The sequence below is a fragment of the Pseudacidovorax sp. DMC4 genome (genome assembly GCF_056314265.1).
Genome location: NZ_JBQUYR010000007.1, coordinates 166,580 through 221,589, shown reverse-complemented (window position 1 = coordinate 221,589; position 55,010 = coordinate 166,580). Strand labels below are relative to the sequence as shown.

At 69.6% G+C, this 55,010-nt stretch carries 56 protein-coding genes and 1 pseudogene (2 of these 57 running past the window's edge); 25 read left to right on the top strand and 32 right to left on the bottom strand.

The genetic code is table 11. The features are described from left to right. The 3 genes from ACT54X_RS15045 to ACT54X_RS15035 form a co-directional block, all read right to left on the bottom strand. On the bottom strand, positions 1-468 hold the beginning of the coding sequence (locus ACT54X_RS15045) for a tripartite tricarboxylate transporter substrate binding protein (RefSeq protein WP_294372288.1). 504 nt of this gene lie to the left of the window's left edge; the window shows 468 of its 972 coding nt (coding positions 1-468); the start codon lies at positions 466-468; its stop codon lies off the left edge, out of view. A gap of 76 nt (positions 469-544) precedes the next feature. Continuing rightward, the gene (locus ACT54X_RS15040; RefSeq protein WP_294372290.1) at positions 545-1,393 is read right to left on the bottom strand and encodes a polysaccharide deacetylase family protein; all 849 of its coding nucleotides are present in this window, start codon (positions 1,391-1,393) and stop codon (positions 545-547) included. Between the two features lies 1 nt (position 1,394). Further along, entirely contained in the window at positions 1,395-2,252 is an 858-nt protein-coding gene (locus tag ACT54X_RS15035; protein ID WP_294372292.1) for a fumarylacetoacetate hydrolase family protein, read from the bottom strand. Between the two features lie 91 nt (positions 2,253-2,343). Here ACT54X_RS15035 and ACT54X_RS15030 point away from each other — a divergent pair, with 91 nt between their 5' ends. After that, a complete protein-coding gene (locus ACT54X_RS15030) occupies positions 2,344-3,048 on the top strand; it encodes an FCD domain-containing protein (RefSeq protein ID WP_294372295.1) in 705 nt (234 codons plus the stop codon). A 30-nt stretch (positions 3,049-3,078) separates the two neighbouring features. Here the strand turns inward: ACT54X_RS15030 and ACT54X_RS15025 are convergent, their stop codons facing one another. The 3 genes from ACT54X_RS15025 to ACT54X_RS15015 form a co-directional block, all read right to left on the bottom strand. Continuing rightward, a complete protein-coding gene (locus ACT54X_RS15025) occupies positions 3,079-3,942 on the bottom strand; it encodes an IclR family transcriptional regulator (protein WP_294372298.1) in 864 nt (287 codons plus the stop codon). Between the two features lie 91 nt (positions 3,943-4,033). Continuing rightward, complete coding sequence (locus tag ACT54X_RS15020; protein WP_294372300.1) at positions 4,034-5,251, bottom strand: ABC transporter substrate-binding protein; 1,218 nt, start codon at positions 5,249-5,251, stop codon at positions 4,034-4,036. Between the two features lie 49 nt (positions 5,252-5,300). Beyond that, positions 5,301-5,699 carry a cupin domain-containing protein gene (locus ACT54X_RS15015; RefSeq protein ID WP_017759469.1) on the bottom strand — a complete coding sequence of 133 codons (399 nt, stop codon included), beginning with the start codon at positions 5,697-5,699 and terminating at the stop codon, positions 5,301-5,303. A gap of 186 nt (positions 5,700-5,885) precedes the next feature. Here ACT54X_RS15015 and ACT54X_RS15010 point away from each other — a divergent pair, with 186 nt between their 5' ends. Genes ACT54X_RS15010 through ACT54X_RS14990 form a run of 5 tightly spaced genes read left to right on the top strand, consistent with a single transcriptional unit; the run spans position 5,886 to position 10,349 of the window. Beyond that, complete coding sequence (locus ACT54X_RS15010; protein ID WP_294372304.1) at positions 5,886-6,665, top strand: SDR family NAD(P)-dependent oxidoreductase; 780 nt, start codon at positions 5,886-5,888, stop codon at positions 6,663-6,665. 9 nt (positions 6,666-6,674) lie between these two features. Further along, complete coding sequence (locus ACT54X_RS15005; RefSeq protein WP_476347318.1) at positions 6,675-7,442, top strand: ABC transporter ATP-binding protein; 768 nt, start codon at positions 6,675-6,677, stop codon at positions 7,440-7,442. Beyond that, on the top strand, positions 7,442-8,134 hold the full coding sequence (locus ACT54X_RS15000; RefSeq protein WP_294372414.1) for an ABC transporter ATP-binding protein: 693 nt from the start codon (positions 7,442-7,444) through the stop codon (positions 8,132-8,134). The genes ACT54X_RS15005 and ACT54X_RS15000 overlap by 1 nt, the downstream gene beginning before the upstream one ends. Positions 8,135-8,156: 22 nt before the next feature. Next, on the top strand, positions 8,157-10,049 hold the full coding sequence (locus ACT54X_RS14995; protein WP_294372310.1) for an ABC transporter permease: 1,893 nt from the start codon (positions 8,157-8,159) through the stop codon (positions 10,047-10,049). 3 nt (positions 10,050-10,052) lie between these two features. Then, positions 10,053-10,349, top strand: a complete 297-nt coding sequence (locus tag ACT54X_RS14990) for a Dabb family protein (protein WP_294372312.1) — start codon at positions 10,053-10,055, stop codon at positions 10,347-10,349. Positions 10,350-10,354: 5 nt separating this feature from the next. On the opposite strand, the gene ACT54X_RS14985 is transcribed toward ACT54X_RS14990, so the two are convergent. Beyond that, positions 10,355-10,828, bottom strand: a complete 474-nt coding sequence (locus tag ACT54X_RS14985) for a copper chaperone PCu(A)C (protein ID WP_476347316.1) — start codon at positions 10,826-10,828, stop codon at positions 10,355-10,357. A 98-nt stretch (positions 10,829-10,926) separates the two neighbouring features. Here ACT54X_RS14985 and ACT54X_RS14980 point away from each other — a divergent pair, with 98 nt between their 5' ends. Continuing rightward, on the top strand, positions 10,927-11,949 hold the full coding sequence (locus tag ACT54X_RS14980; RefSeq protein ID WP_476347314.1) for a formylglycine-generating enzyme family protein: 1,023 nt from the start codon (positions 10,927-10,929) through the stop codon (positions 11,947-11,949). A gap of 52 nt (positions 11,950-12,001) precedes the next feature. Here ACT54X_RS14980 and ACT54X_RS14975 read toward each other — a convergent pair whose 3' ends face one another. Continuing rightward, positions 12,002-12,496 (bottom strand): Lrp/AsnC ligand binding domain-containing protein, encoded by a 495-nt coding sequence (locus ACT54X_RS14975; RefSeq protein ID WP_294372315.1) that lies wholly within the window; start codon positions 12,494-12,496, stop codon positions 12,002-12,004. Between the two features lie 86 nt (positions 12,497-12,582). On the opposite strand from ACT54X_RS14975, the gene putA reads away from it, so the two are divergent. Next, positions 12,583-16,434 (top strand): trifunctional transcriptional regulator/proline dehydrogenase/L-glutamate gamma-semialdehyde dehydrogenase, encoded by a 3,852-nt coding sequence (putA, locus tag ACT54X_RS14970; protein WP_476347312.1) that lies wholly within the window; start codon positions 12,583-12,585, stop codon positions 16,432-16,434. A gap of 7 nt (positions 16,435-16,441) precedes the next feature. Here the strand turns inward: putA and ACT54X_RS14965 are convergent, their stop codons facing one another. From ACT54X_RS14965 to ACT54X_RS14950, 4 genes are all read right to left on the bottom strand, one after another. Further along, positions 16,442-17,203, bottom strand: a complete 762-nt coding sequence (locus tag ACT54X_RS14965) for an SDR family NAD(P)-dependent oxidoreductase (RefSeq protein WP_476347435.1) — start codon at positions 17,201-17,203, stop codon at positions 16,442-16,444. Between the two features lie 32 nt (positions 17,204-17,235). Then, complete coding sequence (locus tag ACT54X_RS14960) at positions 17,236-18,246, bottom strand: TRAP transporter substrate-binding protein (RefSeq protein ID WP_476347310.1); 1,011 nt, start codon at positions 18,244-18,246, stop codon at positions 17,236-17,238. Positions 18,247-18,290: 44 nt separating this feature from the next. Continuing rightward, positions 18,291-19,880, bottom strand: coding sequence for a GMC family oxidoreductase (locus ACT54X_RS14955; protein ID WP_476347308.1), 1,590 nt, complete (start codon positions 19,878-19,880; stop codon positions 18,291-18,293). Between the two features lie 78 nt (positions 19,881-19,958). Next, positions 19,959-20,642: a hypothetical protein gene (locus ACT54X_RS14950; protein ID WP_294372318.1), complete on the bottom strand. Its 684-nt coding sequence runs from the start codon at positions 20,640-20,642 to the stop codon at positions 19,959-19,961. Positions 20,643-20,838: 196 nt separating this feature from the next. On the opposite strand from ACT54X_RS14950, the gene ACT54X_RS14945 reads away from it, so the two are divergent. From ACT54X_RS14945 to ACT54X_RS14935, 3 genes are read left to right on the top strand one after another with little or no spacing between them, the layout of a single operon-like run. Beyond that, entirely contained in the window at positions 20,839-21,687 is an 849-nt protein-coding gene (locus ACT54X_RS14945) for an IclR family transcriptional regulator (RefSeq protein WP_017759483.1), read from the top strand. A 20-nt stretch (positions 21,688-21,707) separates the two neighbouring features. Further along, positions 21,708-22,604 (top strand): SMP-30/gluconolactonase/LRE family protein, encoded by an 897-nt coding sequence (locus ACT54X_RS14940; protein WP_294372327.1) that lies wholly within the window; start codon positions 21,708-21,710, stop codon positions 22,602-22,604. Positions 22,605-22,614: 10 nt separating this feature from the next. Next, complete coding sequence (locus tag ACT54X_RS14935) at positions 22,615-23,496, top strand: glyoxalase/bleomycin resistance/dioxygenase family protein (RefSeq protein WP_294372330.1); 882 nt, start codon at positions 22,615-22,617, stop codon at positions 23,494-23,496. A 149-nt stretch (positions 23,497-23,645) separates the two neighbouring features. Here ACT54X_RS14935 and ACT54X_RS14930 read toward each other — a convergent pair whose 3' ends face one another. From ACT54X_RS14930 to ACT54X_RS14920, 3 genes are all read right to left on the bottom strand, one after another. Next, positions 23,646-25,556: a glycoside hydrolase family 15 protein gene (locus ACT54X_RS14930; RefSeq protein ID WP_476347303.1), complete on the bottom strand. Its 1,911-nt coding sequence runs from the start codon at positions 25,554-25,556 to the stop codon at positions 23,646-23,648. Then, entirely contained in the window at positions 25,553-26,338 is a 786-nt protein-coding gene (gene fabG, locus ACT54X_RS14925) for a 3-oxoacyl-ACP reductase FabG (protein WP_294372337.1), read from the bottom strand. The genes ACT54X_RS14930 and fabG overlap by 4 nt, the downstream gene beginning before the upstream one ends. A gap of 235 nt (positions 26,339-26,573) precedes the next feature. Further along, positions 26,574-26,741 carry a hypothetical protein gene (locus tag ACT54X_RS14920; RefSeq protein WP_234196831.1) on the bottom strand — a complete coding sequence of 56 codons (168 nt, stop codon included), beginning with the start codon at positions 26,739-26,741 and terminating at the stop codon, positions 26,574-26,576. A gap of 209 nt (positions 26,742-26,950) precedes the next feature. Between ACT54X_RS14920 and ACT54X_RS14915 the strand changes: the two genes are divergently transcribed. From ACT54X_RS14915 to ACT54X_RS14860, 12 genes and pseudogenes are all read left to right on the top strand, one after another. Continuing rightward, entirely contained in the window at positions 26,951-27,172 is a 222-nt protein-coding gene (locus ACT54X_RS14915) for a DUF3606 domain-containing protein (RefSeq protein ID WP_294372344.1), read from the top strand. A 93-nt stretch (positions 27,173-27,265) separates the two neighbouring features. After that, positions 27,266-28,462, top strand: coding sequence for a CaiB/BaiF CoA transferase family protein (locus ACT54X_RS14910; RefSeq protein WP_354320807.1), 1,197 nt, complete (start codon positions 27,266-27,268; stop codon positions 28,460-28,462). A 70-nt stretch (positions 28,463-28,532) separates the two neighbouring features. Beyond that, positions 28,533-29,609 carry an AraC family transcriptional regulator gene (locus ACT54X_RS14905; protein WP_294372348.1) on the top strand — a complete coding sequence of 359 codons (1,077 nt, stop codon included), beginning with the start codon at positions 28,533-28,535 and terminating at the stop codon, positions 29,607-29,609. Between the two features lie 124 nt (positions 29,610-29,733). Beyond that, positions 29,734-30,933: a lipid-transfer protein gene (locus ACT54X_RS14900; RefSeq protein WP_476347300.1), complete on the top strand. Its 1,200-nt coding sequence runs from the start codon at positions 29,734-29,736 to the stop codon at positions 30,931-30,933. Further along, entirely contained in the window at positions 30,930-31,373 is a 444-nt protein-coding gene (locus tag ACT54X_RS14895; RefSeq protein WP_294372355.1) for a MaoC family dehydratase N-terminal domain-containing protein, read from the top strand. Before ACT54X_RS14900 ends, ACT54X_RS14895 begins: the two co-directional genes overlap by 4 nt. Next, on the top strand, positions 31,366-31,827 hold the full coding sequence (locus ACT54X_RS14890) for a MaoC family dehydratase (protein ID WP_476347298.1): 462 nt from the start codon (positions 31,366-31,368) through the stop codon (positions 31,825-31,827). Before ACT54X_RS14895 ends, ACT54X_RS14890 begins: the two co-directional genes overlap by 8 nt. Before the next feature lie 45 nt (positions 31,828-31,872). Then, positions 31,873-32,700, top strand: a complete 828-nt coding sequence (locus ACT54X_RS14885) for an SDR family NAD(P)-dependent oxidoreductase (RefSeq protein ID WP_294372360.1) — start codon at positions 31,873-31,875, stop codon at positions 32,698-32,700. Between the two features lie 22 nt (positions 32,701-32,722). Next, the gene (locus tag ACT54X_RS14880) at positions 32,723-33,874 is read left to right on the top strand and encodes an acyl-CoA dehydrogenase family protein (protein ID WP_294372363.1); all 1,152 of its coding nucleotides are present in this window, start codon (positions 32,723-32,725) and stop codon (positions 33,872-33,874) included. Between the two features lie 64 nt (positions 33,875-33,938). Beyond that, on the top strand, positions 33,939-35,639 hold the full coding sequence (locus tag ACT54X_RS14875; protein ID WP_294372366.1) for a long-chain-fatty-acid--CoA ligase: 1,701 nt from the start codon (positions 33,939-33,941) through the stop codon (positions 35,637-35,639). After that, a complete protein-coding gene (locus tag ACT54X_RS14870) occupies positions 35,636-36,442 on the top strand; it encodes an enoyl-CoA hydratase/isomerase family protein (RefSeq protein WP_294372369.1) in 807 nt (268 codons plus the stop codon). Before ACT54X_RS14875 ends, ACT54X_RS14870 begins: the two co-directional genes overlap by 4 nt. A 2-nt stretch (positions 36,443-36,444) precedes the next feature. Continuing rightward, positions 36,445-36,594, top strand: a pseudogene (locus tag ACT54X_RS14865) (acyl-CoA dehydrogenase family protein); the annotation flags it as partial. A gap of 45 nt (positions 36,595-36,639) precedes the next feature. Next, positions 36,640-37,635: a Bug family tripartite tricarboxylate transporter substrate binding protein gene (locus tag ACT54X_RS14860; RefSeq protein ID WP_294372426.1), complete on the top strand. Its 996-nt coding sequence runs from the start codon at positions 36,640-36,642 to the stop codon at positions 37,633-37,635. A gap of 143 nt (positions 37,636-37,778) precedes the next feature. Here ACT54X_RS14860 and ACT54X_RS14855 read toward each other — a convergent pair whose 3' ends face one another. The 9 genes from ACT54X_RS14855 to ACT54X_RS14815 all read right to left on the bottom strand — a co-directional run bounded on the left by ACT54X_RS14855 (position 37,779) and on the right by ACT54X_RS14815 (position 45,281). Next, positions 37,779-38,096 (bottom strand): hypothetical protein, encoded by a 318-nt coding sequence (locus tag ACT54X_RS14855; protein ID WP_476347294.1) that lies wholly within the window; start codon positions 38,094-38,096, stop codon positions 37,779-37,781. Continuing rightward, the gene (locus ACT54X_RS14850; protein ID WP_476347293.1) at positions 38,093-38,911 is read right to left on the bottom strand and encodes an SDR family oxidoreductase; all 819 of its coding nucleotides are present in this window, start codon (positions 38,909-38,911) and stop codon (positions 38,093-38,095) included. The genes ACT54X_RS14855 and ACT54X_RS14850 overlap by 4 nt, the downstream gene beginning before the upstream one ends. Positions 38,912-38,952: 41 nt before the next feature. Beyond that, on the bottom strand, positions 38,953-39,939 hold the full coding sequence (locus tag ACT54X_RS14845) for a tripartite tricarboxylate transporter substrate binding protein (protein WP_476347291.1): 987 nt from the start codon (positions 39,937-39,939) through the stop codon (positions 38,953-38,955). 46 nt (positions 39,940-39,985) lie between these two features. Further along, the gene (locus tag ACT54X_RS14840) at positions 39,986-40,432 is read right to left on the bottom strand and encodes a PaaI family thioesterase (protein ID WP_476347289.1); all 447 of its coding nucleotides are present in this window, start codon (positions 40,430-40,432) and stop codon (positions 39,986-39,988) included. Beyond that, on the bottom strand, positions 40,429-41,946 hold the full coding sequence (locus ACT54X_RS14835) for a class I adenylate-forming enzyme family protein (protein WP_476347287.1): 1,518 nt from the start codon (positions 41,944-41,946) through the stop codon (positions 40,429-40,431). The genes ACT54X_RS14840 and ACT54X_RS14835 overlap by 4 nt, the downstream gene beginning before the upstream one ends. 158 nt (positions 41,947-42,104) lie before the next feature. Then, positions 42,105-43,100, bottom strand: a complete 996-nt coding sequence (locus tag ACT54X_RS14830; protein ID WP_476347286.1) for a tripartite tricarboxylate transporter substrate-binding protein — start codon at positions 43,098-43,100, stop codon at positions 42,105-42,107. A gap of 24 nt (positions 43,101-43,124) precedes the next feature. Continuing rightward, positions 43,125-43,898, bottom strand: a complete 774-nt coding sequence (gene cnbZ, locus ACT54X_RS14825) for a 2-amino-5-chloromuconate deaminase CnbZ (RefSeq protein WP_476347284.1) — start codon at positions 43,896-43,898, stop codon at positions 43,125-43,127. 13 nt (positions 43,899-43,911) lie between these two features. Next, positions 43,912-44,760, bottom strand: coding sequence for an alpha/beta hydrolase (locus tag ACT54X_RS14820; RefSeq protein WP_476347282.1), 849 nt, complete (start codon positions 44,758-44,760; stop codon positions 43,912-43,914). Between the two features lie 89 nt (positions 44,761-44,849). After that, complete coding sequence (locus ACT54X_RS14815; RefSeq protein ID WP_017762254.1) at positions 44,850-45,281, bottom strand: MarR family winged helix-turn-helix transcriptional regulator; 432 nt, start codon at positions 45,279-45,281, stop codon at positions 44,850-44,852. Positions 45,282-45,367: 86 nt separating this feature from the next. Between ACT54X_RS14815 and ACT54X_RS14810 the strand changes: the two genes are divergently transcribed. Together ACT54X_RS14810 and ACT54X_RS14805 are read left to right on the top strand one after the other, a co-directional pair. Continuing rightward, positions 45,368-45,625, top strand: coding sequence for a helix-turn-helix domain-containing protein (locus tag ACT54X_RS14810; RefSeq protein ID WP_476347280.1), 258 nt, complete (start codon positions 45,368-45,370; stop codon positions 45,623-45,625). A gap of 3 nt (positions 45,626-45,628) precedes the next feature. Further along, positions 45,629-46,957, top strand: a complete 1,329-nt coding sequence (locus ACT54X_RS14805; RefSeq protein ID WP_476347278.1) for a M16 family metallopeptidase — start codon at positions 45,629-45,631, stop codon at positions 46,955-46,957. Between the two features lie 47 nt (positions 46,958-47,004). Here ACT54X_RS14805 and ACT54X_RS14800 read toward each other — a convergent pair whose 3' ends face one another. From ACT54X_RS14800 to ACT54X_RS14765, 8 genes are all read right to left on the bottom strand, one after another. Beyond that, positions 47,005-47,829, bottom strand: coding sequence for a universal stress protein (locus tag ACT54X_RS14800; protein WP_476347276.1), 825 nt, complete (start codon positions 47,827-47,829; stop codon positions 47,005-47,007). A 135-nt stretch (positions 47,830-47,964) separates the two neighbouring features. Continuing rightward, a complete protein-coding gene (locus ACT54X_RS14795) occupies positions 47,965-48,153 on the bottom strand; it encodes a hypothetical protein (RefSeq protein WP_476347274.1) in 189 nt (62 codons plus the stop codon). A gap of 219 nt (positions 48,154-48,372) precedes the next feature. Then, complete coding sequence (locus tag ACT54X_RS14790; RefSeq protein WP_476347272.1) at positions 48,373-51,306, bottom strand: DEAD/DEAH box helicase; 2,934 nt, start codon at positions 51,304-51,306, stop codon at positions 48,373-48,375. A 386-nt stretch (positions 51,307-51,692) separates the two neighbouring features. Further along, positions 51,693-52,172, bottom strand: a complete 480-nt coding sequence (locus ACT54X_RS14785; RefSeq protein ID WP_476347270.1) for a hypothetical protein — start codon at positions 52,170-52,172, stop codon at positions 51,693-51,695. A gap of 99 nt (positions 52,173-52,271) precedes the next feature. Next, on the bottom strand, positions 52,272-52,715 hold the full coding sequence (locus ACT54X_RS14780) for a tetratricopeptide repeat protein (RefSeq protein WP_294374569.1): 444 nt from the start codon (positions 52,713-52,715) through the stop codon (positions 52,272-52,274). Between the two features lie 510 nt (positions 52,716-53,225). After that, the gene (locus ACT54X_RS14775) at positions 53,226-53,651 is read right to left on the bottom strand and encodes a PPC domain-containing DNA-binding protein (RefSeq protein WP_294374566.1); all 426 of its coding nucleotides are present in this window, start codon (positions 53,649-53,651) and stop codon (positions 53,226-53,228) included. A gap of 33 nt (positions 53,652-53,684) precedes the next feature. Beyond that, on the bottom strand, positions 53,685-54,665 hold the full coding sequence (gene denD / locus ACT54X_RS14770; protein ID WP_294374561.1) for a D-erythronate dehydrogenase: 981 nt from the start codon (positions 54,663-54,665) through the stop codon (positions 53,685-53,687). A 14-nt stretch (positions 54,666-54,679) separates the two neighbouring features. Continuing rightward, positions 54,680-55,010, bottom strand: the 3' portion of a protein-coding gene (locus ACT54X_RS14765) for an amidohydrolase (protein WP_476347268.1). The gene runs 1,724 nt beyond the window's last position; only the last 331 of its 2,055 coding nucleotides appear in the window; its start codon lies off the right edge, out of view; it ends in the stop codon at positions 54,680-54,682.

The window sequence follows — 55,010 nt, the reverse complement described above, 5'->3', positions numbered from 1 at the left end:
CGTGCCGTAGTTGTAGCTGCCGCCCTTGGCGTCGGCCACCACCTCCTGCAGCGTGCGGGCCTTGAGGTTGGGCGCCGTGACGATCAGGTTGGGGCTGGCCGCGACCAATGCCGCGAGCGTGAGGTCGCCCTTGGGGTCGAAGCCCAGCTGCCGCTGCATCGACGGGTTGACGGCATAGGAGCTGGTGTTGATCAGCAGCGTGTACCCATCGGGCTCGGCCCGCGCGACCAGCGCCGAGGCCACGCTGCCGCCGGCGCCGGGCTTGTTCTCCACCACCACGCTCTGGCCCAGCGGCTGAGCCAGCCGATGCGCCAGCAGCCGGGCAATGATGTCCGCCGGGCCGGCCGGCGCAAAGGCGACCACGAAGCGCACCGGACGCGTGGGCCACTTGTCCTGCGCCGGCGCCGCCAGCGGCAGCGCCGCGAGGGCGAGGGCCGGCAGCAGGCGCCGCCAGAGCTTGGATGCCATGTCTTTGTCTCCTGGGAAATGGCCCGGCCGCTTCTGCGACGGCTCGGACCGGTGGGCTGCCCGGCAGCCCGGTGGCTCAGACGGAAGCGAGCACGTGCCGCGCCATCTCCTCGCGGGTGCAGATCCACACGTCGCCGGCCTGCTTCACGCGGGCCATGATCTCGTCGTAGACCCAGGCGCCGGAGGGCCGGCCCATCACGTGCGTGTGGGCCGTCACGTCCAACATCAGCGGCACCGGCTCGGCGCGCATGGCGGCGAAGGTGTCCTCGAAGGTCTCCAGCATGTGCCGCGGCCCCTGGCCGTAGCGGATGCAGGTGGGCAGGTCGTTCACGTCCATGGTGAGCGGAATGCCCACGATGCGCCTGCCGCCGAAGTCCATCACATAGGGCCGGTCGTCGTCGTTGACGTCGCCGTGGTGCAGGTAGCCCGCCTCGGCCAGCAGGCGCGAGCTGATGGGGCTGCCGGTGCCGCGCGGGCTGATCCAGCCGAGGGGCGCCACGCCGGCCGTGGCCGTGAGCAGCTCGTGATTGCGGGCGAGGTTGGCGCGCTCGCCGGCCTCGTCAAAGTAGACCGGGATCACGTCCATGCCCCACGAGTGGTTGATGACCTCGTGGCCCAGTTCGGCCAGCTTGCGCACCGTGGCCGGGTCGCGCTCGCAGATCACGCCATTGACCATCACGCTGGTGCGCACGCCGTGCTTCTGCGCAATGCCCAGCAGGCGGTGGATGCCGCGCACCAGGCCGAAGCTCGCCCAGGAATGCGCATTGGTGTCGAAGAAGCCCGGCTTGAGCACATTGCCCATCGGTCCGATGCCCGGCGCCTGGCCGTCCGACCAGGCCTCGTAGGCGATGTTGAAGATGACGGCGAGCCGGTGGCCGCCCGGCCAGCGGAAGTCGTCGGGCAGGCGGGTGATGACGGGTTCCATCTCAGACTTCCTCCTGCACCACGGGGTTGGCCAGCAGGCCCACGCCCTCGATCTCGATCTCGATGCGATCGCCCGGCTGCATCCACACCGGCGGCGTGCGCGCATAGCCCACGCCCGAGGGCGTGCCCATGGCGATGACGTCGCCCGGCTCCAGCGTGAGCACCTCGCTCAGCAGCACCAGCGCCCGGGCCACCGTCACGATCATGTGGCCGGTGTCGTCGCTCTGCATCACGCGGCCGTTCAGGCGCGACTCGACCTTCAGGCCCGCCGCGCCGGGCGGCAGGTCGGCTGCCGGCACCAGCCAGGGGCCGAAGCCGCCGGTGCCGTCGAAGTTCTTGCCGATGGTCCATTGGGCCGTGCGGCGCTGGTAGTCGCGCAGCGTGCCGTCGTTGAAGCAGGCATAGCCCGCCACGGCCGACAGGGCATCCGCTTCGGTGAGGTGCCGTGCGCGGCGGCCGATCACCACCGCAAGTTCGGCCTCGAAGTCCAGCTTGTCGGACACGCGCGGCCGCACCAGCGGCGCGCCATGGGCGATCAGCGAACTGGCACCGCGCATGAAGAAGCTGGGGTACTCGGGCGCCGCGTTGCCGCCCTCGGCGGCATGGGCGGCGTAGTTCAGGCCCAGGCAGATCACCTTGCCCGGGCGCGCGACCGGCAGCTCCCAGCGGACCGACTCGGGCGCCAACGGCTCGGCCTGCCCGAGTTGCCGGGCGCTCAGGCCATGGGCCAGCAGGTCGAGCCAGGCCGTGTCGTGCACTCCGGCGGGCACCTGGTCACCCAGGCCCCACAACTCGCCTCCGCGCTCCACGGCCCATTGGGTGGGGCGCCCTGGTGGCGTCACGCGCGCATATCTGGACATAATTTCGACAAACCCTTGTTCACTGGTGTTTGGCGATATTAAGTATCTAGAGGATGTTTTGTCGATAAAAATGGATTCAGGGATTTTCCCAGTGCCCGGGGCTGTCGCCGACGCCTCGTCGCCCACGCTGGCGCGCCAGACCTACGAGCGCCTGCGTGCCGACGTGCTGGCTGGCCACTGGCAGCCCGGGCGCAAGCTGCTGATGCACGAGCTGCGCGAGCGCTACCAGGTGGGCGCGAGTCCGCTGCGGGAGGCACTCAACCGCCTGGCCAGCGAGGAATGGGTGGTGCACAACGACCAGCGTGGCTTCGCGGTGGCCCAAGCCACGCAGGCCCAGCTGGAAGACCTCGTGAACACCCGCGTCGCGGTGGAGTCGCTGGCCATCGGCCAGGCCTTCGCCCGCCGCGGACCGGAGTGGGAGGAGCCGCTGGTGCTGGCCTTCCATCGCCTGTCGCGCACGCCCCGGTCGATCTCCGACGACGCGTATGCCGAGAACCCGGAGTGGGAGCGCCAGCACCGGGCCTTCCATCGCGCCCTGCTGGCGGGCTGCGGCTCCTCACTTTTGCTGGGCTTCTGCGAGCAGCTCTACGACCAGGCCTACCGCTTCCGCCAGCTCGCCGCCCGCGTAGCCTACAAACGACGCAACGAGCACGACGAGCACCGCGCCATCTTCGACGCCGTCATGCAGGGCGAGCTGGAACAGGCACGGACGCTGCTGGCGGAGCACTACCGGCGCACGGCCAGCATCTTCGAGCACGAGCGCGACAGTGCCGCTGCACCCGGCAAGAAGGGTTGATCGGCCCGGCCCGCGCCGCGGGCCGCGCGGTCAGCCCTCGATGCGCCGAGGCCGCGAGGCGCGCGCGGGCGGAGCATCGCGCTGCCCGGCGCGCAACTTGTCCGTGAGGGCCTGCGCAGCCTGCTGCACCGCACCGCGCAGGCGTTCGAGTGCCGTCGCGCTGGCCGCCCGGCCCTTGGCCGGCACGATGGCCACCAGGCTGCCCAGCACCTTCTGCTCGGCGCTGAAGATGGGTGCACCCACGCCGATCAGGCCCTTGTCGATCTCGCCGTGCGAGACGACCACGCCCTCCTTGCGCACGCGGCGCATGTTGGCGCGGAACTCGTCCCAGTTGTCGCCCAGACCTGCCGCCCGGATCTCCGCGGGGTGCCACAGCATCAGGTTGCGCAGCTGGTAGGGCGTGAGGTGGGCCAGGATGGCCTTGGCCGTCGCGCCCAGGAACATCGGCATCGGCTTGCCGCGCTCGTAGCTGGAGGTGTAGCTGGTGTCGGGCCACTCGGTGTCGGCGCACATCACCTTGTCGCCGTAATAGGCGCACAGCATGACGTTGACCTTCTGCTCTCTGGCCAGCGTGGCCATCACCTCCCGGGCGGCCAGCAGGATCGGATCACGCAGGCGCAGCAGGCGATCTAGCTCGATGATGCGCGAGCCGACCACATACGCGCCGCCGTGCACCGGGCTGATCAGGCCCGCGGTGGACAGCGACTTCAGGTAGCGATAGGCCGTGGCGCGCGAGCAGCCGATGTGCGCCACGATGCCCTCCTGGGTGATGGCGCTGTTGTCCTCGGTGAAGAGGTTCAGGATGCTGAGCATCTTGTCCAGGCTGCCATCGGGCGTGCCATTGCCGCGGGCGCCGCCAGCGTCGGTGGACTCGTCAGGATCGCTGTGGGACATCGGGGACGGGGCTCTCCAGGTGCGGCGGCAGTTTATCGCGCGGGCCCTTGCGGGCAGGCCCGCGCGCATGCCGGCCGCTGTGTGTTCCGGCTTACTTCCTGACCAGCGGGCAGGCCGGGTCCGGCGCCTTGAAGGCCTGCTGCGCGGGGATGGTGCGCACCACCGTGTAGTAGTCCCAGGGGCGCTTGGACTCGGACGGCTTCTTGATCTTGTAGAGGTACAGGTCGCGCATCACGCGGCCGTCCTCGCGGATGGTGCCGTCCTTGGTCATCAGGTCGTTGATCTTCATCTCGTGCATCTTCTTCATGACCGCGCCGGCCTCGTCGGTGCCGGCCGCCTGCACGGCCTTGAGGTAGTGCAGCGTGGCCGCATAGTTGCTGGCCTGCACGCCCGAAGGCATGCGGCCCGCGACCTTGTAGAAGCGCTCGGACCATTGGCGGCTCTCGGGGCTCTGGTCCCAGTAGAAGGCCTCCACCAGGTTGATGTCCTGGCCGATGGCCAGGCCCATGCTGTGCACGTCGTTGATGCCCATGTAGAGCGCCGCGATGCGCTGCTTGCCGGTGCCGATGCCGAACTCGCGTGCCTGCTTCATGGTGTTGATGGTGTCGGCGCTGCCGTTGGCCAGGCCGATCACCTGCGCCTTGCTGGCCTGGGCCTGCACCAGATAGGACGAGAAATCCGAGCTGCCGATGGGGTGCCGGATGGCCCCGAGCACCTGCCCGCCCTGCGCCTTGACGACGGCGGAGGCGTCGCGCTCCAGGGCATGGCCGAAGGCGTAGTCGGAGGTGATGAAGAACCAGCTCTTGCCGCCCTCGGCCATCACGCCCGACGCTGCGCCGGAGGCATAGGCATAGGTGTCGTAGGTCCAGTGCACGCCATTGGGCGAGCAGGCCTTGCCGGTGAGGTCGGAGGTGCCGGGGCTGGTGAAGATGGCCACGCGGTTCATCTGCCTGGTCAGCTCCTGCACGCCCAGCGCGATGGCCGAGTTGGGCACGTCCAGGATCATGTCCACGCCTTCCTGCTCGTACCACTTGCGGGCGATGGCCAGGCCGATGTCGACCTTGTTCTGGTGGTCGGCCGACACGATCTGGATCGGCTTGCCCAGCACCTTGCCGCCGAAGTCGTCGATGGCCATCTTCACGGCCTCGATGGACATCTTGCCCGACATGTCGGCAAACAGGCCCGACTGGTCGTTCAGCAGGCCGATCTTGACGACGTCGTTGGACACCGTCTGCGCATGGGCGGCGCCGGCCACGGCCAGGCTCAGCAGGCCCGCGGCGGCGCAGGCGAGGGTGGGATGCTTCTTCATGGGTTGTCTCCTGTTGTCGGTATGGGATGCAAGGCGGCAGTCGTCCGCGCTATTCCAGCTTCTGGCCGGCGAACTGGTCGATGAACACGTTGGGCTTGAGGAAGAACGAGAGCACCAGCGCGCCGTGGGGCGACCGGGCCACGTGGCGATTGCCGCGCGGTCGCCAGACATAGCCGCCGGCCCGCGCCTCGCCCTCGGCATCCACGATGGAGCCTTCGAGGATGTAGCTCTGCTCGATCTCCACATGCTCGTGCATGGGCAGCTCCGTGCCCGGCTGCCAGCGGAAGAGGGCCGTGAGCAGCCCCGTCTCCTTGTCCTGCACGAGCACCTTGATGTCGATGCCGGGCACCTGCGTCGGCTTCCACGGCAGTGCCTCCACATCGAGGTAATGGGAGGCCAGCGGGCCGAGCAGATGGGCCCCGGCCTCGCCGGGTGTTTCTAGCGCCATGACGGATGTCTCCTTGGATGGATGGGCCGGGTTTCCCCGGAGGTCGAAAGCTTGGATGGCCGAAAAATTCTTTCGTATAGTAGAAATCGTGTCAAGTCTCATGAAACGAGACTTTTATTTATTCAGCACATGGCGCAACGCCATGCGTGCGGCACCTGGCTGCCGCCATCGAACAAGGAGACAAGCTTGAATTCAGCCTTTCTGGCCGAGACCTTCGGCCTTGCCGGCCGCACCGCGCTGGTGAGCGGCGCGGCCTCGGGCCTGGGCTTCGCCATTGCGCGCAGCCTCGGGGGCGCGGGCGCCCGCGTCGTGGTCAACGACCTGGCCGCCGACGCCTGCGCTGCCGCCGTCGCGCAGCTGGAGGCCACGGGCATCGAGGCCCGCGGTGCCGTCTTCAGCGTGACCGACAGCGATGCCGTGCATGCCGAAGTCGCGCAGCTGCAGACGACGGGCTGGGCCCCCGACATCCTGGTCAACAACGCCGGCAACCAGAACCGCAAGCCGCTGGTCGAGATGTCCCTCGACGAGTGGAAGCAGATCCAGGCGGTGCATGTGGAAGGCGCCTTCAACTGCTGCCACGCCGTGCTGCCGGGCATGGTGGCGGCCGGCCGCGGCACGGTGGTCAACATGTCGTCGGTGGCGGGCCAGGCCACCATGCCGGGCATCGCGGCCTATGCCACGGCCAAGGGCGCACTGGCCGCCCTCACGCGGGCCATCGCCGTCGAGTACGGCCCCCACGGCATCACCTGCAATGCGCTGGCACCCGGCTTCGTCAAGACGCGCTTCACGTCGGCGCTGCAGGCCCGCGAAGACTTCCAGGCCTTCATCGAGCAGGCCGTACCCGCCGGCCGCTGGGCCGAGCCCGAAGACATCGCGCCGCTGGTCGTGGCCTTTGCCGGCCGGGGCGGTGCCTTCATCAACGGCCAGGTGGTGGCCATCGACGGCGGCATGCTCGCCCGCATGTGAGGAGACCGCATGGCTGAACGCATCGCCCTCGCCTGCGAGGGCCTCACCAAGCGCTTCGGCGGCTTCAAGGCCGTCGACAACGTGTCGCTGACCGTGCGCGAGGGCACCATCCACGCGCTGATCGGTCCCAACGGGGCCGGCAAGACCACCTGCTTCAACCTGCTGACCAAGGTGCTGCAGCCCGATGCCGGCCGCATCGCCTATTTCGGTCGCGACGTCACCCGGTTGCAGCAGGAGGCGGTCGCGCGGCTGGGAATGGTCCGCTCCTTCCAGATCTCGGCCGTGTTCCTGGGCCTCACGGCCCTGCAGAACGTGCGCGTCGCGCTGCTGCAGCGCACCGGCCTGGGCCCGCAGTTCTGGCGACCGGCCCGCGCCATGAGCCATCTGGACGGTGAGGCCGTGCGGCTGCTGGGCGAGGTCGGGCTGGAGGCCGATGCCAACACCCGCGCCGCGCAACTGCCCTATGGCCGCAAGCGCGCGCTCGAGATCGCGATGACGCTGGCGCTGGACCCGCGCATGCTGCTGCTCGACGAACCCATGGCCGGCCTGGGCCAGGAAGATGTCGCCCGCATCACCGCGCTGATCCGGCGCGTGTCGGCCCATCGCACCGTGCTCATGGTGGAGCACAACCTGTCGGTGGTCTCGGAGCTGTGCCACACGATCACCGTGCTGGCGCGGGGCAGCATCCTGGCCGAAGGCGACTACCAGCGCGTCTCGACCGACGAGCGCGTCATCACCGCCTACATGGGCGTCGAACCCGCGCAGGAGGCCGCATGATGCTCCAGGTCAGCAACCTGCACGCCTGGTATGGCGAGTCGCACATCCTGCAGGGCGTGAACCTCGAAGTGCGCCAGGGCGAACTGGTGACCATCCTCGGGCGCAACGGCGCCGGCAAGACGACCACGCTGCGCGCCCTGATGGGCATGATCGAGCGGCGCACCGGCTCCATCGTGTTCGACGGCACCGAGACCATCGCGATGGCCGACCACCGCATCCCGCGCCTGGGTCTGGCCTACTGCCCGGAAGAACGGGCCGTGTTCCGCAGCCTGACGGTGACCGAGAACCTGATGCTGCCGCCGGTGCTCGCGCCTGGCGGCCTGGGCGTCGACGAGATCCATGCGCTCTTTCCCAACCTGAAGGAGCGCGCCGGCAGCACCGGCGGCAATCTGTCGGGCGGCGAGCAGCAGATGCTGGCCATCGGCCGCATCCTGCGCACCGGCGCGCGCATGCTGCTGCTGGACGAGCCCACCGAGGGCCTGGCGCCCGTGATCGTCAAGCAGATCGCCACCGCCATCCGTGCCCTCAAGCAGCGCGGTTTCACCATCGTGCTGGTGGAGCAGAACTTCCACTTCGCCTCTTCGGTGGCGGACCGCCTCTACATCATGGACCACGGCATCGTGGTCGATCACCTGAACGCCGCCGAAGCCGCGGCGCAGCCGGAGCGCATCCGGCGCCAGCTCGGCGTCTGACGCAGCAGCAGGAAATCACACCATGTTCGACATCTTCGGGATTCCGTCCTCCGCGCTGCTGAGCCAGCTGCTGCTGGGGCTGATCAACGGCGCCTTCTACGCCACGCTGTCCATCGGCCTGGCCGTCATCTTCGGGCTGCTCAACATCATCAACTTCGCACACGGTGCGCAGTACACGGCCGGCGCCTTCATCGCCTGGATGCTGCTGAATTACCTGGGCATCGGCTACTGGGGGGCGCTGGTGCTGGCGCCGCTCATCATGGCCGTGCTCGCCGTGGTGCTGGAGAAGACCATCATCGCGCGCACCTACAAGATGGATCACCTCTACGGCCTGCTGCTGACCTTCGGGCTGGCGCTGTGCATCGAGGGCGCGTTCCGGCAGGCCTATGGCGTGTCGGGGCTGCCCTATGCCATCCCGGAGCAGCTGCTGGGCGGCATCGACCTGGGCTTCATGTTCCTGCCGCTGTACCGCACCTGGGCCATCGTCGTCTCGCTGGTGGTGTGCGTGGGCGTCTGGCTGCTGATGGAGCGCACGCGGCTGGGCGCGGTGCTGCGCGCCGCCACCGAGAACCCCGCGACGGTCAAGTCCTTCGGCATCAATGTTCCTCGCTACATCACGCTGACCTATGCCCTGGGCGTCGCGCTGGCGGCCATCGCCGGCGTGGTGGCCGCGCCCATCTACCAGGTCAGCCCGCTCATGGGCTCCAACCTGGTGGTCGTGGTGTTCGCGGTGGTGGTCATCGGCGGCATGGGTTCGATCGGCGGCGCCATCGTGAGCGGCCTCGGCCTGGGCGTGATCGAGGGGCTCACCAAGGTCGTCTATCCCGAGGCGTCGAACTTCGTGATCTTCGTGATCATGGCCATCGTGCTGCTGGTCAAGCCTTCGGGCCTGTTCGGCCGGCCGCTGCAGGTGCAGAACACCGTGGCGGCCGAGGCCACCCGCGTCAGCTTGCGCCTGGCGCGCCGGTACCAGGTGCTGGGCTGGTGGCTGCTGCTGGCCCTGGCGCTGGTGGCGCCGCTGGTGCTCTACCCCACCTTCCTGATGAAGGTGCTGTGCTTCGCGCTCTTCGCGGCGGCCTTCAACCTGCTGCTGGGCTACGTCGGCCTGCTGTCCTTCGGCCATGCGGCGTTCTTTGGCGCGGCGGCCTATTCGACCGGCATGGCCATGAAGGCCTGGGCGCTCACGCCCGAGCTCGGCCTGCTGGCCGGCACGGCCACCGGCGTGCTGTTGGGGCTGGTGTTCGGCGCGTTGGCCATCCGCCGGCAGGGCATCTACTTCTCCATGATCACCCTGGCGCTGTCGCAGGTGGTGTACTTCGTGGCCGTGCAGGCCGGCTTCACGGGGGGCGAGGACGGCCTGCAGAACGTGCCCCGCGGCAGGCTCTTCGGCCTGTTCGACCTGGGCAACTCGATGGTCATGTACTACGTTGTGCTCGCCGTCTTCCTGGCGGCCTACCTGTTCGTGGTGCGCATCCTGCAGTCGCCCTTCGGTGAGGTGATCCGCGCGGTGCGCGACAACGAGCAGCGCGCCCGCTCGCTGGGCTACGGCACGTCGCGCTACAAGCTCCAGGCCTTCGCCCTGTCGGCGGGGCTGGCGGGGCTGGCGGGCTCGATGAAGGTGCTGGTGTTCGGCGTGGCCTCGCTCACCGACGTGCACTGGCACGCCTCGGGCGAGGTGGTGCTGATGAGCCTGCTGGGCGGCATCGGCACCCTGCTGGGGCCCATCGTCGGCGCGCTGACCTTCGTCACGCTGCAGAACTACCTGGCGCCGCTGGGCTCCTGGGTGCTGATCGTGCAGGGCGTCATCTTCATCGCCTGCGTGCTGCTCTTCCGCGAAGGGCTGGTGGGCCTGGCCGTGCAGGCGTGGAACCGCCTGGGCCGGCGCAATCCGGCCGGCGCGGGCAAGGGGGGCTGAGCCATGTTCATCCATGCCGTCCTGATGGCCTTCAAGCCGGGCACCGATGACGCCTTCCACCAGCGCGTGCAGGACTTCGCGGCGCAGGTCCGCGCGGGCTCACCCGGCCTGGTGAGCTACCTCTACGCGCCCAACGAGGCCAGCCGCGCGCAAGGCTTCAGCCATGCGGTGGTCGCCTGCTTCGACGACGAGGCGGCCCACGAGCGCTACCAGGTCAGCGCCGTGCACCAGGAGATGAAGGCCTTCATGGCCGGTCGGACGGAGCGACTGGTGGTCTTCGACTCCGGCCACTGGCGCTGACAGCCTCAGTGCTTGTGCTCGCCGTGCTGCATCGGCATGGCCTCGGGCCGCAGCGGCCGCACCGGCGCCTGCACCTGCACCGTCTGGCGCTTGCCGTCCTTGCCTTCGAAGACCAGCGTGAGCGGCACCGTCTCGCCTTCCTTCACCTGCTGCTTCAGGTCCATCAGCATCACGTGGTAGCCGCCGGGCTTGAGTTCCACCGGCTTGCCAGCGGGCAAGTCCAGCGCAGGCATCGACCGCATCCGCATCATGTTGTCCTGCAGCGCCATCTCGTGGACCTCGGCGCTGGCGGTGAGCGGCGTGCTCACCGACACCAGCCGCGCATCCTGCGCCGACTGCAGTTGCATGAAGGCGCCCGTGGCCTTCTGCTGCGGCACGGTGGCGCGCACCCAGGCGTCCTTGACGGTGACCTGGGCATGGGCAGAGGCGACGGCCAGGAGGGCAGCGGCAAGGGCCAACGGGCGGATGAGGGAAGGCATGGCAGGGCTCCGGCAGAAAGAAGACGTCCGAAGAATAGCGGCAGGGCTCGGCCGTTCGCCCAGTTGGCGCCATCCCGGGCCCTGGCTAGCATGGGCCGATGGACTTCCGCCGCCGCCTCTGGATCGTGTCTGCCGCGCTGGCCGTTGCCGGATGCGCGGTTCCCCTCGCCGCGCCACCGCCGTCGGCCGGGGCGCCCGCCGTGCAGACGAACAGCCTGGGCATGCGCTTCGTCCGCATCCCTGCGGGCGAGTTCCTGATGGGCAGCGAGGAGCCGGCCGCCACCCTGGCCCGCGACTTTCCGCAGCTGCCGCCCGAGCGCTTTGCCCAGCTGGGTGACGAAGGCCCGGTGCACAAGGTGCGCATCACGCACGCCTTCTGGATGGGCCAGCACGAGGTCACGGTGGGCCAGTTCCGCCGCTTCCTCGAACGCTCGGGCTACGTGCCGGAATCCATCGCCGATGGCACCGGCGGCTATGGCTGGCGCGCCGACTACGACCCCGCCAAGACCGCGCGCGGCGACGCCTTCGAAGGCCGCGACCCACGCTATGCCTGGAACAACCCCGGCTTTGCGCAGGGCGACGACCACCCGGTGGTCAACGTCACCTGGAACGACGCGCAGGCCCTGGCCGCGTGGCTCAGCCGCACCGAGGGCCGCCGCTACCGCCTGCCGACCGAGGCCGAATGGGAATACGCCTGCCGGGCCGGCACCCGCACCCGCTACAACACCGGCGACGACCCGGCCTCGCTGCGCGGCGCGGCCAACGTCTTCGACCAGCGCACGGCGGCCTACTGGCCGCAATGGAAGACCATGGCCCTGCCGGCCGACGATGGCTTCGCCTTCACGGCGCCGGTGGGCAGCGGCGCCCCCAATGCCTGGGGCCTGTACGACATGCACGGCAACGCCTGGGAATGGGTGGCCGACTGGTACGGCGAGGACTACTACGCCCGCTCGCCCGACGACGATCCGCAGGGCCCTGCCGATGGTTCGGTGCGGGTGCGGCGCGGCGGCTCGTGGCACACCTGGCCCTTCTATGCCCGCGCCAGCTACCGCAACTGGAATGCGCCGGACACGCGCTACACGCTGGTCGGCATCCGGCTGGTGCGTGAGGCCGCGCCCTGAGCCTTGCGGATCGGCGCCAGGGTGCGTTCCGCAGCGCACGACCTCGCCGGCATCAGCCTCCTGGCAGATGCAGCCGGGCCGAGTCCTTGACCTCTTCCATCACCGCATAGGTCCGCGTCTCGCGCACGCCCGGCAGTTGCCACAGCACCGCGCCCGCAAAGCGCCGGTAGTCGGCCATGTCGGCGCTGCGGGTCTTGAGCAGGTAGTCGAAGCCACCGGCCACCATGTGGCACTCCATGATCTCCGGGTGCACCTGCACCGCGGCCTTGAAGGCGTCGAACACGTTGGGCGTGGTGCGGTCCAGCAGCACCTCGACAAAGACCAGCATCCCCGCGCCCAGCTTGAGCGGGTTCAGCCGCGCCTCATAACCCAGGATGTAGCCCTCGTCGGTGAGCCGCTGCACTCGCGCCAGCACCGCCGTGGGCGAGAGGCCGATGGTCTCGGCCAGCTTGACGTTGGTGATTCGGCCGTCGGCCTGCAACGTGGCCAGGATGCGCAGGTCCAGGCGGTCCAGCTCCGGTGCTGCGTCCAGTGGTTTGTTCGGCATGATGAGAAGAATTTGAACGAATATTCGGCGAAGTCTGCGGGATTATTCAGGCATCCGCTAACCCAGCACCCATCTGCGGGACTGCCATGACTGCCCTCTCCACGCCTCGACCGACCGTCGCCGACCCCGCTGCACACCATGCCGGCAGCGGCACCATCGATGCAGCCACCATGGCACCGCGCCTGCGCCATGCCGTCGCCGGGGCCTGCCGGCAGGACGAGGCCACGGCGGTCCAGGCATTGCTGGGCGAGGCCCGCCTGTCGCCCGCACAGGCCCGCGCCACCCACGAACTCGCCTGCCGCCTGGCCCAGCACCTGCGCGAGCGCGGCACGGGCAGCGGCCGCAGCGGCCTGGTGCAGGGCCTGCTGCAGGAATACACCCTGTCTTCGCAGGAGGGCGTCGCCCTGATGTGCCTGGCCGAGGCGCTGCTGCGCATTCCCGATGCGGCCACCCGCGATGCCCTCATCCGCGACAAGATCGCCCAGGGCGAATGGCAGGCCCACCTCGGCCGCAGCCCCTCGCTGTTCGTCAACGCCGCCAGCTGGGGCCTGCTGCTGACGGGCCGGCTGGTGGCCACGCACAGCGAGACAGGTCTCTCGGCCCAGCTCGGCCGGCTGGTGGCCAAGGGCGGCGAGCCGCTGATCCGCAAGGGCGTGGACCTGGCCATGCGCATGATGGGCGAGCAGTTCGTCACCGGCCAGACCATCGCCGAGGCGCTGACGAAGGCGCGCCCCCTGGAGGCGCAAGGCTTTCGCCACTCCTACGACATGCTGGGCGAAGCCGCCATGACCGCCGAGGACGCCGCGCGCTACCGCCGCGCCTACGAAGAGGCCATCCGTTCAATCGGACAGGCCTCCGCCGGCCGCGGGCCCATCGACGGGCCGGGCATCTCGATCAAGCTCTCGGCCCTGCATGCGCGCTACAGCCGGGCGCAGAAGTCGCGGGTGATGAATGAGCTGTACCCGGTGCTGCGCGACCTGAGCGCCCTGGCCCGGCAGCACGACATCGGCCTCAACATCGACGCAGAAGAGGCCGACCGTCTGGAACTGTCGCTCGACCTGCTGGAGCGCCTGTGCTTCGAGCCGGCCCTGGCGGGGTGGAACGGCCTGGGCTTCGTGGTGCAGGCTTATCAGAAGCGCTGCCCCTTCGTCATCGACTTCCTCATCGACCTGGCTGCGCGCAGCGGCCGGCGGCTGATGGTGCGCCTCGTCAAGGGCGCCTACTGGGACAGCGAGATCAAGCGCGCGCAGGTGGACGGGCAGGACGGCTTTCCGGTCTACACCCGCAAGGCGCACACCGACGTGGCCTACCTGGCCTGCGCACGCAGGCTGCTGGCCGCGCCCGCGCAGGTATATCCGCAGTTCGCCACCCACAACGCCCACACCCTGGCGGCCATTTACACGATGGCCGATCCGTCCCGCTGGCAGCCGGGCCAGTACGAGTTCCAGTGCCTGCACGGCATGGGCGAGCCACTGTACGAGCAGGTGGTGGGCCGCACCGAGGACGGCCGCCTGGGCCGGCCCTGCCGCATCTATGCGCCCGTGGGCACCCACGAGACGCTGCTGGCCTACCTGGTGCGCCGCCTGCTGGAGAACGGCGCCAACACTTCCTTCGTGCATCGCATTGCCGACTGCACGCTGCCCATCGAGGCGCTGGTGGAAGACCCGGTCGCCACCGTGGACCGACTGGCGACCAGGGAGGGCCGAGCCGGCACCCCGCACCCGGCCATCGCCCATCCGCTGCGGCTGTACGGCGAGGCGCGCGCCAATTCGCAGGGCATGGACCTGGCGGACGACGCGCAACTGACGAAGCTGGACGCGGCCGTGGCCGAAAGCAGGCGCATCGACTGGCAGGCCGCGCCGATGGTCGCGGGTGGGCCACAGGCGACGGTGGCGCCGCTGGCAGCCCCTTCGGCCGTCGACCATCTGGCCACGACGAACACATCCACCTCCGCACCCTTGCCCGTTCGTAACCCCGCCGGCCACGACGACATCGTCGGCATCGTGCGGCCCGCCACGCCCGACGACGTGGCCGCCGCGCTGGCCGCAGCGCACGACTTCGCCGGCCCCTGGGCCGACACGCCGCCCGCAGAGCGCGCCGCTTCGCTCGAACGCGCGGCCGATCTGATGCAGGCCCGCATGCCACGGCTGGTCGCGCTGCTCTCCCGCGAGGCCGGCAAGACCTTCGCCAACGGCATCGCCGAAGTGCGCGAGGCCATCGACTTCCTGCGCTTCTACGCCGGCCAGGCCCGCCGCGCGCTGCAGGGCGACGACCACGCGCCGCTGGGCCCTGTCGTGTGCATCAGCCCCTGGAACTTCCCGCTGGCCATCCTCACCGGCCAGATCGCCGCCGCACTCGCGGCCGGCAACCCGGTGCTCGCCAAGCCCGCCGAGCAGACGCCGCTGATCGCGGCCGAGGCCGTGCGCTTGTTGTACGAGGGCGGCATCCCCCGCGCGGCGTTGCAGTTGCTGCCCGGCGACGGCGAGACAGTCGGTGCTGCACTGGTGGCCGACGGCCGCGTGCAGGGCGTGATGTTCACCGGCTCCACCGAGGTCGCGCGCCTGCTGCAGCGCAGCCTCGCGCAGCGACTCGGCGCACATGGCGGCCCCGTTCCACTGATCGCCGAAACGGGCGGGCAGAACGCCATGATCGTGGACTCGTCCGCGCTCACCGAGCAGGTGGTGGCCGACGTGCTGGCCTCGGCCTTCGACAGCGCGGGCCAGCGTTGCTCGGCGCTGCGCGTGCTGTGCGTGCAGGAGGAGTCGGCCGACGCGCTGCTGCACATGCTGCGCGGCGCCATGGCCGAGCTGAACCTGGGCGATCCTGCGCTGCTGCCCACCGATGTCGGCCCGGTCATCGACGCCGAGGCGCAGGCCGGCATTGAGGCCCATGTGCAGGCCATGCAGGCACGCGGCCGCCGCGTGCAACGCGCCGGCCGCGCGAGCACGGGCGCCACGGCGAAGGGCACCTTCGTGCCACCCACGCTGATCGAGATCGACAGCCTGGCCGAGCTGCAGCGCGAGGTCTTCGGCCCGGTGCTGCATGTGCTGCGCTGGCGGCGCCCCGAACTCAACGCGCTCCTCGCACAGATCGCCGCAACGGGATATGGCCTGACCCTGGGCCTGCACACCCGCATCGACGAGACCATCGAGCGTGTGGTGCAGGCCGCGCCGGTGGGCAATGTCTATGTGAACCGCAACATCGTGGGCGCCGTGGTGGGCGTGCAGCCCTTCGGTGGCGAAGGCCTGTCGGGCACCGGGCCCAAGGCCGGCGGGCCGCTGTACCTGTACCGGCTGCTGGCGCAACGGCCTAGAGGCTTCCTGGCCGGCGCCGTCGCCTGCGCGCTGCCAAACGCCAAGGCCGACGAAATGACCGCGGCGGACCGCGCGCCGCTGCGGGCCCTGCAGGACTGGGCCCGCAGCACAGGCGACGCGCAGCTCGCCGAGCAGTGCGCGCAGCTGCACCACGCCATGCCGCGCACCACGGCCTGGCTGCTCGACGGGCCGACGGGCGAGCGCAACCGCTACGCCCTGCATCCGCGTACCGAGGTGCTGTGCCTGGCGCAGGACGACCCCTCGCGCCTGGCACAACTCGCAGCCGTGCTGGCCGCCGGAAGCCGCGCCGTATGGCCCGCCAGCCCATCGACGGCCTCACTGCTTGCCGGGCTGCCAGCGAGCGTGCAGGCCCGTGTGACGCTCGCCGCCGATCCGTTGGGCGCGGACGGCCCAGTGCTCGAACGGGTCCTTCACGAGGGCGACGCAGCACAGCGGCTGGCCGTGGCCCGTCAGCTGGCCGAGCGCCAGGGGCCCATCGTCGCACTGGATCCCTGGCCGCCGGCAGATACCGACACGGTGCTCGCTGCATTGCTCAGCGAGCGTTCGCTGAGCGTCAACACCGCCGCCGCGGGCGGCAATGCCAGCCTGATGACGATGGGTTGATCGATGCTCAGGGCATCAGCTGCCCGCCGTTGACCTCGAGCATCTGCCCGGTCATGTAGCCCGACAGCGCCTCCGAGGCGAGGTACAGGTAGGCGCCCACGCAGTCCTCCGGCGTGCCGATGCGGCCGAGCGGAATGCCTGCGGTAAAGCCGCGGAGCATCTCCGGCGTCGAGAACTTGTCCTGCAGCGGCGTCTGGATCACGCCCGGCGCCACCGCATTCACCCGGATGCGGTCGGCGGCCAGCTCACGGGCCAGCGAGCGCGTCAGTGTGCTCACGAAGCCCTTCGACGCGGCATAGAGCGACGCACCGGCCGTGCCGCCGCTGCGGGCCGACACCGAGGTCGTGCTCACCACGCTGCCACCGCCGCGTCGCCGCATGCCAGGCAGCACCGCGCGCGTGAAGGCCACCACCGAACGGCCGTTGGTGTGCATGACCTCGTCGAAGAAGGCGTCCGACTGGTCCGCCAACGGCACCCGCGCCACCATGCTGCCCGCGTTGTTGACCAGCACCGCGATCTCGCCGAAGGCGGCCTCCACCTCGGCCACGCAACGCGCGATCGCCGCGGGGTCGCGCACATCGCCCTGCACCAGCAGCGCCTGTCCGCCGGCGGACTCGATGTCGGCGGCCACCGCCTCGGCGGGACCGCGCGAGCTGTGGAAGTGCACCGCCACCCGCATGCCCTGGGCACCGCAGGCGCGCGCTACGGCCGCGCCGATGCCCAGGCTGGCGCCGGTCACCAGCGCCACCTGGCTCCGCAGGTCCGGAATGCACAGTGCCGTTGCGGCCATGGAAGTGGCACTCACTTGACGCTGGCGTGGACCTTCTCGAGCTCCGCGCGGTAGACCTTGACGACGCTCTGGTCGTAGGAAGCGGCGAACTTCTCGCCCACGGGCTTGGTCAGCTCACGCATGCGCGCCAGCGTGGCGGGCGGCACGTCGTTGACCTGCATCTTCGACTCCAGCTCCTTGCGGGCCACGGTGGAGGCCTCCCGGCTGGTCTGGCGCTGGAAGGCGCCCGCTTCCTGCACGGCCGCCTTGACGAGCTGCTGGTCCGCGGGCGAGAGCTTCTCCCAGGTCTTGCGGCTGATCACCACCGGGTTGGCGGTGTACACATGGTTGGTCACGCTCAGGTACTTCTGCACCTCGTAGAACTTGCTGGTCAGCACCACGGAGAACGGGTTTTCCTGCGCGTCCATGGCGCGGGACTCCAGCGCACCATACAGCTCGGGGAAGGGCATGGGCGCCGGGTTGGTGCCCAGGGCCGCGAAGCTGTCGAGGAACAGCGGGTTGGGAATGACCCGCAGCTTCAGGCCCTTGAGGTCCTCGACATTGACGATGGGCTTGCGGCTGTTGGTGAAGTTGCGAAAGCCCGTCTCCCAGAAGTCCAGGCCGACCATGCCCTTGTCGGGCAGGCGGCTCATCAGCAGCTGGCCGAAGGGCCCCTGCAGCAGCGCATCGACCTGCTGCGCGCTGTTGAAGGAAAAGGGAATGTCCAGCAGCGTGAACTCCTTGATCACCCCGCCCATGATGGTGGCGGAGGGCAGGGTGACGTCCTGCACGCCGCCCTGCACGGCGCTGAGCTGCTGCGCCTCGCCGCCGATGGAGCCGCCGCCCAGTTCCATCAGCTTGATGCGCCCGTTGCTGCGCGTGTTGAGGATCTCGGCAAGCTTCTGCGCGCCCAGCGAGATCGGATGGCCCGGCTGCACCACATGGCCGAAGCGCAGCGTAATCGGCGCTGGCGACTGGGCATGGGCCGTGGTGGCGCAGGCGAGCGCGATCGCGGCCGCACGGATCAATTGAATGAGCTTCACGGAGGTCTCCTGTTCTGGTTGGGAAGGGAAAAGAAGGCGCAGGGTCAGGCCCGGTGCGCGGCCAGCACCATCGCTGCGCCGCGTTCGGCCACCATCAGCGTCGGCGCGTTGGAATTGCCCGAGGTGCAGGTAGGCATGACCGAGGCATCGACGACCCGCAGACCCCGGGTGCCACGCACCCGCAGCTGCGGATCGACGACCGAGTCCTCGTCGCCGCCCATGCGGCAGGTGCCGACGAGGTGGTAGCCCGAGACGCCGCGGTCGAGGGCATAGCGCAGCAGGGCCGCGTCGTCGTCGACGGCGGGGCCCGGCAGCGTCTCCTGGATGCCCCATTGCCGCAGCGCCGGCATGGCGAACAAACGGCGGCCCAGCCGCAGTCCGGCCACGACGGCGGCGCGGTCGGCCTCATGGCTCAGGTAACGGGCCGCGATGTGTGGCGGTTGGGCTGCGTCCCGCGAGCGCGCCCGCACGGTGCCGCGGCTCTCGGGCAGGGACTGGTAGACATTGATGGTCATGCCCGGCGCCTGTTCGAGCCGGTAGGTCCCCGGCTCGAAGCTGGCCGGCGCGAAGCTCAGCTGAAGATCGGGAAAGGACTGTCCGGCATCGCTGCGCGCGAAGGCGGCGCAGGTGCTGGCGCCCAGCGTGAGCAGTCCCCGGCCCTGCACGGCGTAACGCGCCAGTTCTCCCAGCATCGCCAGGCCATGGGTGCGCTCGTTCAGCGTGCGGATGCCGCGTACGCGCTGGGTCAGCCGCACCGAGTAGTGGTCGCGCAGGTTCTCGCCCACGGCAGGGCGATCGGCCACGATGGGCACGCCCAGCGTGCGCAGCAGCTCGGCCGGGCCGATGCCCGACAGCTGCAGCAGGTGCGGCGAGCGGATCGCGCCGCAGGCCACGATCACCTCGCGCCGCGCCCGCAACTGCTCGATGCGGCCCTGGTGCCGCACCTGTACGCCGACCGCCTGCATGCCGTCGAACAGCACCTGCTGCGCCAGCGCCCCGGTCATGATCCGAAGATTGGGGCGGCGCCGCGCACGGCGCAAATAGGTCTGGGCCGGACCTCGGCGGAAGCGGCCATGGCGGTTCTGCTGGAAGGGCGCCGCGCCTTCTCGCTCCGGGCCATTCACGCTCGGCCGCACCCGCATGCCCGCCTCGCCGCAGGCGGCGAGAAAGGCGGCGCTGAGTGCATGCGTCTCCATGAACTCGCTCACGGGCAGCGGAGGCCCGGCCGTGTCGGGCAGCGTCGCCTCGATGCGCGCGTAGCAGGCCAGCGCTTCTTCATGGCTCCAGCCGGCGCAGCCCATCGCCAGCCAACGACGATGCTCCTCGGGCGAGGTGCGCACGTACAGCATGCCGTTCATCGAGCCGGTGCCGCCCAGCATGCGGCCCTGTGGCAGCGGAACCTCGCGGCCACCGAGTTCGGGGTCGGCGGCCATCCGGTAGCGCCAGCTCAGCTGCGGGTGGTCGATGAGGCGCAGGAAGCCCGCGGGTACGTGGATGAAGGGGCTGCGGTCGGGCGGGCCAGCCTCGATCAGAAGAACCCGGTGCCGGCCATCCTCCGTGAGGCGGTCGGCGAGCACGCAACCGGCGCTGCCGGCGCCGACCACGACGAAGTCGAATTCAGCGTCCCAGGCCATGGTGCCGACGGGTCGTCGATGGCTGAAGGACGCGGCCATGCGCAGCCCCGGGCGAAGGCCGGGCGCACCGCGCGACGCTCATCGCACGTCTCCAGGTGTGGCCGAATAGGCCAGGGCGAAGCGCTGGTGCACCGCACCTTCCTGCGCGCCCAGGACCTGCAGCGCGTCGGCGCACAACTCGGCCTGTGCCAGCGCCTGCACGGCCTGCGCGTCGTAGCCACAGGCGATCAGGACCCAGTCGGCAAAGCGGTCGGCCAGGCCGCGCATGCGCTGCTCCTCGGTGGGCGCAATCGGTGGCGCCTCATGACGGATCACGTGCAACCCCACCAGGCCCGGACGCAGGCGAAGCTCCCGACCCAGGCGGCCCAACGCGTCACGCAGCGCGGCCTCCTGACCTGGCGCGGGCGAGAGCCGCACCGTGAGCGCCTGGCGCGCCGTGACCGCGCCCTCGCTGCCCAGCACACGGCACTGGCTGCGCACCATGTGCCGGTGGTGCGGCATCATGCGCGTGGACCACGGCGTGGGTGCGTTCAGCCGCGCCGCATAGCCCGGCGACGAGAGCACCGAGAAGTCCTCGAGCTCGTAGAGCACGAACACGCCTTCGCCCCCTTCCGCGCAGGACCAGCGGCTGGCCCGTCGGAAGCCCGGGATGCCCAGGCGCTCCGGAAAATGTTCGTGCGCGTGCCAGTCCTCGAAGTCCGGTCGCATCGCCGGTGCCATGTCCCACCACATGGCCAGGGCCGCATTGCCAAGCATTGCCATTGCCGCGCCCTCAGCAGACCTGCGGGCCCGGGCCGCACCGTCGCAGCCGCCCTGCAGCCGCCCCATCCATCGCTTGCTTCATGACTCGTCTCCAACCCGTGTTCCTGAAATTGGGCCGGATGCTGCCAGAGTTGTGAATGCCATTCAACTTGGCGATAAGATTCAAAATTTGAATGGCTTCCACGAAAGAAGTGGCATGAGCGGCGCCCTCGAAAAATCACTGGCCATCCTCGAATACCTCGTCGACCATCCCGACGGCGTCAGCCTCGGCCAGATCGCGACCGAGCTCAACCAGCTGCGCAGTGGCTGCCATCGCACGCTGCAGGAACTCGTGCGCTTCGGCTATGTGCGACAGACCCCCCGCGGCGACTACGCCCTCACCACGCGGCTGCCGGCCATGGGGCTCAACTTCATCGGCAAGTCCGGCGTGGTGGACATCGCCCAGCCGGTGATCGACCGGCTGGCCCGCAGCACCGAGGAGCTGGTCCGCCTGGCCATCGTGGACGGCGAGCGCCTGACGCTCATCGCCAAGGCGCAGGGCGCACGCTCGGGCCTGCTCTATGACCCCGACATGGGCATCGACCTGCGGCTGTCCTGCAGCGCGGCCGGCCATGCCTGGCTGATGACGCTGCCGGAGGACCTGGCCATCGGGCATGTGAGCCGCCAGGGCCTGGGCACGCCGCGCAACTTCGGTCCCAATGCACCCACCTCGGTGCGGGCCCTGCTCAAGATGCTCGACGAGCACCGCAAGCGGGGCTTCAGCATCATCCAGGACGTGTATGCGCCCGGCATGAGCTCGATGGCGGCGCCCATCCAGCGGCAGGGCGAAGCAGCCACCGGCGTGCTGGTGATCGCCGGTCCGTCGCTGCGGCTGAGCACGGCCAAGATGAACCGCTTCGGCCCGGCCCTGCTCGCCGCGGCGAACGAGCTGGCCGCGACGGGCGCGGCCTCCCCCCTGCTCAAGTCGGCCAACCTGGGCACCTGGGGCAATGTGGGCGACAAGCCGCCGCCGCCAGCGCGCAAGACCGTGCGCGCCGCACGATGACCCCTGACATGGAGCCCCTCATGAGCACCGACATCCGCTGCCTTGTTCCCGGCCATGACCTCCTGGGCGAGTCGCCCCTGTGGTGCGAAGCGACGCAATCCCTGCTGTGGCTGGACATCGATGGCGGCCGACTGCAGCGCTTTCATCCGGAGAGCGGCCGCCACGACAGCCACGACTTCACGCAGCGCTTCGTCGGCTCGCTCGCGCTGACGCGCGATCCATCCGTGGTGCTGCTGGGCATCGACCTGGGGTTGTACCTGTTCCACATGGGCCGCGGTGAACTGCAGCCGCTCTGCCAGGTGGAAGACGCCGCGCTGGACAACCGGCTCAACGACGGCCGCTGCGACGCGCAGGGCCGCTTCTGGGTGGGCACCATGGACAACCAACTGCACCGACCGCACGGTGCGTTCTACCGCGTCGACGCCGACGGATCCGTGCATCGCCAGTTCGGCGACGTGATCGTGTCGAACACCGTGGCCTTCTCGCCCAACCAGCGGCGGCTGTACTTCTCGGACACGCGCCGATTCACGACATGGCAGTTCGACTTCGACGCGGCCGCCGGCACGGCCACGAACCGGCGCGTCTTCGTGGACCATGGCGCGCAACGCTGGCGACCCGACGGCGCCTGCGTCGACGCGCAGGGGCATGTCTGGAACGCGATCTTCGCGGCCGGCAAGGTCATCCGCTTCACGCCCGACGGCAAGGTCGACCGCGTGGTCGAGCTGCCGGTCACCAACCCCACCTGCGTCTGCCTGGGCGGCCCCGAGCGACGCACCCTGTTCGTCACCACCGCCCGCAAGTTCCTGGATCGCACGCAGCTGCTGCGTGAACCGCTGGCCGGCTCGGTGCTGGCCATCGATGTGGACGTGCCCGGCCTGCCCGAACACCGCTTCGCCCATCCGGCACACGGCCACTGAGGAAACGACGATGACCGCCCCCGACCGCGCCGCCGACAGCATCGGCAACATCGTGCTGCTGGAGCACTACAACGCCACCGTGGACGACCAGCGCCTGGCCACGCTCTTCTACGTGACCGCGCTGGGCGGCACGCGCGACCCCTACCTGTTCACGGGCCTGGACAACATGTGGGTCAACTTCGGCCGCACGCAGGTGCACCTGCCCAGCCGCGGCGCGTCGCCCCGGTCGCAGTTGCTGCGAGGCACGCTGGGCTTCGTGGTGCCGGACCTGTACGCGATGCGCGCACGCCTCGGCTTTGCCCGGGCAGAGATGCAGCGTGTGGCGCCCGGCCGCGCCCTGCAGTTCGACGCCATGGACGGGCCCGACTGCATCGACCTGTACTGCCCCTGGGGCACCCGTGTGCGTTGCCATGCCCCCTCCGACGCCTTCGATGGCGTGCACCTCGGCCTGGTCTATATTGACTTCGACGTGCCGCCAGGCACCGTGGACGGCATCGCCCGCTTCTACACCCAGGTGATCGGGACCCCTGCGCAGGTGAATGGTCGCCGGGCCATCGTGCGCGCCGGCCTGTTCCAGACCCTGCGCTTCACCGAGCGCGAAGCGCCACTGCCGGACTACGACGGCCACCACTTCCTGATCTACCTGGCGGACTTCGCCAGCCCGCATGCCTGGCTGCGCGAGCACGGCCTGCTCACGCGGGACGACGCGCCTCACGAGTGGCGCTTCGAGTGGATCTGTGATCCACGGGATGGTCGTCGCCTCTTCCAGGTCGAGCACGAGGTGCGCAGCACCCGTCACCCTCTGTACAACCGCGTGCTCGTCAACCGCGACACGGCGCTGACCAACGTCAACTACCGGCGCGGGCGCGAGGACTTCGACGGCGTCTACTGAGAAGGTGCGAGCGAACCCGCCATGTCCGCTCGTCCTGCCAAAACACGCCCACTCGGCGTTGCAAATGCTCGCCATAGCCCGAGCTATGGCTGCGCTTTGCGCCTTGATTGGCCGCGTTTTCGCAGCCCGCTCGGCCACGCCGGATTCACTCACACCTTCTGAGCACGGCCTCCCGGCGCCGACCGCGCGGCGCGCTGCCGCGCCGGCCCCTGCGCGGTCGCCAGGTTGTGCGCCGTGTTGATCAGCCCGATGTGGGAGAAGGCCTGCGGAAAGTTGCCCAGTTGCCGGCCGGCCTGCATGTCGTATTCCTCCGAGAGCAGGCCGACGTCGTTGCACAGGCCCAGCAGGCGGTCGAAGAGTGCCGCGGCATCGTGGTGCCGCCCCGCCATCACATAGGCATCGGCCAGCCAGAAGCTGCAGGCCAGGAAGGCGCCTTCCCGACCGCCCACGCCATCGTCCGTGGCGCCGGTCGAATAGCGCTGGACCAGCCCGTCCTGCATCAGCCCGTGCTCGATGGCGGCGATGGTGCCGGCCACGCGCGGATCCGTGGCCGGCAGGAAGCCCACCTGCGGCATCAGCAGCAGCCCCGCATCCAGGCTCTTGCCGCCGTAGTACTGCACGAAGGTGTCGAGCTGCGAGTCGAAGCCGTGCACGCAGATGTCCGCATGAATGGCGTCGCGCACCTCGCGCCAGTGCTCGACGGGGCCGTCCCGGCCATGGTGTTCCACAGCAGCGACCGCGCGGTCGAAGGCCACCCAGGCCATCAGGCGCGAATGGGTATACGCCTGAGGCGGGCCACGTGTCTCCCAGATGCCCTGGTCCGGTTCGCGCCAGACCTTCTCCAGGTGCACCAGCAGGGCCTTCTGCATGGCCCAGCCCTCGGCATTGGGCTGCAGCTCGGCGCACCGGGCGGCATGCAGGGTGTCCATGAGCTCGCCGTACACGTCGATCTGCATCTGGCCCGCGGCGCCGTTGCCCACGCGCACCGGCCGGCTGCCTTCGAAGCCGGGCAGCCATGGCAACTCGTACTCGGGCAACCATCGCTCGCCGCCGATGCCGTACATGATCTGCAGCTGGTTCGGCGAGCCGGCCACGGCGCGCATCAGCCACTGGCGCCAGTGCTGCGCCTCCTCGCGGTAGCCGGCATTGAGCAGCGCATACAGCGTGAGCGCGGAGTCGCGCACCCAGCAGTAGCGGTAGTCCCAGTTGCGCGTGCCACCGATGGCCTCGGGCAGCGAGGTGGTGGGCGCCGCGACGATGGCGCCGGTGGGCGCATAGGTCAGCAGCTTGAGCGTGATGAGCGAGCGCACCACGGCGCCGCGCCAAGCCGGCGGCATCGGCGGCAGGGTGGCGCGGCCGACCCAGTCGTGCCACCAGAGAACCGTGCGCTCCAGCGATTCGTCCCGGTCCTCCACGAAGTGCGGGCGCCGGTTGGAGGGGTGATAGGCCAGCGTCATCGGCACGCGCTCGCCGGCGCGTACGGTGAAGCGCGCACGCGTGCTCATGCCGTGGCCTTCCAGCGGCAGGTCGGCATGCAGCTCGATGGCATCCGGCCCCGCGACCATGCTGAGGCCATAGTCCTTGCGTTGCACCCACGGCACCGTGCAGCCATGGGCGAAGCGCACCGTCAGGTCGAGCTGCATCGCCACCTCGCCCTCGACGCCCGCCACGATGCGCACCACGTCGACATGGGCGGGGTCGTCGTCGCTGCGGGGCATGAAGTCGGTGACAGTGACCACGCCGGTGGCGGTCTGGAAGCGGGTCTCCAGCACCGCCGAGTCGGCCAGGTAGCGCCGGCTCACCTGCGGGTCTGCGTCGACGGGGGCCACCTTCCAGCGACCATGGCGCTCTTCGCCCAGCAAGGCCGCGAAGCAGGCGGGCGAATCGAAGCGCGGCAGGCACAGCCAGTCGATGGCACCGTCGCGGCCCACCAGCGCCGCCGACAGCATGTTGCCGATGAGCGCGTAGTCCTCGATGCGGCGGTGCGGGACGGAAGGCACGGCGGCTTCGCCCTCGGCCACCGCGGCGCGAGGGGTCGTGGTCGGACGCGGGCCGTTCATCCGCCGTGCGCAAAGTCGGGGTAATCGGTCATGCCGCCGTCCACGAACACCGTGGTGCCGGTCATGTAGCGCGCCGCATGCGAGGCCAGCACCACCGCCATGTCGGCGATGTCCTCCGGCTCCCCCATGCGGCCAAGCGGGATCTTGCGCAGCAGGTCGGCATGGCCTTCCGGGTCTTCCCACACGTCGCGGTTGATCGGCGTCCTGATGGCGCCGGGCGCCAGACTGAGCACGCGCACGCCGTGCGGCGCCGCCTCCTGCGCGAGCGTGCGGCCCATCATGGTGAGGCCGGCCTTGCTGGCGCAGTAGGCGCTGTAGCCGCTCCAGGCGATGGTCTCGTGCACGCTGGTGGTGTTGAGGATCACGCCCGACTTCTGCGGCACCATGCGACGCAGCGCATGGTGCGCGCACAGGAAGGCCCCCTTGAGGTTCACGTCGATCACGCGGCCCCAGGCCTTCGCATCGGCTTCCCAGGCCAGGGCATGCTCGCCGTCGATGCCGGCGTTGTTGACCAGCACATCGATGCCGCCCCACGCCTGGTCGAGCGCCTCGAACATGCCGTCCACGGCCTGCGCGTCGGCGATGTCGGCATGCACCGTGATCGGCCGGCCAGCCGGCGTGTGACGGCAGGCATCGGCCAGCGCCTCCGCGGCCTCGGGCTTGGAGCGGTAATTGATGGCGACGCGGGCGCCGGCGTCGGCGAAGGCCTTGACGATGGCGGCCCCCAGGCCGGAGCTGCCGCCGGTCACGAGCACGCGCTTCTGTTCGAGATGAAGGTCCATGCGAATCCCTGTTCGACACAGCCCGCCGATGCGGGGGCCGCGGCGCCACATTGATGGCACGGATTCATTGGCGCATCGGCCGGGGCCCATGCGCGTCGGACGAGGCAGACAGCGGCTGAGCGTCCGGACGGATGGTTGGCTGACGGGAAGCCTTGCCGGTCGGTGCCGGCAGGTCGAACGCGTTCGAGCGGACGTGCCGAAGCGGACGCTGGCGAGCACGCCCGTCTTCACCCGCTCAGCGCTTGGCGACCTGGACGATCAAGGCGGTGGAAAGCAGGATGCCCGTCACCAGCGCGGCAATGGCCAGCATGCCGCCGGGCGTGACCTCGACCCGTGCGCTGACCGAGAAGGGCCGCGTGCTCACGTTCAGCACGGCGGTCTGGGGTGAGGCGGAAGAGGACACGGCAACTCCTTGCAAATCGGGCAGTGTGCCAGTGGCCCGGCGGCACGCCGCGCGTGGGCAGCGCCACCCGCTGTCGGACGAGTCTTCATCCGCCCCGGCGATCCCGAAGGCTTGAATGGCCCGCGACGCCGGGCGGCGACAGCCTACAGGCGCCAAGCGTCCCACACCGCAGCATGGGTCGTCGCCCCTTTCCTATGGAGACCCTGAACATGACCCCTTCCAACGATTCCGCACGCGCCGACGGCATTGAACGCATCGACGTCGACTCCCCCGAAGCCCTCGAGCGCTGGGGCCGCAAGCTCGACGTCACGGCCGTCCAGCTGAAGGAGGCCGTGGCCGCCGTGGGTGACAAGGCCCCCGACGTCGAGATGCACCTCAAGGGCACGCGGGCCTCGACCAACGACGACCAGGTCGACAAGGCGGGCGGCTGAACCTCGACCCTTCCGGGGCTTGATCGTTCCTGCGAAGCCGGATGAGGCTTTGGGCCATTCCCGCGCAGCCCCGCGCTGCCTAGAGTGGCCCGCATGTGGAACGACACCCAAGACCGACTCCCGACCTCGCCCGCCGCCAGCGCCCAGGGCGCGCCGCTGGCGGGCGTGCGCGTGCTGGACCTGACCCGGCTGCTGCCGGGCCCCATGTGCACCCTGCACCTCGCCGACCTGGGCGCGGACGTGATCAAGATCGAGGACCTGGGGGCCGGCGACTATGCCGTCGACGGCGTGCGCCGGCAGGTCAACCGCAACAAGCGCGGCATCCGCCTCGACCTCAAGCAGCCCCAGGGCGTACAGACGCTGCTGCGGCTGTGCGAGCGGGCCGACGTGCTGGTGGAGTCCTTTCGCCCGGGCGTCATGGACAGGCTGGGCGTGGGCGTGTCCGCCGTCCAGGCGCACAACCCTCGGCTGATCTACTGCAGCATCACCGGCTATGGCCAGACCGGGCCGATGCGCGATGCCGCGGGCCACGACATGAACTACGCCGCGTTGACCGGCGTGGCCGACCAGATGGGCCGCGCCGACGCGCCGCCCGCGCTGTCCAGCATCCCTGTGGCCGATCTGCTGGGCGGCACCATGCCCGCGGTGATGGGCATCCTGGCGGCGCTCTTCGACGCGTCTCGCACCGGCCGCGGGCGCCATGTGGATGTCGCCATCGCCGACGGGCTGCTGGCCCATGCCGTCATTCCCCACATGGCCGTCGCGCGCGGTGGCCGGGCTCGGCCCCTGGGCACCGACAAGCTCACCGGCGCGCTGGCCTGCTACGACCATTACGCCACCGCCGATGGCCGCTGGATGGCGGTGGGCGCCCTGGAGCCGAAGTTCTGGCGCCGCTTCTGCGCCTGCATCGGCCGGCCCCATCTGGCGGACCACCCGCCCGACGCCGAGGCGCCCGATCGCCATGCCGTCAAAACCGAGGTCGCCGCCGTGCTACGCCAGCACAGCCAGGCCCACTGGGCGGCCCTGTTCGCGCAGGAGGACTGCTGCGTCACGCCCGTGCTGCGGCTGGACGAGGCCCTGGCCCATCCGCAGATGCAGGCCCGGGGCATGGCCGTCACGGCCCCCGCGGGCGACCGGCAGCTCGGCCCGCCGGTTCGCATCAGCGGCCACGACTTCGCCGTCCGGCACGATGCACCCGCGCCGGGCCAGCACACCGACGAGGTGCTGGCCGAACTCGGCTGGAGCGAGGAGGAGCGGGAGCAGCTCCGGCGCGTGGCCGCCATCGGCTGAGGCCCCATTGAGCCGCTGGTGGCTTTCGGGTACGGTCGGCGCCGGCCCGCCGCGGCCCGCGCCCCTTGCCATGCCTCCCAGCTTCGCCCGCCCCGTCCAGCACACCATCGCCATCGCGCAGGTCGACCAGATCCTGCAGGGGGCCCGCGCACGCGGGCTGGACTGCGATGCGCTGCTGCGCCGCGCGGGCATCGCGCCCACGCTGCTGGGCTCGAACCTCGCACGCGTCACGCAGGCGCAGTACGCCACGCTGGTCGTGCAGCTCACGCGCCGCATGCGCGACGAGCTCTGGGGCCTGGCCGGCCGACCGGTGCCGCTGGGCACCTTCGCCACCGGCTGCCGCATGCTGGTGCGCTGCGAGACGCTGGGCGAGGCCCTGCGCCAGGGCGCCCGCTATGCGCACCAGGTGCTGCCCGATATCGGCGTGCATGTGCAGCGCCACGGCGGCCTGGTCACGCTGCGCATCGACACGCGGCAGCCCCCTTCGGCACCGCTCGAGTATGCCCAGCGCTCCTTCATGTTCTTCGCCTTCGGCGTGGCCTGCTGGCTGGTGGCGCGCCGCATTCCCCTGCAGGAGGTGGTCTACGACCGCTCGGTCAATGTGCAGCGCTCCGAGGCCTCGCGCCTCTTCCAGGCGCCGGTCAGTGCGGGCCGCGACTGGATGGGCCTGCGCTTCGAGTCGCGCTGGCTCGACCTGCCGGTGGTGCAGAGCACCGAGAGCGTGGAAGGCTTCCTGCGCAGCGTGCCCGGCGACCTGCTGGTGCGCTACCGCGACCACACCAGCCTGACCGAACGCATCCGCCGCGTGCTGCGTCGTCACCTGCACGAGGAGCTGCCTTCGCTGGAGCAGGTGAGCGCGTCGCTCGCCATGACGCCGCAGACCCTGCGCCGGCGGCTGCAGCGCGAAGGGCAGGGCTTCCAGGCCATCAAGGACAGCCTGCGCCGCGACGTGGCGGTGGAGTACCTGTCGAGGCCCGACCTCACGCTGATCGAGATCGCCGAGCGCCTGGGCTACTCGGAGGCCAGCACCTTCCACCGTGCCTTCAAGGCGTGGACGGGGCTCGCGCCCGGCGCGTATCGCGAGCGCTACCTGGCGCGGGCGCAGGACGCGGCGGCGCCGTCCGCCGAGCCGCAGCTGTCGCACTGACGGCGACTGCCGGCCCCCGGGCCGGCGATGTTTTCTGCCAATCCTTTTGCGCCGATCCGCGATTGGCCGCCCGGGGTGCGCTGGCCACACTGGCTGCCATGGAGCAACGCCAGAGGAACCACCGATGACCCGAACCGGCCGAACCGTCCACGTCGTGGGCGTGGGCATGATCCCCTTCACCAAGCCCGGCGCCAGCGAGCCCTACACCGTCATGGGCATGCGCGCCGCCCAGGCCGCCCTGCGCGATGCGGGCGTCGACTATGCCGAGGTGCAGCAGGCCTACGTGGGCTATGTCTATGGCGACTCCACGGCCGGGCAGGCCGCGATCTACGGCGTGGGCCTCACCGGCATTCCGGTGCTCAACGTCAACAACAACTGCTCCACAGGCTCCAGCGCGCTCTTCCTGGCGCGCCAGGCGGTGGAAAGCGGTATGGTCGAATGCGCCATCGCCCTCGGCTTCGAGCAGATGCAGCCCGGCGCGCTCAAGGGCGCCTGGGACGACCGCCCGTCGCCCATGGCCCGCTTCGCCGAGGTCATGACCGAGCACCAGGGCTTCGACGCGGCCGCACCGCGCGCGGCACAGTTCTTCGGCGGTGCGGGGCGCGACTACATCCGCGCGCATGGCATCCGGCCCGACACCTTCGGCCGCATCTCGGTCAAGGCGCGCCAGCATGCCGCCCGCAATCCGCTGGCCGTGTTCAGGCAGACGCTCACGCTCGAAGAGGTGATGGCCGCGCCCACGGTGTTCGACCCGCTCACGCGCTACCAGTGCTGCCCGCCCACCTGCGGTGCGGCGGCCGCCGTGGTGTGCTCGGCGGAGTTCGCCCGCAGGCATGGCCTGGATGCCAGCGTGGCGATCCGCGCCCAGGCCATGACCACCGACCGCCCCAGCACCTTCGACAGCGGCGACATGCGCCGCGTGGTCGGCTACGACATGAGCGTGGCCGCAGCCAACCAGGTCTACGAAGCCGCCGGCGTGGGCCCCGAGGACCTGGACGTGGTCGAGCTGCATGACTGCTTCACGGCCAACGAACTCATCACCTACGAGGCACTGGGCCTCACGCCCGAGGGCACGGCCGAGCGCTTCATCCTCGACGGCGACAACACCTATGGCGGCCGGGTGGTGACCAATCCGTCGGGCGGCCTGCTGTCCAAGGGCCATCCGCTGGGCGCGACGGGCCTGGCCCAGTGCGCCGAACTGGTCTGGCAACTGCGCGGACAGGCCGAGCAGCGGCAGGTGGAAGGCGCGCGGCTGGCGCTGCAGCACAACCTGGGGCTGGGCGGCGCCTGCGTGGTCACGCTCTACGAGAAGGTCGGCGCATGATCGACCGCCAGTACATCGGCCATGCCATGCCGCCCTTCGAGGTGGACGTGGAGCCGGGCCGGCTGCGCTTCTTTGCCAAGGCCACGGGCCAGACGGACCCCGTCTACGCCGACGAGGCCGCAGCCCGCGCCGCGGGCCATCCGGGCCTGCCGGTCCCACCCACCTTCCTGTTCTGCCTGGAGATGGAGTCGCCCGATCCGGCCGCCATCCGCAACCTGCTCGGGCTGGACTACCGCCGGCTGCTGCATGGCGAGCAGGGCTTCGCGTACCACCGGCTCGCCCATGCCGGCGACCGCCTGCGCTTCGCGCAGCGCATCGAGGACATCTACGACAAGAAGGGCGGCGCGCTGGAGTTCGTCGTACGCCAGACCCATGTGAGCAACCAGCGCGGCGAGCATGTGGCCGACCTGCGCAGCGTGACGGTGATGCGCCATGGCTGAAGTCCTGGCCGACACCGCGCCCGCCGCCACCCGGCTCGCGCCCGCACAGCTCGCCGCACTGCGCGTGGGCGACCGGCTGCCGCCGCTGCAGCTGCCACCGGTGAGCCGCCTCACGCTGGCGCTGTACTGCGGTGCCTCGGGCGACCACAACCCCATTCACGTGGACAGGGACTTCGCCCGCGCCGCCGGCCAGGCCGACGTCTTCGCGCACGGCATGCTGTCCATGGCCTGGCTGGGCCGGCTGCTCACCGACTGGGTGCCGCAGCAGGCCCTGCGCCGTTTCGATGTGCGCTTTGCCGCCATCACCCAGGTCGGCGAGGCCATCCGCTGCACCGGCGAAGTGGCCGGGATCGTCGTCGAGCAGGGCGAGCGCCGCGCGCGGCTGCTGCTGCAGACGACCAACGAGGCCGGCCAGATCAAGCTGCAGGGCGAGGCCGTCGTCGCCCTGGACTGAACCACCGACCACCGCATCCGCTCCCCATTCCGCCGAAGGAACTCCATGTCAAGAAAACTCGAAGGCAAGGTCGCCATCGTCTCGGGCTCCGGCCGCGGCATCGGCCGCGAGATCGCCCTCAAGCTCGCAGGCGAAGGCGCCCGCGTGGTCATCAACGACCTGGACGCCGGCCCGGCCGAGCAGACCGTGCGCGACATCCAGGCCCGCGACGGGCAGGCGGTGGCCTGCATCGGCAGCGTCACCGAAGCCGGCTTCGCCGAGCGCTTCGTCGCCACCGCCATCGACACCTTCGGCGGGCTCGACATCATCGTCAACAACGCCGGCTACACCTGGGACAACGTGGTGCAGAAGATGAGCGACGAGCAATGGGAGGCCATGCTCGCCGTGCACCTGACGGCGCCCTTCCGCGTGCTGCGTGCGGCCGCGGACTTCATCCGCGACGCCGCCCGCCGCGAGGCCGACGAGGGCCGGCCGGTGCATCGCAAGGTGGTCAACATCTCGTCGGTGTCGGGCGTCTACGGCAATGCCGGCCAGGCCAACTACGCCGCCGCCAAGGCCGGCATCAACGGCCTGACCAAGGCGCTGGCCAAGGAATGGGGCCGCTACCGCGTCAACGTCAACAGCGTGGCCTTCGGGCTCATCATGACGCGCCTGACCGAGGCGGCCGCGGGCAGTGACGCGAGCATCGACATCGCCGGCCGGCAGATCCGCGTGGGCGTGAATCCGCAGATCCTCAAGTCCATCGAGCAGACCATTCCGCTGGGCCGCGGCGGCACGCCCGAAGAAGCCGCGGGCGCCGTCTACCTGCTGTGCATTCCCGAGTCCGACTTCGTCAGCGGCCAGGTGCTGGTCTGCGGCGGCGGCAAGCCCTGAGCCGGCGCACGCGAGGGCGACCATGGAAAGCATCCTCACCTACCCCCGCCAGGTCTTCCGCGACGACCATGAGCTGCTGCGCCAGACCGTGCGCCGCTTCCTGGACCGCGAATGCCGCCCGCGCCAGGCCGAGTGGGACCGCGAAGGCCGCGTGGACCGTGAGACCTGGCTCAAGGCCGGCCGCGAGGGCCTGCTGTGCCCCACGCTCGACAGTGCCTGGGGCGGCGGCGGTGGCGACTTCGGCCATGCGGCCGTGATCGTCGAGGAGATCGGCCGCTCGGGCATCTCGGGCCTGGGCTTCGGCCTGCATTCCGATGTGGTCGCGCCGTACATCGCGCGGCTGGGCACCGAGGCGCAGAAGGCGCGCTGGCTGCCCGGTTGCGTGAGCGGCGAGACCATCCTGGCCATCGCCATGAGCGAGCCCGGCGCCGGCAGCGACCTGCGCGCCGTCCGCACCACGGCCCGGCGCGAGGGCGACGACTACGTCATCGACGGCAGCAAGACCTTCATCTCCAACGGCCTGAACTGCGACCTGGTGGTCGTCGTCGCCAAGACCGCCCCCGACCTCGGCGGCAAGGGCGTCTCGCTGCTGCTGGTGGAGGCCGACCGGCCGGGCTTCCGGCGCGGGCGCAAGCTCGACAAGATGGGCCAGGAAGCCGCCGACACGGCCGAGCTCTTCTTCGATGGGGTGCGCGTTCCCGCCGGCAACCTGCTGGGCGAGGAGAACAAGGGGCTGGGCTACCTGATGCAGGAGCTGGCCCAGGAGCGCTTCGTCATCGCGCTCGGCGCGGCGGCCAAGCTGGAGGCCATGTACGAGGAGACGGTGCGCTACACCCGCGAGCGCATCGTCTTCGGCAAGCCGCTGCTGGACATGCAGAACACCCGCTTCGCGCTGGCCGGCATCCGCACCCGCGCGACGGCGGTGCGCATGATGGTCGACCAGTACCTGGCGGAACACCTGCGCCGCCGGCTGACGCTGGACGAGGCCGCCATGGCCAAGCTCTTCGCCACCGAGGAGCTCGGGCGCGCGCTGGACGAGATGCTGCAGCTGTACGGCGGCTACGGCTACATGATGGACTACCCGATCTGCCGGGCCTTCGTCGACTCGCGCGTGATGCGCATCTACGGCGGCACGAGCGAGGTGATGAAGGAGCTCATCGCCCGCAACCTGTGACCGCCCCGTGATCCCACTCCGCCGCCCCGGTGCAGGGCGGCGCGCATGAACGGAGACAACGCCGATGCCCTCGCTCCCCCGTCCCTTCTGGCCCCGTGGCGTGCCCGCCGACGTGCGGGTGCCCCAGGTGCCGCTCACGCATTTCCTGCAGACCGCCGCCGAGCGCTGGCCCGACAAGCCGGCCATCGTGTTCGCCGGCAGCACGCTGGACTACACGGGCCTCTGGCAGCGCAGTTGCGCGCTGGCCGGCCATCTGGCGCAGCGCCTGGGCGTGCGGCCGGGCGACCGCGTGCTGCTCGTGGCACAGAACTGCCCGCAGTTCGTCGTCGCCACCTTCGGCATCCAGCGCGCCGGCGCGGCGGTGGTGCCGGTCAACCCGATGAGCACCGCGCCGGAGCTGGCCCACTATGCCCACGACAGCGGCGCACGCGTCGCCATCTGCGCGCAGGAGTTGCTTGGGCCGGTGCAGCAGGCGGTGGCCGACGGCCTGCTCGATGCGGTGCTCGTGCTGGCCTATGCCGATGCGCTCTCGGGCGACGGCGCCTCGACGCAGGCCGAGGCCGTGCAGGGCGTGCCGGCGCTGGCCGAGGCACGACGCCCGCTGCCCGACGGGCCCTACCACGGCTTCGAGGCGGCCATTGCCGAAGGCCTGGCACCGCCGCCTTGGCATGCCGATGTGCATGCGCTGGCGGCGCTGCCCTACACCTCGGGCACCACCGGCGCGCCCAAGGGCTGCCGGCATTCGCACGCCACGCTGCTGGCCTCCAACCTGGCCTCGCAGGTGTGGCGCGGGCTGCATTCGGAATCTGTCTTCCTGTGCGTGGCGCCGCTGTTCCACATGCTGGGCATGCAGAACGGCATGAACCTGCCGATCACGCTGGGCGCCACCGTGGTCATGATGCCCCGCTGGAACGCGGCCCAGGCCGTGGCCCTGGTGGCCCGCCACCGCGTGAGCGCGTGGGCCGCACCGCCGGCCATGGTGATGGACTTCTTCGCCCAGTCCGAGGCGGCCACGGCCGACCTGAGCAGCCTCTCGATGCTCTCCGGCGGCGGCGCCGCGATGCCCGAGGCGGTGGCCGCCATGCTGCAGGCGCGCTTCGGCCTGGCCTACAACGAGGCCTACGGTCTGACCGAGACGGCGGCCTTCCTGCATGCCAACCCCGTGGACCGCGGCAAGCGCCAGTGCCTGGGCCTGCCCACGCAGGGTGTGCATTCGCTGGTGGTCGATCCGGAGTCGCTGGCGCCGCTGCCGCCCGGCGAGGTAGGCGAGCTGGTCACCCGCGGTCCGCAGCTCATGCTCGGCTACTGGCGCCAGCCCGAGGCCGATGCCCAGGCCTTCGTCACCATCGACGGCCAGCGCTACCTGCGCACCGGCGACCTCGCGCATGTGGACGAGGAGGGCTACTTCTTCATGCGCGACCGCCTCAAGCGCATGATCAATGCCAGCGGCTTCAAGGTCTGGCCCGCCGAGGTCGAGGCCATGCTCTACGAGCACGAGGCCGTGCTCGAAGCCTGCGTGGTCGGCGTGCCCGACCCGCGCCGCGGCGAGACGGTGCGGGCGCTCGTCGTCGCGCGGCCCGGCCGCACCCTCACCGAGGCCGGCCTGCTCGACTGGTGCCGCACGCGCATGTCGGCCTACAAGGTGCCGCGCAGCGTGCGCTTTCTGTCCGCGCTGCCGCGCTCGGCCACCGGCAAGGTCGCCTGGCGTGCCCTGCAGGAGGCCGAAGCCCGCGCGGCCCTCATCCCCACCCAGGAGGCCGCATGACGGCATCGCCAGAAGCCCGGCACATGGTGCGCCTGGAGGTGCGCGAACAGGTCGCCACCCTCACCCTCGACTGCCCCGAGAAGCGCAATGCCTTCGACCTGGTGCTGCGTGACCAGCTGGCCGAAGCCGTGCGCACGGTGCGGCGCGACCGCGACATCCGCGCCGTGGTGCTCACCGGCGCGGGCGGCCACTTCTGTGCCGGCGGCGACCTGCGCAACATCGGCAGCCTGCAGATCGACAGCGGCCAGTGGCGCGAGCGCCTGGGCAACGTGCACGAATGGCTGCGCGACCTGCTCACGCTCGACCGCCCGGTGGTCGCCGCGGTCGACGGCGCCGCGGCGGGGGCGGGCTTCAGCCTCGCGCTGGCGGCGGACTTCGTGATCGCCACGCCGCGCGCCTGGTTCGCCATGTCCTTCATCAAGGTCGGGCTGGTGCCGGACGTGGGCGCCTTCTACACGCTGCCGCGCGTGGTCGGCGTGCAGCGGGCGCGCGAGCTCATGCTTTCGGGCCGCGACGTGCGCGCCGACGAGGCCCTGCGCCTGGGCATCGTGAGCGAGCTGCATGCACCGGAGGCGCTGCTGCCGCGCGCCTGGGCCATTGCGCGCAGCTTCACCGGCGCATCGCCCACGGCCGTGAGCCTGATCAAGCGCGCACTGGCCGACGGCATGCCCTCCCTGGCCCAGGCGCTCGACGCCGAGGCGAATGCCCAGACCGTGGCGGCCGGTACGCCGGCCCACCGCGAAGCCGTGGCCGCCTTCCTGGACAAACGCCCGCTGCCCTTCAGCTGGCCGCCCGCGGCCTGACAGTGCAGATCTTCGGCGGCGCGGGCTCCATGGCCGAGCACGGCATCGAGCGCTTCGACCGCGACGTGCGCCTGTTCCGAATCTACGAAGGCACCACGCAGATCCAGCAGATGGTCATCGCGCGCAACATGGTGCGCCAGGCCGCGCGCTGAGCCGCTTCCCGCATCCACCACGAAGAACCCAGGAGACACACCATGATGCACATTGCACGCCGTTCGCTGCTCGGGCTGGCCCTCGCCGGCACCACGGGAGCGCTGGGCCTCGCCGGCTCGCTGCCGGCCGCGGCCGAGGCCTCGCCCGCCTATCCCGATCCCAACCGGCCCATCCGCATGGTCGTGCCCTATCCGGCCGGCGGCGCCACCGACGTGCTCGCGCGCCTGGTGGCGCAGAAGCTGGGTGAGGCCTGGAAGGTGCCGGTGGTGGTCGACAACCGCCCCGGTGCCAGCGGCACCCTGGGCACACAGCTGGTGGCGCGCGCCGCGCCCGACGGCCACACCGTGCTCTTCAGCATCGTGGCGCTGGTGCAGCAGATCCCGCTCATGAACCTGCCCTATGACCCGCTCAAGGACTTCGTGCCGGTCACGCGCGTGGCCCTGAGCCCCAGCATCCTGGCCGTGCCGCGCAGCACGCCGGCCTCGAACGTGCGCGAGTTCGTGGAGCTGGTGAAGGCGCAGCCGGGCAAGTACAGCTACGGCTCCTACGGGGCGGGCAGTTCGTCGCACATCCAGGGCTCGCTGCTGAACCTGCAGGGCGGCCTGGACATGGTGCACGTGCCCTACCAGGGCGGCGCCCCGCTGGTCAACGCGATGATGGGCGGGCAGCTGTCGGCCGCGTTCGTGGACGCGGGCTCGTCACGGCCGCACCTGCCCAAGTTCAAGCTGCTGGGCATCACCGGCACGCAGCGTGTGAGCTGGCTGCCCGATGTGCCCACCTTCAAGGAGCAGGGCCTCACCGGCTTCGAGCCGCTGGGCTGGTTCGGCATGCTGCTGCCGGCGGGCACGCCGCAGCCGGTGGTGCAGAAGTTCTCGGCCGAGTCGCTGCGCATCCTGGCGCTGCCGGACGTGCGCGAGAAGATCGAGGCGCTGGGCCTGGTGCCCGCCGGCGACACGCCGGCCGAGTTCGCCGCCGTGCTGCGCAGCGATGCGGCGGCCTATGCGGCCATCATCCGGGACGCGCAGATCCGGTTGAACTGAAGAAGCCTCGACTGCGGTGGACGGCTCAAGGCGGGCCGCATCGCGCCGCAGCCAGAGCCTCTCTCCCCTCGCGGAAGAGGGGGTGGGGAGAGGGGGCGCATCCATCGGCCCCCTTCGGTCAAAAGCCGCCCCAGCTCTCCGCCCTATTTCGACGCCCCCACCGCCGCATAGCGGAAGGTCGCCATGCCCCGCGCCACGGTCCGCCCCTGCGCATCGCGCAACTCGGCCTCGCAGAAGCACACCGACCGTCCGCCACCAGTCGCCTGGGCCTGGGCCTGTGGCGCATCCCCCGGCACGCCGCTGAACATCAGCTGCATGTCGACGGCCGCCAGCGGGCGGCGGACATCGTCCAGCCGGCTGCGGGCCGCACGGGCCAGGGCGGCATGCAACAGCGCGGTGCTGCGCAGGGCGTCGTCGCCGGCCGCGCAAGCCTCCACGTCGCTGCCGGCACCGGCGCTCATCGGCGGCTGGCCGCAGCAGCGGCGCTGAAGTCGCGCGGGCCGGTCAGCGCCAGGCCGCCGTCCACCGGGATGATGGCGCCGGTCACATAGCTGCCCCAGTCGCTGGCCAGCAGCATGGCCATGCGGGCGATGTCCTGCGTCTGCCCCAGCCGGCGCAGCGGCACGCGCTGGGCCATGGCGGCCAGCGTGTCGTCGGTGGGCGCCAGGCGGCGCAGGCCTTCGGTGTCGGCGATGGGCCCGGGCACGATGGAATTGACGCGGATGCCCTGCGGCCCCCATTCCATGGCCAGCACCTGGGTCAGCATGTCCACGCCCGCCTTGGCCGCGCACACATGCGCCTGGAAGGGCGTGGGCGTGAAGGCCTGGCTGGCCGAGATCTGGATCACGCATGCCCCCGGCTGTCGCAGGTGCGCATGGGCCAGCCGGGCCACGTGGAAGCTGCCCATCAGGTCGATGTCCACCACCGTGCGGAAGGCATTGGGCGACATGTCCAGCACGCTGGCCAGGAAGTTGCCGGCCGCGCCGGAGACCAGCACGTCGATGGGCCCGAAGCGGGCGGCCGCAGCCTCCAGCGCGGCCTGCACGGCCTCGGGCTGGCGCACGTCGGCCGCCTGGCCGAAGGCCTCGGCGCCTTCGGCTTCGAGCTGCGACACGGCAGTGGCCACCTTGTCGGCCGAGCGGCTGATGAGCGCGATGCGCGCACCGGCCCGCGCAAAGCCCTGCGCGATGCCGAAGTTGATGCCGGAAGAGCCGCCGGCCACGAAGACATGGCGGCCGGAGAAGTCGAACACGGGAGCGGCGGGGGATGCAGTCATCGCAAAGGTCCTGTGGAAGGGCGTGGGCAGCGGGGCCTGCGCTACTCGGGTTTGAAGCCGATCTCGGCCAGCATCTTCTGGTCGCGCGCGAACTGCTCGCGGGCGAAGGCGGCATGGGCCTCGGGCGAACTCGGCTGCGGCACCATGTCGTACAGGTCGAGCTGGCGCAGGTAGGCCGGCGAGGCAGCGGCCACACGGAAGGCCTCGTGCAGCCGCTGAACCATGGGCGCAGGCAGCCGCTTGGGCGCCACCAGGCCGACCGGCGAGTCGATCACGAAGTCGTGGCCCAGCTCCCGCAGGGTGGGCACGTCCGGATGGTTGGGCAGCCGCTGCGCGGTGAAGGTGGTCAGCAGGCGCACGCGCCCGCCCTGCACCTGGGCGCCGAAGCCGGGATCGGAATACACGTCCAGGTGGCGTCCGATCAGCGCCTGGAAGGCTTCGCCGCCGCCCTTGTAGGGCACCATGTTGAAGGAGGTGCCCGCCGAGCGAGCCAGGCGCTCGGCCGTGATGCGGTTGATGCTGATGGCGCCCACGTTGCCCCAGCTGATCTTGCCGGGCCGCGCCTTGGCGTCGGCCATGAGCTCGTCGAAGCGCTTCCAGGGCGCATCGGCCGCCACGCACACGCCGGTGGTCAGGCCGAACAGGTTGCCCAGGTAGCTGAAGTCCTTGAGCGGATCCCAGTTCACCCGCTGCACCAGCGGGGCGCGGATCACGGAGTTGTGGATCACGGCGATGGTGTAGCCGTCGGCCTCGTTCATCAGCGCCACGTTGGCCGTGCCCGTCACGCCGCCGGCGCCCGGATGGTGCATGAGCACCACGGGCTGGCCGAGCTCGCGCGAGGCGGCCTCGGCCAGCGCGCGGATCACCGGGTCGAAGGAGCCACCCGGCGGAAAGGGCAGCACCAGCTGGATGGGCCGGCTGGGGTAGGGCGCGTTGGCCCGGGCCGTGGAGGCCATCGGGACGGCCCCCAGTGCGGCCAGGCCGGCGACGAGGCGCCGGCGGCGCGGCGAGGCGATGACGGTGGTCATGGGTCGTGTCTCCTTCGTTGGGGTTCGATCGACAGGCCGCACGCGGTCAGCCTGGAAGCGGGAGGTAGCGGAAGCTGCCCTGCGCCCGCGCCACCGTTCGGCCCTCCGCATCAGTGGCGACGGCGCGGCACCAGGCCACCTGGCCATCGGTGGCCACCACCTGCGCATCGGCGGTGAGCGTGCCGTGGCCCGGCTCCAGGAAGCTGGTGCTCAGGTTGAGCGTGACGGCGGTGCGCGCGAAGTCCACCTGCGAGACGGCCGCGCTGGCCATGGCCACGTCCAGCAGCGTGGACACCACGCCGCCATGCACGGCGCCGATGACATTGCCCAGCTCTTCGCGAGCATCCAGGCTCATGCGCGCGCGGCCGCCCGCGGAATGCTCGCGCCGCATCTGCAGCAGCGCGCAGAAGGGCACCCTCGCAAAGAGCTGGCGCGGATCGTCGCCCGTCACCGGGCGCGGACCGGCGACGGGTGCCTGCGGCGCGCCGGTCATGCGTCGGCGCGCGCCTGCTCGCGCAGCACGTTCTTGAGCACCTTGCCGGCGGCCGACAGCGGCAGTTGCGGCAGCACGGCCAGGCTGCGCGGGCACTTGTAGCCGGCCAGCCGCTCGCGGCACCAGTCGCGCAGTGCATCGAGCGTCGGTGCTTCGGTGCCCGGCCGGGCGACAACCACCGCATGCACGCGCTCGCCCCAATGGGCATCGGGCAGTCCGATCACGGCCGCCTGGGCCACGGACGGATGGCTGCGCAGGGCGCCTTCCACCTCGGCGCAGTACACGTTCTCGCCGCCCGTGATGATCATGTCCTTGATGCGGTCGACGATGCGCAGGTAACCCTCGGCGTCCATGCAGCCCGCATCGCCCGTGCGGAACCAGCCGTCACGGAAGGCCGCCGCGGTGGCCTCGTCGTTGCGCCAATAGCCGCGCGTGACCATGGGTCCGCGCACCACGATCTCGCCCACGGTGCCACGGGGCACAGGCTGGCCGCCTTCGTCGACGATCTCGATCTCGGCGCCCAGCCCGGCGCGGCCCACGGACTGCAGGCGGCCCGCGGCACGCGCCTCGGCGGAGCGGTGGTTCAGGGGCAGGTTGATGCACACCGCGCCGGCTGTCTCGGTGAGTCCGTAGGCCTGGAAGAACTCGGCATGCGGCCAGGCCTGCAGGGCCCGGTCGAGCAGGTCGGGCGGCATGGGCGCCGCACCGAAGGCGATGCGGTCCAGGCTGCGCACCCGCTGGGGCGCGAAGCCCGGCTCGTCCAGCAGGGCCTGCAGCATGGTCGGCACCAGGATCACGTCGGTGATGCCGTGGCGCTCGATGGCCGCGAGCACATCGGCCGGCCGGAACTGGGCCATGGTGATGGCACTGCCGCTGACCAGCGTCTGGCCCACCAGGCGGCCCAGGCCGGCTACGTGGAAGAGCGGCGCCACCAGCAACGACACCGACTCCGGCGCGTTGTTGAGCTCCGCACCGCGCGTCATCGACGCCGTCCAGAAGTTCGCATGGCTGAGCACCACGCCCTTGGCGCGCCCGGTGGTGCCGCCGGTGTAGAGCAGGCAGGCCACCGCATCGCCGCCGGTGCGGGTGTCGGGCACCGGCGGGCAGGTGGCGGCTTCGTCCGCCAGCGCCGCCAGGCGCAGCACCGGCACATCGAGGCCGTCCGGCATCGCGGACGCCAGGCCGTCGCCCGCCAGCAGCAGCCGCGCGCCGCTGTCGGCCACTGCGTGGGCCACCTCGGCCGCCGACCAGCGCACGTTCAGCGGACAGGCCACGGCCCCCAGCCACCAGCAGGCATGGAGGGCGCGCACCAGCAGGTCGTCGTTGGGCGCCAGCAGCGCCACGCGATCGCCGGCCGCCACGCCGCGCCCGCGCAAGGCCGCGGCATGGCGCGCCACGTCGTCCAGCAGTTGCGCAAAGCGGTGCTGCCGCACGAAGCCGTCACCGACGTGGGTGAGGGCGATCTTCTCGGGATGTCTCTGCAGGGCGCGATGCAGGCCTTGGGTGAGGTACACGGTGAGGGCGCACGGGGCGGGTTCGTTCAGACGGCCCGAGCGTAGGCAGCGCTGGCGCTGCACCCAATGGCTGGATCGGTCGGGGGCGTTGGCGAAACCTTCCAATCACAGGCGGCTGCCCCGCGATGGCAGCCCGCCGACTGCCCGGCGACCCGGCCCTATTGCCGCACCCAGCCCGAGGCGCTGATCACAGGCGCCCACTCGCGGGTCTCCGCCGCCATGCGGGCCTTCAGCTGATCCGGCGTCGAGGGACTGGGTTCGAACACCAGGGCCGCCATGCGCTCCTGCACGGCCGGCGTGCCCAGGGCCTTCTGCAGGGCCTGGTTGAGGCGGTCCACCATCGGACGCGGCACGGCTGCAGGGGCGAACATGCCGATCCAGAAGTTCATCTTCAAGGCATAGCCGGCCTCCGTTGCCGTGGGCACCATCGGCAGCTGAGGCACACGCTGCTCGCCAGTCACGGCGATCACCTTGAGCTTGCCGGCCTTGTGGAACTCCAGGAAGTCGCCAAGCGCCGTGATGCCGGCCGTGAGATGGCCGCCGGCCAGGTCCTGCACCATCGGCACGGAGCCGCGATAGGGCACGGCGGTCAGCGCCAGTCCCTGCTGCTTCGCCAGCATCGACAGCAGGAACTGCGGCTTGCTGCCGGGCGCGGACACACCGACGTTGCCCGCCGGCGGGTCGGCCTTCACACGGGCCATCAGGCCTGCCATGTCCTGGATGCCGCTCGCCTGGCTCACCGCCAAGGCGCCTGCGTAATGGGCCACCATGCCGACGGGCTGGAAGTCGGTCGCCATGTCGAAGCCTGGGTTGGCCAGGGTCAGGGGAAGGATCACCGCCGTGTGATCGGGCGCGACCATCAGCGTCCGGCCGTCCGGCGCCGCGCGCTTGAGCTGCTGGGCCGCGAGCTGGCCGCCGGCGCCGGCCGCCACCTCCACCAGCATGGGCACGCCCAGCGTCCTGCTCATCTCTTCGGCCACTTGCCGGGTCACCACGTCGATGGTGCCGCCCGCCGGAAAGCCAACCAGGATGCGGATCGGCCCGCCCATGGCGTCGGCCTGGGCCATGGCGGCCGTCCCGACCAGGCCGGCCACGCAGAAGGTGGCGGCGGCGCGGAGCCAGCGCCGGACGGTGTGCGATCGAAAGCGGGGCATCGGGAGTCCTTTCATCAGAGCCAATCAACCGGGCGTGCGCGGCAGCAGCAGCGCGCTGCCGTGGCGACGTGCATCGAGTTCGATCTCCAGATCGACGACCGGCGGCCGCACCGCATGACAGGTGACGGCGCAGCCGGCGCCCGCACGCGACGACAGGCCTTGCAGCAACGGCCGGTGCAGGTCGTGGACGCTGTAGAGGTTGAGTTCCTTCACGTCGGCCCAACCCACGCCCAGGGGCGCGAAGCGCGACTCGAGGTCGCCGAGGGCGAACTGCAGCTTCTCGCGCAGCGCATCCGGCGAGGTCTCGCCCAGGCGCACGATCGCGTCGCGGTAACCCGGCCGGTCGGGGCATTCGGCCGCGCCCGAGGTGACGAAGTCGGGCCGCTGCTGCGCCGCCGCGGTGGGTCGCGTGTAGCTGAAGGCGTGGAACACGACGGTCTCCGGCGGCCGGTCGGCCGGCACCAGATTGCATCGGGCCACCGGGTTGGCGCCATCCAGGTAGATGCCCCATCCCTCCAGCGGCTGCACATAGCGCCGGTTGAAGGACACGAAATCCGCCTCGGTCAGCGGTGCGGGTGAACGCAGTTCGCAGGCGCACAGCGCCGCCATCGGCCGGCCAAGCGCGCGCAGATGGGCCTCAATGCGTGCGAAGCCCTCCTCGAGCGGTAGGGCGGCGTCGAAGACCGCGCGCTCGATCACGAAGCCCGGCTCCGCAACGACCGCCGCCGAATACTGGAATCCCCCCGGCAGGTAGCGGAAGCCGCCCTGAGGAACGGAAATGGTGGAAGGCATGGTCATCGCGATGGGCGTGTCAGGGGTTCGAAGAAGCAGGGACGGATGCCAAGGCGCGGGCCATGAGAAGGCGGCACGCCCGGTGGACCTCGTGGGCCGGATCGGCCAGGGCCTCGACCACGGCGAAGTGGCCCGCGTCCGGGCAGATGCCCACGACAGGCACCGCCAGCTCGCCCCAGGCATCGCGCAGCAATTGCGTCTGGCGCTGGAACTCCCCGCTCTCCGCGCCGCCGACCACGGCATGGACCACGGTCCCTGCAGCGGGCCGGTGCACTGCGGGGCTCCAGGCCCGCGCCGTCTCTGCCGACAGCTGCAGATCGTCATGCAGGAAGGGCACCTGCATCAGCGGCTGCAGGTCGTGCAGGCCCGACAGGCTGAACACCCTGGCCGCCTGCTGCACGCCGAGCATGGCCACCAGGTGACCGCCCGCCGAATGGCCGGCCACGGTGATGCGCACCGGCCCTGGGCTGCCCCATGCCGCCGCCTGCGCCTCGACCCAGCGCAGGGCCGCCGCGGCCTGCTCAAGGATGGTGCCGATGGTCACGGCCGGGCACAGCGCGTAGTTGGGCAGCACGACCGCGGCGCCGGCCGCCGTGAACGCCGGCGCGATGAAGCGGTGCAGCGCCTTGTCGGAGCCGCGCCAGAAGCCGCCGTGGAAGAACACCAGCACCTCTTGCACGGGCGTGCCGGACGAAGGCATGAAGACATCGAGCGTCTCGGCCGGGGTCGGGCCATAGGGCACATCGAGCCGACCGCCCAGGACCTCGCGGGCCTGCTCGGAGCGCTGGGCCCAGGCGCCGAACAGCGCCTTGGGGTCCACGCCGGCCAGGGCCTGGTACTGGGCATCCCACCACGAAGCATCCGGCATGTCGGCGCCTTCTCTATTTAGTACGTATTCGTATCATATGGACGGACGAAGAGGCCGGCAAGTCGCGTCTGCAGCGTGGCTTGAGGCGCTCAGCCGCCGAAATCGAGCATCTTGCGCAGCAGGGCGGCCAGTTGCTCGCGCTCGGCCTCGCTCAGCCGGCGCGACACCTCGGCCTGGTATTCGCGGGCAAGAGCCAGGCCATGGTCCAGCACATCTTCACCTGCGGGTGTGAGATAGAGGCAGAACTGCCGGGCATCGATTGGCGACTTTTCGCGCCGAAGCAGGTCCTTGCCGATGGCGCGCATGACCAGGTCGCTGCAGGTGTTGGCATCGAGGCCGATCTCCTGGGCCGCCTGGATCTGCGAGATGCCGGGCCGCTGGGCGATCGCCACCAGCAGCGCCAGCTGGCGAGACGTGAAGTCCGTGCCGTAGACCTGGCTGAAGATGGCGTCTGCCGCGAAGTGGGCGCGCCGCAGCAGGTAGGGCAGGTGGGCTTGGAGGTCGAAGGTTCTGTGGTTCATGGGGCCGCAATCAGTTTAAGCACCCGACCCCACGACACGGCCGCCGCACAAGAGCTCGGCCGCGGAGAGCCGGCGAGAATGCCCCGATGGCCCAAGGCAAGCGCATTTCCACTGACATCGGCGACGACGCCCTCCACACCATCCAGACCCTCGGCGCCGCGGCCAAGGCGGCCCGGCTGGCCGCCGGCGAAGGCCAGGCCGCTGCGGCTGCGCGCCTGGGCGTGCATGTGCAGACCATCGGCCGCATCGAGTCCGGCGAGCCGGGTGTCTCCGTGGGCCATATGGTCGGACTGTTGGCGCTGTACGGCATCGGCGTGCAGCCGCAGCCACCGCAGGGCCGCTGAACGATGGCGTCGATCTCCGGCTCGCCCGCAACCACCGTCCTTCGCACCTTGCCCAACGGCGTGCGTTTGCTCGCCGTGCCCATGCCGCAGGTGCAGAGCGCCAGCGTCGGCGTCTTCCTGCGCGTCGGCTCGCGCGACGAGACGCCGGCCACCAACGGCATCAGCCATGTGCTGGAGCACATGGCCTTCAAGGGCACGGCCACGCGCTCGGTGCAGGCCATCAACCTCGACGCCGAGCGCCTGGGGGCCGACGTCAACGCCTTCACCGGCAAGGACAGCACCGCCTACTTCATGACCGGCCTGGGCCGCCATGCCAGCCACCTGCTGCGCATGACGGCGGACATCGTGCTCAACAGCACCTTTCCCGAGCAGGAGCTGCAGCGCGAGCTGGAGGTGATCCGGCAGGAGGCGATCGAGTACGACGAAGATCCGCAGGACAGCGCCGACGACCTGCTCGACCGCGCCATCTGGGGCGAGGCCCCGATGGGCATGCCGGTGATCGGTACGCTGGAGAACATCGAAGGCTTCCGCCGTGACGATCTCGTGCGCCATGTGCAGGCGCACTACGTGGCCGGCAAGACTGTCGTGGCGGCCGCCGGCCGCTTCGATGTCGAAGGCTGGCTGGCGCTGGCGGAAGAACTCTTCGGGGCCATGCCGGCGTCACCCGCTGCACCAGCGACGCAGGCGCCTGCGCCTGCCGCCTACGTCGGCCAGGCCCTGGCGCGGCGCTTCACCCAGGTGTCGCAGGTGTTCGTGAACATCGCCTATCCCATCGCGCCGTCGGACCCGCAGGCCGTGGCGCAGACACGCTGGCGCCTCACGGCCCAGCTGGCCGCCAACCTGCTCGGCAACGGCATGTCGTCCCCGCTGTCGGACACCATCCGCGAGAAGCTGGGCCTGGCCTACACCGTGGACGCCAGCATCGACAAGGGCGACATCTGGGCCAACTTCGTGGTCAGTGCCGTGACCACGCCGGACAAGCTGGACGCGCTGGTCGCGGCCACCGGCGACCTTCTGCGCGCGCATGCGACGGCCGTCGATCCCGTGCACCTGGAGCGCGCCCGCAACCAGCTGACCGTGTCGCGCGTGCGCACCGCCGAACGCACGTACGGGACGATGGAGCAGGCGGTGGAAGAGCTGCTGGCCACCGGCACGGTGATGCCCATGGGCGAGGCCCTGGCGCTGATCGAGGACATTGGCGCGCACGAGGTGCGCGCCGTGTTCGAGGGCATGCTGGCGCATGCGCCGGCGGTGGCGATCACGGGCAAGGCCGCCACGGCGCGGCAGGCCAAGGCGCTGTCGGCACGCCTGAGCGCGCTGCCGCGAGGGTAGACGCAGGCTGCCCGGAGCCGGCGCCGGCGCCCGGCGCGAGTCGCCCGTCAGTGCACCATCAACACCGGCAGGGTCATCGACGCCAGCACGCTGCGTGTCATGCCGCCCGTCGCCCACTCGTGGACGCGACTGTGGCCCCAGCAACCCATGACCAGCAGCCCGGAGCCCAGATCGGCGGCGAGCGAAAGCAGGCGCTCGGGCGCGTCGCCGTGCTCGCGCCCGCCGTCATGGACCACGGCGTCGATGCCGTGCTGTTGCAGGTACTCCTTCAACGGCGCCAGTTCCTGCAGGGCCGCGTCCGAATACGACACCAGGTCGACGCCCCGCGCAAGCCGCATCCAAGGGATGGCCGCTGAGACGGCCCTGGCGCACTCCCGCGTCGGCCGCCAGGCCACCAGCACGCGCCGGCCCAGGATGTCGAAGCGGCCCGCCCACGGCACCATCAGCGTGGGCTTGCCGCTCGCGATCATCACGGCGCTGACGAAGCCAGCGGAAACCTCGTCCACCTGCGGATCGGACGGATCGCGCTGACCCAGCACCACCAGGTCGTGGAACAGCGCGCACTGCGCGAAGGCCCAGGGCGTGCTGCCGCGCGGCGACAGCCAGCTGATGCGGTCCGTGTCGGCGGCCACGGTGTCGAAGGTCGTCCGTGCCCGGTCGAGCGCCTCCCGATCCAGGGTCTGGAGCGACGACAGCGCCGCACCGGTGAAATCCATGGCGTAGGGGTAGCGCTCGTACGCGCTGAGGATGCACGGGAGCGCATGGCAGTGCGCATCGAAGGCCCGCGCGAGCTCCGCCGCGAGTCTCAGCCGCGCGGCGCCGTGCGGCGAGCTGTCGAGGTGGACGAGGATGGATCGGGGTAGGGTCGACATGGTTGCGCCTCTCGCATGCGCCGACGGCACGAGCGTCTCGCCGCGTCGGCGCTCAAGGCGGAACGGACGCATCCCATCGACGAAGAAGGGATGTCGTCATCGTGCGCGTCCTTCAGGAACGCGATTTGCGCTCTGTCAAATGCCCGGCTGGGCAGGTCCGCCGGCGCGGCGGCTCTTGAGCTCACCGAGCATGGCGCCAGCAGTCACTTCCTGCTCAAGCCGCGCCGCCAACCCGCTGCCGTCTGTGTTGCCGCCTGGCATACGAAAGAAGCGGTCGAAGACCCGTGCTTGGTATTCGGGCGGGACATCGGGGCCGGTGTCCACGCCTCCCGTCTTCAGCGGCGGCTTTGCAGCGGTAGCCGTCCTTCCGGCTATCCTCTCGACCGGCCGGTTCCGGCCAGAAGCTGACATCACGGGTAACGCCCGAGAGCGGACGCAAGACCGCAGTGCGGGAGGAGACGCTGGACGGAGATCAGCCAGCGATGGACCTCGCGATTGACTTCGTCCGTCTTGTGCCTGGGGCCAAAGGGTCGGGCCACTTGCCTAAGGATTGCTTACCATCCAGCGCAGCTCGACACCCTGTGCAGTCAAGCTGTCGTTGGCTGCGGCCATGACAGTGCGAACATTCTCCACAATGCCTTGCGATGCCAACCCAGGCTGAACGGCATAGACGTTGAGCTGATAAGCGATTGGGTCGTAGGCTTTAAGCAGCTCAAGCGCATCATTCCGATTGCCAACAATGAACGGCGACACACCGCCCCGTGGCCGGGCCAACGTGCGCCTTTCGACGTGGCGCAGCAGAAGCTCTTTGCGCTGGAACTTTCCTGACTTGGCAGACTGGCCCGCGAGCTCGTAGACGTCGTCAACCCGCTCGCCCGACACCGGCCCACCAGCGCCCTTGCAGTGATACAGCGAGATAGATAAGCGCTGTCCAGGTAGCTCCTTGGCAACAATAAAGTCGGCCGCCTCTCCTGATCGGTGGTCGTACAAGACGAAGGCTGCGCCTGCATTGGCGACAAGATGGTCCTGCAAGAACTTCTGGACGGTCGGTCGCGCGGGGTTGCGGTTGTCGAACTCGACGTCTATGTCGCAGCCTGCCCAGTCGTGCACCACGATGCTCTCTGGCCGCAGTCCGGCTCCTTGCCGGCGTCGAGTCAGCGTGCTGCGGGTGAACGAGTCGAGCTCTTTGGTGAAGAAGGTGAGCGAGTTGTCTTCAAGCCACTCCTCCAAGGACTCGTACTGCCCCTCTGAAGAGTTGACGCGAAAGCGCGGCTCATCGTCGAGCAATGCATAGTGCGGGCTTTGGGCAAGCCGGTACCGCACACGCCGATGGCGGACACCATCCCCGACACGGAACTGCAAGGACAAGCCATCACCAGCAACCGCAATGTTGCTGACTTCGAGGTCAAGCACGCAGGTCGAGACGGCTTCACCGCCATCGCCAATCAAGACCTGCGGGTTGTCACGGTACGCATCTTTGCCCCAGTCCGTCATGCAGGTTGTTGCAGGCAAGCGCTGAAGGGATTCACCAAACGACAACAAGTCAAGACCCGAACGCCCGATGTTGACCTGGTTTGCAGTGATGCGGCCATGGAGGGCATCCATCCAGTCAATGATCTCTGGAATCGATAGCTTGCCGTTAGACCATACTCGGCCGCCTGCGCTTGCCCCGATCACCTCAGCCGCACCATTGACTTGGCCGCGGCCCATGAAGTGGCCCTGGGTGAAGTTCGCGGCGTCCGTGTCGCGCACTCCTCGGTCAGCGTTGCTGCCCGCAACGATGCGGTAGGACTCTGCGGTGGCGGTGGGTGAAGTGCTTCGTATGCCGACGCTGTAGAACTCCTGGTCGCTCATACCATTGAGGACCTTGCGCAGCTGCTCGAACGCCAGCGGTATGGCGCTGCCGTCAAAGAAGAACTCGATGAGCTCTGCGTAGTAACGCTCGGACCTTTCAGTGGCAGTGATAAACAGCAGCTGCGAGGCAGGGAAATACTTCAGCAAGAAGCACTCGTGCGACGCGTCGATGAGATGGTCGTCGCGGTACCAGACCGGCGAGCGCACCAACTTGGTCAGCAGCAGGTAAGTCGTGCCATCGTCGCTCTTCCAAGCATTCGTCACCTGTAGCGCCTTCAAGGCCTCGGGCGACTCGTCGAAGTCGGGCGGCTGACCGGTCCGGTAAGCAGCTATGTGCTGTGAGAGACGGAAAGCACCTGGGTTGACAGCTTCGTAGTCGGCTGAAGGGTGTCCGGCCTGCGCAAAGGCCTGAAGAGCTTCTCGCTCCCGAATAGCAAGTTGCTGGCGCACCTCCACCACGTCGGCAAGGAGAACATCCCAGTCGACACCTTCACGGTAGAGCTCGGAACTCTCGGAGTCAACTTCACGGGGCACCGCAAGGAAGGTAGCGGCGCCTGTGTTTTGGTCGTTGGTACGAGCAAACCGTCCGATGAATTGAAGTGTGGGTACGAGCGTCTTGTGGGCGCTATGCAGGACCGCGATCTTGAACTTCGGAAAGTCGTAGCCCTCTCCGAACATGTCCACGCAGACGACGCCATCAAGCTCCCCGTCTTGCAGCTTGCGCTCGGTCTCCTCTACCTGCTGCTTAGACTTTCGGCTTGAGACAGCCTCTACGCGAAGACCCGCCGCGACGTAGGCCGTGGCGAGGCGCTCCGCATCCACCACGCGCTCGGTGCGGGCCAGGATTCGGTGCTGCAGGCCAAGCGCCTGGTCACGGCGGAAAACCTCCACCGCGCGAGCGACAAGCGCAGCATCTTTCGCCTCTGGCAGCGCCTCAGGAGCTACGACGACCGGGACGAAACTGACCTTGCCAAAGGCACTCTCTTCAACGGCTCTTCGCAAGGGGTAGTAGAAGACCAGCCGACCTGGGAGCTGGCGTCGGTCACGTCGAAACGGGGTGGCCGAGAGCAGTACGTGACGAGCATTCGGTGTGGCTCGAATGAACTCGGACCAAGTACGGGCTGGCGAGTGGTGGCCCTCATCCATCAGCACGAGGTCAAACAGGTCGTCGGGTGGCACGGGCACTCCGGCAATCTCCGGGCTGGCGGAGTACGGTGTGCAGACCACCACGTCGAAGGCCTCGAGGCGCCGCCAATCTTCAATTGAGTTGATGCGGTCCTCGACAACTTCTACGGCCGGGCCCGGTAGCTCAGCTTCAGAGGGCAGCGCCGTCAGCTTCCTGAGCGTCTCAAGGCTGCGAAATGCCTTGGCAGTTTGCGTGCGCAGCGCGTTGGTTGGCGTGACCACCAAAACTCGCCGGCATCTGGCCAAAAAGCAGGCAGCGGTGAGGACGGCGGTCTTTCCGTAGCCCGTTGGCAGCGAAAGGATGCCTGGTTCCTGTCGTTCGATAAGGTGCGCCGCCAGAGCATAAAGCGCTCCAACCTGACCTCGCCGCAGGCCCGTGTTTGGGCCAGTCCCCTCGCGCAGTACAAATCGAGATGCGTTATCTTGAAAGTACGACAATGAATGCCTCCCTTGAGATGTTTTTGCGCCAATCTTGACGTCTATCGCTTGGGCGTGGAATCCCCCTTAGGATCCTTCTGCCCATTGACCGCGGGCGTAGAGCGTACCGCCTCGTCCAAGTTCACATCACTCAACAACGACAGCTGCAGCGGGAAGAGCAGCGCATCTGCCAACTCTTCGCGCACACGCTAAGCCATTAGCCGGCGGATGTTGTCTTCGCCAGCTACACATGGCCGCCCATGGTCAGCGGTCCAAAAGGCTGCAAGGCCACTGGACTGCAGAGGCCCGCGAGCGTCCGGTCTTGAGCGGCGCCAAAGTCCGCTGAGGGCCCATCAGAGACATTCGCGCCGCCAGAATGCAGACGCTCGTGTGCCACACAGCTAACTTCACTTTGGCGCTTGACGAATACGTCGAAGGGTGTCAGAAAACGCGACTCCAAGTTGCATGCGTTGGGCCGTATGCAGGTAACGAGGGAAACCTTCACACCGGGCTCGATACACGTCTTCGCCACCCCTTCTCAATTGGATGTAGAAATCTTTCTTGGTGCTTTCGTAGAGCTCTTTAGACCAAGCATCTAGCGCCTCACGCCGACTGACGCTGCCCCCGGCCTTCTGTTCAAGTAACCTTTGCCAACGGGTTTCAATCTCGCCGAGCACGGCAGCGTTACGCGCACGCCAATCCTCAACCGCAATACTGTTTGCTGCAGCACTAGCAGGGAAGTCTTTGGCGCACAAATCTCTCATGGCCTCTACCTGCCGGATTTCGCCGTGGAGCCCGGCGAGATCAACTGCATACTGGTCGCCAGAGGCTTGAGCCGACATTGAAAGAAACGTGGCGAAGATCACATGCAGGATTGAATGACGCATTGGGAGGTTCCAATTTTGGCCGGTTTTTGCCTATCCCGTGAATGGCAGCTCTTGGCCGAATTCTGCCCGACGGCCGCAGGGTGCCCGCAGCGTAGTACGTCACCACACGCCGGAAGCGGGCGGAGCAAGCTTCGTTTTCAAAAACGCGAAGTACTTGGGGTCGTCTAGAGCAAATATCTCCTTTCCCTCCAGCATGTACGCTCTTGCCAGATGTTCTGCTGCCACTTCGTTTTGCCCTCGCTCAAGTGCGCTTTGGCCGAGGCGCAGATGAAGGAAGGGGTTGCCGAAACCACTTGGACAGCGCATCGCGTACTCCATTGCCTCTGAACCTGAGACGAAGAAGCCGCCGAGGAAGCATGCGTCGCCTATGGCGGCGAGAATCCAGGTACTGGACTCCCAATCGGCCTGCGGTGCTGGCAATAACACCCAAGCCTTGTTGTACGTCGCGATTGCCTCTTTATAGAGCCGCTGCTCAGCAAGCGCGTCCCCGTCAGCGCAGATCTGCTTGATATCTGCGTGGATGGCACTCGGCAAGTCGTTCATGGCGATTGGTGAACTGAAGGGAGGGCGGGAAGGTGAGCTTCTGGCCTGATTGTGTTGGTGATGCGAACGGCTGCTGCTGGCCGACTGTAGCCTCTGAACGAAGGCGCGAGAAGGGCCCGAAGCGGACTTCACCGCATTGCCGACGGCGCTACGTCACGACGCCAACGTTGGTTCTGCAGGGGCAAGTGCAACTCGGCGATGTTCTTGTTGGCTCTGAACTCCGCAAGCTGACGCATCTCCAGTAGGTACTGCTTCCAGAAGGCATCCCATTTGCGCACTTTTCGAGGTGCTGGAACATGAAGCTTCCAAGGCACTCGAACGCTCTCAACTCCACAGATGGGGCAAAAGAATTGCTCGGTCTGCTGATCGCGTCGCTGAAGCTTTCTGCAGCCAAGACAGGCAAATGTTCGGTTGCTCATCTGATCTCTCTGCCGCTCCTAATGTCCGCTTGTGGCCGAAAGCGGAAGTATGGGGCCGACTGCCGGAACTACGGCTATCAGTCTGAAGCGGTCATTGCCCTGAGCTTTGTCGAACGACGCCCTCCGCGCTGATCGTCAATTCCAAGTACCCGGTCCCCGCATCCACCTCCCGCCCCAACCGCCACCCCACCATCTCCGCCACGACCAGCTCCACCGTCGTCCGCACCACATTCCCATACCCCACATGCCCGCCCCACACGCGCCCCTGCGCGTCGGCCACGCTCATGTGCAGATGTGCGCCTTGAGGTGACAGCGAGCCCGAGAGGCTGAGGATTTCGAAGGGCCCGGTCCAGCGGGTTTCCTGCTCGGCAGCGGCCAAGCGCAGCACGGCACCGTCCAGGCTGCCGATGCCGGCGACGACGAAGAGGGCCGGGCCGTCGGCGTGATCGACGGCGTGCTGTTCCAGCGTGCGCCGCAGGTCGGCGCCGGGCGGCAGGCGCAGGGGAGTGAAGCTCATGGCGCCATCGTGCCCGGAATGGGCAGTTGGCGCTCAGCGCGCCAGCGCCCGGAACTGCGCGATGACAGCGTCGAAGCTCGCATCCGCCTGCAGCCCCAGCCGCCGTGCACGCTCGCTCTCGAAGCGCGAGGGCCAGCCACCCACGATGCGAGCGACGGCCGCGTCGGGCTTGACGGTGACTCGGGCGGCCACCGCCTGGCCGGCGCTGCGCTCCAGCGCCTGCAGCATCTCCGCCACGGTCACGCTGAGGGCGGGCAGGTTCAACGCGGTACGACCGCCGAACTCGGCGCGGCTGGCCTCGGCCACGCGCAGGATGCCGGAAATGGTGGTGTCGGGCGAGGCCAGGGCGACGGCGGTGGAGGGGTCCACCGGGCAGATGGCGTCGATGCCGGCCAGCGGCTCGCGCACGATGCCCGACAGGAAGCCCGAGGCCGCCCCGTTGGGCCGGCCCGGCCGCACCGACACGGTCATCAGTCGCGCGGCGCGACCATCGATGTAGCCCTTGCGGGTGTAGTCGGCCACCAGCTGTTCGCAGATGAATTTCTGGATGCCGTAGCTGGACTGGGGCGTGGGCAGGGTGTCGTCGCGCACCACGGGCGGCAGCGCCACGGCCTCGTCGCCGCCATAGACGGCGACCGAGCTGGCAAAGAAGAACAGCGGCGCCTGGCCGGTGCGCGCCTGCTGGGCGCGCAGCGCCTCCAGCAGGCGCCGGGTGGCTTCCAGGTTGCTGCGCAGACCCAGCGCGAAGTCGGCCTCGCATTCGCCCGACACGGCCGAGGCCAGGTGGAAGACGGCGTCATGATTGCCCGTCATCAGGCTGTCCAGCCGCTCCAGCAGGTCACCTGCATCGCGCTTGACCCGCCGGTCCGCCAGCAGGCCCGGATCGGCGACCGGATGCAGATCGGTCAGGGTGAGCGTGTCGATGGGCTGGCCGCACAGGGTGCCGCGTTGCAGCAGGCTGCGCGCCAGCAGGGTGCCGAGGAAGCCGGCGCCGCCGGTGATGAGGATGTTCATCCCGCCACTATCGGTTAGATCACCGCGCAGCCACAGCTCATGCGCCAGTTCCCCTGGTCGCCCACGATGATCGGTGCCGACGCAGGCCCGGTGCAACAGCCGGCGCCATGCATCGCCGTCCCACCGGGCGCCCGCGCCATGCCGCTCTTGCGCCGCTGCTGGTAGCCGCCGTACACGTTCACCGGCAGCCAGTCGGGCAGGGGCTTGACCACGGCCGGTGCCTGCGCGGCGAAGCTGCCGCTGCCATGCACCACCGTGCCGCCCACCACCGTCAGCACCGCGGTGATGTCGCGGATGTCGTCCTCGGGCACGGCAAAGTAGTCGTCCGACAGCAAGGCGAAGTCG

What these genes read in the sequence shown, in the direction of transcription:
- ACT54X_RS15040 (WP_294372290.1), bottom strand. Translation starts at nt 1,393, where the DNA reads ATGGAACCCGTCATCACCCGCCTGCCCGACGACTTCCGCTGGCCGGGC.
- ACT54X_RS15035 (WP_294372292.1), bottom strand. Translation starts at nt 2,252, where the DNA reads ATGTCCAGATATGCGCGCGTGACGCCACCAGGGCGCCCCACCCAATGG.
- ACT54X_RS15025 (WP_294372298.1), bottom strand. Translation starts at nt 3,942, where the DNA reads ATGTCCCACAGCGATCCTGACGAGTCCACCGACGCTGGCGGCGCCCGC.
- ACT54X_RS15020 (WP_294372300.1), bottom strand. Translation starts at nt 5,251, where the DNA reads ATGAAGAAGCATCCCACCCTCGCCTGCGCCGCCGCGGGCCTGCTGAGC.
- ACT54X_RS15015 (WP_017759469.1), bottom strand. Translation starts at nt 5,699, where the DNA reads ATGGCGCTAGAAACACCCGGCGAGGCCGGGGCCCATCTGCTCGGCCCG.
- ACT54X_RS15005 (WP_476347318.1), top strand. Translation starts at nt 6,675, where the DNA reads ATGGCTGAACGCATCGCCCTCGCCTGCGAGGGCCTCACCAAGCGCTTC.
- ACT54X_RS15000 (WP_294372414.1), top strand. Translation starts at nt 7,442, where the DNA reads ATGCTCCAGGTCAGCAACCTGCACGCCTGGTATGGCGAGTCGCACATC.
- ACT54X_RS14995 (WP_294372310.1), top strand. Translation starts at nt 8,157, where the DNA reads ATGTTCGACATCTTCGGGATTCCGTCCTCCGCGCTGCTGAGCCAGCTG.
- ACT54X_RS14990 (WP_294372312.1), top strand. Translation starts at nt 10,053, where the DNA reads ATGTTCATCCATGCCGTCCTGATGGCCTTCAAGCCGGGCACCGATGAC.
- ACT54X_RS14985 (WP_476347316.1), bottom strand. Translation starts at nt 10,828, where the DNA reads ATGCCTTCCCTCATCCGCCCGTTGGCCCTTGCCGCTGCCCTCCTGGCC.
- ACT54X_RS14980 (WP_476347314.1), top strand. Translation starts at nt 10,927, where the DNA reads ATGGACTTCCGCCGCCGCCTCTGGATCGTGTCTGCCGCGCTGGCCGTT.
- ACT54X_RS14975 (WP_294372315.1), bottom strand. Translation starts at nt 12,496, where the DNA reads ATGCCGAACAAACCACTGGACGCAGCACCGGAGCTGGACCGCCTGGAC.
- putA (WP_476347312.1), top strand. Translation starts at nt 12,583, where the DNA reads ATGACTGCCCTCTCCACGCCTCGACCGACCGTCGCCGACCCCGCTGCA.
- ACT54X_RS14955 (WP_476347308.1), bottom strand. Translation starts at nt 19,880, where the DNA reads ATGGCCTGGGACGCTGAATTCGACTTCGTCGTGGTCGGCGCCGGCAGC.
- ACT54X_RS14950 (WP_294372318.1), bottom strand. Translation starts at nt 20,642, where the DNA reads ATGGCAATGCTTGGCAATGCGGCCCTGGCCATGTGGTGGGACATGGCA.
- ACT54X_RS14945 (WP_017759483.1), top strand. Translation starts at nt 20,839, where the DNA reads ATGAGCGGCGCCCTCGAAAAATCACTGGCCATCCTCGAATACCTCGTC.
- ACT54X_RS14940 (WP_294372327.1), top strand. Translation starts at nt 21,708, where the DNA reads ATGAGCACCGACATCCGCTGCCTTGTTCCCGGCCATGACCTCCTGGGC.
- ACT54X_RS14935 (WP_294372330.1), top strand. Translation starts at nt 22,615, where the DNA reads ATGACCGCCCCCGACCGCGCCGCCGACAGCATCGGCAACATCGTGCTG.
- ACT54X_RS14930 (WP_476347303.1), bottom strand. Translation starts at nt 25,556, where the DNA reads ATGAACGGCCCGCGTCCGACCACGACCCCTCGCGCCGCGGTGGCCGAG.
- fabG (WP_294372337.1), bottom strand. Translation starts at nt 26,338, where the DNA reads ATGGACCTTCATCTCGAACAGAAGCGCGTGCTCGTGACCGGCGGCAGC.
- ACT54X_RS14915 (WP_294372344.1), top strand. Translation starts at nt 26,951, where the DNA reads ATGACCCCTTCCAACGATTCCGCACGCGCCGACGGCATTGAACGCATC.
- ACT54X_RS14910 (WP_354320807.1), top strand. Translation starts at nt 27,266, where the DNA reads ATGTGGAACGACACCCAAGACCGACTCCCGACCTCGCCCGCCGCCAGC.
- ACT54X_RS14905 (WP_294372348.1), top strand. Translation starts at nt 28,533, where the DNA reads ATGCCTCCCAGCTTCGCCCGCCCCGTCCAGCACACCATCGCCATCGCG.
- ACT54X_RS14900 (WP_476347300.1), top strand. Translation starts at nt 29,734, where the DNA reads ATGACCCGAACCGGCCGAACCGTCCACGTCGTGGGCGTGGGCATGATC.
- ACT54X_RS14895 (WP_294372355.1), top strand. Translation starts at nt 30,930, where the DNA reads ATGATCGACCGCCAGTACATCGGCCATGCCATGCCGCCCTTCGAGGTG.
- ACT54X_RS14890 (WP_476347298.1), top strand. Translation starts at nt 31,366, where the DNA reads ATGGCTGAAGTCCTGGCCGACACCGCGCCCGCCGCCACCCGGCTCGCG.
- ACT54X_RS14885 (WP_294372360.1), top strand. Translation starts at nt 31,873, where the DNA reads ATGTCAAGAAAACTCGAAGGCAAGGTCGCCATCGTCTCGGGCTCCGGC.
- ACT54X_RS14880 (WP_294372363.1), top strand. Translation starts at nt 32,723, where the DNA reads ATGGAAAGCATCCTCACCTACCCCCGCCAGGTCTTCCGCGACGACCAT.
- ACT54X_RS14875 (WP_294372366.1), top strand. Translation starts at nt 33,939, where the DNA reads ATGCCCTCGCTCCCCCGTCCCTTCTGGCCCCGTGGCGTGCCCGCCGAC.
- ACT54X_RS14870 (WP_294372369.1), top strand. Translation starts at nt 35,636, where the DNA reads ATGACGGCATCGCCAGAAGCCCGGCACATGGTGCGCCTGGAGGTGCGC.
- ACT54X_RS14860 (WP_294372426.1), top strand. Translation starts at nt 36,640, where the DNA reads ATGCACATTGCACGCCGTTCGCTGCTCGGGCTGGCCCTCGCCGGCACC.
- ACT54X_RS14855 (WP_476347294.1), bottom strand. Translation starts at nt 38,096, where the DNA reads ATGAGCGCCGGTGCCGGCAGCGACGTGGAGGCTTGCGCGGCCGGCGAC.
- ACT54X_RS14850 (WP_476347293.1), bottom strand. Translation starts at nt 38,911, where the DNA reads ATGACTGCATCCCCCGCCGCTCCCGTGTTCGACTTCTCCGGCCGCCAT.
- ACT54X_RS14845 (WP_476347291.1), bottom strand. Translation starts at nt 39,939, where the DNA reads ATGACCACCGTCATCGCCTCGCCGCGCCGCCGGCGCCTCGTCGCCGGC.
- ACT54X_RS14840 (WP_476347289.1), bottom strand. Translation starts at nt 40,432, where the DNA reads ATGACCGGCGCGCCGCAGGCACCCGTCGCCGGTCCGCGCCCGGTGACG.
- ACT54X_RS14830 (WP_476347286.1), bottom strand. Translation starts at nt 43,100, where the DNA reads ATGCCCCGCTTTCGATCGCACACCGTCCGGCGCTGGCTCCGCGCCGCC.
- cnbZ (WP_476347284.1), bottom strand. Translation starts at nt 43,898, where the DNA reads ATGACCATGCCTTCCACCATTTCCGTTCCTCAGGGCGGCTTCCGCTAC.
- ACT54X_RS14820 (WP_476347282.1), bottom strand. Translation starts at nt 44,760, where the DNA reads ATGCCGGATGCTTCGTGGTGGGATGCCCAGTACCAGGCCCTGGCCGGC.
- ACT54X_RS14815 (WP_017762254.1), bottom strand. Translation starts at nt 45,281, where the DNA reads ATGAACCACAGAACCTTCGACCTCCAAGCCCACCTGCCCTACCTGCTG.
- ACT54X_RS14810 (WP_476347280.1), top strand. Translation starts at nt 45,368, where the DNA reads ATGGCCCAAGGCAAGCGCATTTCCACTGACATCGGCGACGACGCCCTC.
- ACT54X_RS14805 (WP_476347278.1), top strand. Translation starts at nt 45,629, where the DNA reads ATGGCGTCGATCTCCGGCTCGCCCGCAACCACCGTCCTTCGCACCTTG.
- ACT54X_RS14800 (WP_476347276.1), bottom strand. Translation starts at nt 47,829, where the DNA reads ATGTCGACCCTACCCCGATCCATCCTCGTCCACCTCGACAGCTCGCCG.
- ACT54X_RS14785 (WP_476347270.1), bottom strand. Translation starts at nt 52,172, where the DNA reads ATGCGTCATTCAATCCTGCATGTGATCTTCGCCACGTTTCTTTCAATG.
- ACT54X_RS14780 (WP_294374569.1), bottom strand. Translation starts at nt 52,715, where the DNA reads ATGAACGACTTGCCGAGTGCCATCCACGCAGATATCAAGCAGATCTGC.
- ACT54X_RS14775 (WP_294374566.1), bottom strand. Translation starts at nt 53,651, where the DNA reads ATGAGCTTCACTCCCCTGCGCCTGCCGCCCGGCGCCGACCTGCGGCGC.
- denD (WP_294374561.1), bottom strand. Translation starts at nt 54,665, where the DNA reads ATGAACATCCTCATCACCGGCGGCGCCGGCTTCCTCGGCACCCTGCTG.